At 68.5% G+C, this 54854-nt stretch carries 64 protein-coding genes and 1 tRNA gene (1 of these 65 running past the window's edge); 41 read left to right on the plus strand and 24 right to left on the minus strand.

The window, feature by feature from the left end; translation table 11 throughout:
• Positions 1-487: 487 nt before the first annotated feature.
• Positions 488-709, minus strand: coding sequence for a hypothetical protein (locus N5079_RS31480; RefSeq protein WP_261587818.1), 222 nt, complete (start codon positions 707-709; stop codon positions 488-490).
• Positions 710-1948: 1239 nt separating this feature from the next.
• On the minus strand, positions 1949-2389 hold the full coding sequence (locus N5079_RS31485; protein ID WP_261587819.1) for a CPCC family cysteine-rich protein: 441 nt from the start codon (positions 2387-2389) through the stop codon (positions 1949-1951).
• A gap of 27 nt (positions 2390-2416) precedes the next feature.
• On the opposite strand from N5079_RS31485, the gene N5079_RS31490 reads away from it, so the two are divergent.
• The 5 genes from N5079_RS31490 (at position 2417) to N5079_RS31510 (ending at position 6680) form a co-directional block, all read left to right on the plus strand.
• Entirely contained in the window at positions 2417-3040 is a 624-nt protein-coding gene (locus N5079_RS31490) for a hypothetical protein (RefSeq protein WP_261587821.1), read from the plus strand.
• 402 nt (positions 3041-3442) lie between these two features.
• The gene (locus N5079_RS31495; RefSeq protein WP_261587822.1) at positions 3443-3871 is read left to right on the plus strand and encodes a hypothetical protein; all 429 of its coding nucleotides are present in this window, start codon (positions 3443-3445) and stop codon (positions 3869-3871) included.
• A gap of 1141 nt (positions 3872-5012) precedes the next feature.
• On the plus strand, positions 5013-5495 hold the full coding sequence (locus N5079_RS31500) for an HIT family protein (protein WP_261587823.1): 483 nt from the start codon (positions 5013-5015) through the stop codon (positions 5493-5495).
• Positions 5496-5574: 79 nt separating this feature from the next.
• Complete coding sequence (locus N5079_RS31505) at positions 5575-6333, plus strand: hypothetical protein (RefSeq protein WP_261587824.1); 759 nt, start codon at positions 5575-5577, stop codon at positions 6331-6333.
• Entirely contained in the window at positions 6315-6680 is a 366-nt protein-coding gene (locus N5079_RS31510; protein ID WP_261587825.1) for a site-specific integrase, read from the plus strand. Before N5079_RS31505 ends, N5079_RS31510 begins: the two co-directional genes overlap by 19 nt.
• Positions 6681-6782: 102 nt before the next feature.
• Here the strand turns inward: N5079_RS31510 and N5079_RS31515 are convergent.
• Positions 6783-6856 (minus strand) — tRNA-Gly (locus N5079_RS31515).
• Between the two features lie 205 nt (positions 6857-7061).
• Between N5079_RS31515 and dcd the strand changes: the two genes are divergently transcribed.
• The 3 genes from dcd (at position 7062) to N5079_RS31530 (ending at position 9401) form a co-directional block, all read left to right on the plus strand.
• Positions 7062-7637 (plus strand): dCTP deaminase, encoded by a 576-nt coding sequence (gene dcd, locus N5079_RS31520; protein ID WP_261587826.1) that lies wholly within the window; start codon positions 7062-7064, stop codon positions 7635-7637.
• 147 nt (positions 7638-7784) lie between these two features.
• On the plus strand, positions 7785-8402 hold the full coding sequence (locus N5079_RS31525) for a DUF47 domain-containing protein (RefSeq protein ID WP_261587827.1): 618 nt from the start codon (positions 7785-7787) through the stop codon (positions 8400-8402).
• The gene (locus N5079_RS31530) at positions 8403-9401 is read left to right on the plus strand and encodes an inorganic phosphate transporter (RefSeq protein ID WP_261587829.1); all 999 of its coding nucleotides are present in this window, start codon (positions 8403-8405) and stop codon (positions 9399-9401) included.
• Positions 9402-9408: 7 nt separating this feature from the next.
• On the opposite strand, the gene mshD is transcribed toward N5079_RS31530, so the two are convergent.
• Positions 9409-10395: a mycothiol synthase gene (gene mshD / locus N5079_RS31535; protein ID WP_261587830.1), complete on the minus strand. Its 987-nt coding sequence runs from the start codon at positions 10393-10395 to the stop codon at positions 9409-9411.
• Positions 10396-10526: 131 nt separating this feature from the next.
• On the opposite strand from mshD, the gene N5079_RS31540 reads away from it, so the two are divergent.
• Positions 10527-12239: a bifunctional metallophosphatase/5'-nucleotidase gene (locus N5079_RS31540; protein WP_261587832.1), complete on the plus strand. Its 1713-nt coding sequence runs from the start codon at positions 10527-10529 to the stop codon at positions 12237-12239.
• Between the two features lie 66 nt (positions 12240-12305).
• Here N5079_RS31540 and N5079_RS31545 read toward each other — a convergent pair whose 3' ends face one another.
• On the minus strand, positions 12306-13022 hold the full coding sequence (locus N5079_RS31545) for a winged-helix domain-containing protein (protein WP_261587833.1): 717 nt from the start codon (positions 13020-13022) through the stop codon (positions 12306-12308).
• Between the two features lie 242 nt (positions 13023-13264).
• Here N5079_RS31545 and N5079_RS31550 point away from each other — a divergent pair, with 242 nt between their 5' ends.
• The 9 genes from N5079_RS31550 to N5079_RS31585 all read left to right on the plus strand — a co-directional run bounded on the left by N5079_RS31550 (position 13265) and on the right by N5079_RS31585 (position 17857).
• Complete coding sequence (locus N5079_RS31550; RefSeq protein WP_261587834.1) at positions 13265-13513, plus strand: MoaD/ThiS family protein; 249 nt, start codon at positions 13265-13267, stop codon at positions 13511-13513.
• Between the two features lie 39 nt (positions 13514-13552).
• A complete protein-coding gene (locus N5079_RS31555; RefSeq protein WP_261587835.1) occupies positions 13553-14233 on the plus strand; it encodes a DUF2993 domain-containing protein in 681 nt (226 codons plus the stop codon).
• A 58-nt stretch (positions 14234-14291) separates the two neighbouring features.
• Positions 14292-14804 carry a sigma-70 family RNA polymerase sigma factor gene (locus N5079_RS31560; RefSeq protein ID WP_261587836.1) on the plus strand — a complete coding sequence of 171 codons (513 nt, stop codon included), beginning with the start codon at positions 14292-14294 and terminating at the stop codon, positions 14802-14804.
• Positions 14801-15592, plus strand: a complete 792-nt coding sequence (locus tag N5079_RS31565) for an anti-sigma factor family protein (protein WP_261587837.1) — start codon at positions 14801-14803, stop codon at positions 15590-15592. The genes N5079_RS31560 and N5079_RS31565 overlap by 4 nt, the downstream gene beginning before the upstream one ends.
• A gap of 67 nt (positions 15593-15659) precedes the next feature.
• A complete protein-coding gene (locus N5079_RS31570; protein ID WP_261587838.1) occupies positions 15660-16124 on the plus strand; it encodes a TlpA family protein disulfide reductase in 465 nt (154 codons plus the stop codon).
• A gap of 47 nt (positions 16125-16171) precedes the next feature.
• Positions 16172-16255 (plus strand): putative leader peptide, encoded by an 84-nt coding sequence (locus N5079_RS35680; protein ID WP_372446775.1) that lies wholly within the window; start codon positions 16172-16174, stop codon positions 16253-16255.
• A gap of 56 nt (positions 16256-16311) precedes the next feature.
• A complete protein-coding gene (locus tag N5079_RS31575) occupies positions 16312-16722 on the plus strand; it encodes a DUF4395 domain-containing protein (RefSeq protein WP_261587839.1) in 411 nt (136 codons plus the stop codon).
• Positions 16719-17558, plus strand: a complete 840-nt coding sequence (locus N5079_RS31580) for a sulfurtransferase (protein ID WP_261587840.1) — start codon at positions 16719-16721, stop codon at positions 17556-17558. Before N5079_RS31575 ends, N5079_RS31580 begins: the two co-directional genes overlap by 4 nt.
• Positions 17558-17857 carry a DUF1416 domain-containing protein gene (locus N5079_RS31585; RefSeq protein ID WP_261587841.1) on the plus strand — a complete coding sequence of 100 codons (300 nt, stop codon included), beginning with the start codon at positions 17558-17560 and terminating at the stop codon, positions 17855-17857. The genes N5079_RS31580 and N5079_RS31585 overlap by 1 nt, the downstream gene beginning before the upstream one ends.
• Positions 17858-18212: 355 nt before the next feature.
• Here N5079_RS31585 and N5079_RS31590 read toward each other — a convergent pair whose 3' ends face one another.
• Positions 18213-18638 carry a type II toxin-antitoxin system VapC family toxin gene (locus tag N5079_RS31590; RefSeq protein WP_261587842.1) on the minus strand — a complete coding sequence of 142 codons (426 nt, stop codon included), beginning with the start codon at positions 18636-18638 and terminating at the stop codon, positions 18213-18215.
• Positions 18635-18880 (minus strand): CopG family transcriptional regulator, encoded by a 246-nt coding sequence (locus N5079_RS31595; protein WP_261587843.1) that lies wholly within the window; start codon positions 18878-18880, stop codon positions 18635-18637. The genes N5079_RS31590 and N5079_RS31595 overlap by 4 nt, the downstream gene beginning before the upstream one ends.
• A 1447-nt stretch (positions 18881-20327) precedes the next feature.
• On the opposite strand from N5079_RS31595, the gene N5079_RS31600 reads away from it, so the two are divergent.
• Positions 20328-21614: a hypothetical protein gene (locus N5079_RS31600; RefSeq protein ID WP_261587844.1), complete on the plus strand. Its 1287-nt coding sequence runs from the start codon at positions 20328-20330 to the stop codon at positions 21612-21614.
• Positions 21615-21617: 3 nt separating this feature from the next.
• Here N5079_RS31600 and N5079_RS31605 read toward each other — a convergent pair whose 3' ends face one another.
• Genes N5079_RS31605 through N5079_RS31615 form a run of 3 tightly spaced genes read right to left on the minus strand, consistent with a single transcriptional unit; the run spans position 21618 to position 24015 of the window.
• Positions 21618-22595 carry a hypothetical protein gene (locus N5079_RS31605; RefSeq protein WP_261587845.1) on the minus strand — a complete coding sequence of 326 codons (978 nt, stop codon included), beginning with the start codon at positions 22593-22595 and terminating at the stop codon, positions 21618-21620.
• Positions 22592-23338, minus strand: a complete 747-nt coding sequence (locus N5079_RS31610; protein ID WP_261587846.1) for a DUF4352 domain-containing protein — start codon at positions 23336-23338, stop codon at positions 22592-22594. Before N5079_RS31610 ends, N5079_RS31605 begins: the two co-directional genes overlap by 4 nt.
• Positions 23338-24015: a hypothetical protein gene (locus N5079_RS31615; protein ID WP_261587847.1), complete on the minus strand. Its 678-nt coding sequence runs from the start codon at positions 24013-24015 to the stop codon at positions 23338-23340. Before N5079_RS31615 ends, N5079_RS31610 begins: the two co-directional genes overlap by 1 nt.
• Before the next feature lie 144 nt (positions 24016-24159).
• On the opposite strand from N5079_RS31615, the gene N5079_RS31620 reads away from it, so the two are divergent.
• From N5079_RS31620 to N5079_RS31640, 5 genes are all read left to right on the plus strand, one after another.
• Positions 24160-26094, plus strand: a complete 1935-nt coding sequence (locus N5079_RS31620) for a hypothetical protein (protein ID WP_261587848.1) — start codon at positions 24160-24162, stop codon at positions 26092-26094.
• Entirely contained in the window at positions 26091-26228 is a 138-nt protein-coding gene (locus N5079_RS31625) for a hypothetical protein (RefSeq protein WP_261587849.1), read from the plus strand. The genes N5079_RS31620 and N5079_RS31625 overlap by 4 nt, the downstream gene beginning before the upstream one ends.
• Before the next feature lie 46 nt (positions 26229-26274).
• Positions 26275-29655 carry an ATP-binding protein gene (locus N5079_RS31630; protein WP_261587850.1) on the plus strand — a complete coding sequence of 1127 codons (3381 nt, stop codon included), beginning with the start codon at positions 26275-26277 and terminating at the stop codon, positions 29653-29655.
• A gap of 290 nt (positions 29656-29945) precedes the next feature.
• Entirely contained in the window at positions 29946-31214 is a 1269-nt protein-coding gene (locus N5079_RS31635; RefSeq protein WP_261587851.1) for a Mur ligase family protein, read from the plus strand.
• Positions 31204-31911, plus strand: a complete 708-nt coding sequence (locus N5079_RS31640; RefSeq protein ID WP_261587852.1) for a type 1 glutamine amidotransferase — start codon at positions 31204-31206, stop codon at positions 31909-31911. The genes N5079_RS31635 and N5079_RS31640 overlap by 11 nt, the downstream gene beginning before the upstream one ends.
• Before the next feature lie 154 nt (positions 31912-32065).
• Here the strand turns inward: N5079_RS31640 and N5079_RS31645 are convergent, their stop codons facing one another.
• A complete protein-coding gene (locus tag N5079_RS31645; protein WP_261587853.1) occupies positions 32066-32428 on the minus strand; it encodes a DsrE family protein in 363 nt (120 codons plus the stop codon).
• A gap of 138 nt (positions 32429-32566) precedes the next feature.
• On the opposite strand from N5079_RS31645, the gene N5079_RS31650 reads away from it, so the two are divergent.
• From N5079_RS31650 to N5079_RS31670, 5 genes are all read left to right on the plus strand, one after another.
• Positions 32567-33064 carry an FABP family protein gene (locus N5079_RS31650; protein WP_261587854.1) on the plus strand — a complete coding sequence of 166 codons (498 nt, stop codon included), beginning with the start codon at positions 32567-32569 and terminating at the stop codon, positions 33062-33064.
• A 53-nt stretch (positions 33065-33117) separates the two neighbouring features.
• Positions 33118-33261, plus strand: a complete 144-nt coding sequence (locus N5079_RS31655; RefSeq protein WP_261587855.1) for a hypothetical protein — start codon at positions 33118-33120, stop codon at positions 33259-33261.
• 229 nt (positions 33262-33490) lie between these two features.
• Positions 33491-33640, plus strand: a complete 150-nt coding sequence (locus tag N5079_RS31660) for a hypothetical protein (protein WP_261587856.1) — start codon at positions 33491-33493, stop codon at positions 33638-33640.
• Between the two features lie 328 nt (positions 33641-33968).
• On the plus strand, positions 33969-34379 hold the full coding sequence (locus tag N5079_RS31665) for a Fur family transcriptional regulator (RefSeq protein WP_261587857.1): 411 nt from the start codon (positions 33969-33971) through the stop codon (positions 34377-34379).
• Between the two features lie 72 nt (positions 34380-34451).
• Entirely contained in the window at positions 34452-35513 is a 1062-nt protein-coding gene (locus N5079_RS31670; RefSeq protein WP_261587858.1) for a YgfZ/GcvT domain-containing protein, read from the plus strand.
• Between the two features lie 69 nt (positions 35514-35582).
• Here N5079_RS31670 and dtd read toward each other — a convergent pair whose 3' ends face one another.
• Positions 35583-36008, minus strand: a complete 426-nt coding sequence (gene dtd / locus N5079_RS31675; protein ID WP_261587859.1) for a D-aminoacyl-tRNA deacylase — start codon at positions 36006-36008, stop codon at positions 35583-35585.
• A 45-nt stretch (positions 36009-36053) separates the two neighbouring features.
• On the opposite strand from dtd, the gene N5079_RS31680 reads away from it, so the two are divergent.
• A complete protein-coding gene (locus tag N5079_RS31680; protein ID WP_261587860.1) occupies positions 36054-36995 on the plus strand; it encodes an asparaginase in 942 nt (313 codons plus the stop codon).
• Between the two features lie 9 nt (positions 36996-37004).
• Here N5079_RS31680 and N5079_RS31685 read toward each other — a convergent pair whose 3' ends face one another.
• Complete coding sequence (locus tag N5079_RS31685; protein ID WP_261587861.1) at positions 37005-38642, minus strand: DUF2207 domain-containing protein; 1638 nt, start codon at positions 38640-38642, stop codon at positions 37005-37007.
• Positions 38643-38702: 60 nt separating this feature from the next.
• Here N5079_RS31685 and N5079_RS31690 point away from each other — a divergent pair, with 60 nt between their 5' ends.
• Positions 38703-39674 (plus strand): magnesium transporter CorA family protein, encoded by a 972-nt coding sequence (locus N5079_RS31690; protein WP_261587862.1) that lies wholly within the window; start codon positions 38703-38705, stop codon positions 39672-39674.
• A gap of 124 nt (positions 39675-39798) precedes the next feature.
• Here the strand turns inward: N5079_RS31690 and N5079_RS31695 are convergent, their stop codons facing one another.
• Positions 39799-40539, minus strand: coding sequence for a lytic polysaccharide monooxygenase (locus N5079_RS31695; RefSeq protein ID WP_261587863.1), 741 nt, complete (start codon positions 40537-40539; stop codon positions 39799-39801).
• A 184-nt stretch (positions 40540-40723) separates the two neighbouring features.
• On the opposite strand from N5079_RS31695, the gene lepB reads away from it, so the two are divergent.
• Positions 40724-41461: a signal peptidase I gene (lepB, locus tag N5079_RS31700; protein ID WP_315967902.1), complete on the plus strand. Its 738-nt coding sequence runs from the start codon at positions 40724-40726 to the stop codon at positions 41459-41461.
• Between the two features lie 23 nt (positions 41462-41484).
• Here the strand turns inward: lepB and N5079_RS31705 are convergent, their stop codons facing one another.
• From N5079_RS31705 to N5079_RS31725, 5 genes are all read right to left on the minus strand, one after another.
• Positions 41485-41826 (minus strand): DUF2516 family protein, encoded by a 342-nt coding sequence (locus N5079_RS31705; protein WP_261587864.1) that lies wholly within the window; start codon positions 41824-41826, stop codon positions 41485-41487.
• 166 nt (positions 41827-41992) lie between these two features.
• A complete protein-coding gene (locus N5079_RS31710; RefSeq protein ID WP_261587865.1) occupies positions 41993-42436 on the minus strand; it encodes a hypothetical protein in 444 nt (147 codons plus the stop codon).
• Positions 42437-42439: 3 nt separating this feature from the next.
• Positions 42440-42877: a helix-turn-helix domain-containing protein gene (locus N5079_RS31715; RefSeq protein ID WP_261587866.1), complete on the minus strand. Its 438-nt coding sequence runs from the start codon at positions 42875-42877 to the stop codon at positions 42440-42442.
• A 68-nt stretch (positions 42878-42945) separates the two neighbouring features.
• A complete protein-coding gene (locus tag N5079_RS31720; RefSeq protein WP_261587867.1) occupies positions 42946-43860 on the minus strand; it encodes a M56 family metallopeptidase in 915 nt (304 codons plus the stop codon).
• Positions 43857-44213 (minus strand): BlaI/MecI/CopY family transcriptional regulator, encoded by a 357-nt coding sequence (locus tag N5079_RS31725; RefSeq protein ID WP_261587868.1) that lies wholly within the window; start codon positions 44211-44213, stop codon positions 43857-43859. Before N5079_RS31725 ends, N5079_RS31720 begins: the two co-directional genes overlap by 4 nt.
• 51 nt (positions 44214-44264) lie before the next feature.
• Here N5079_RS31725 and N5079_RS31730 point away from each other — a divergent pair, with 51 nt between their 5' ends.
• Positions 44265-44795, plus strand: a complete 531-nt coding sequence (locus tag N5079_RS31730) for an O-acetyl-ADP-ribose deacetylase (RefSeq protein ID WP_261587869.1) — start codon at positions 44265-44267, stop codon at positions 44793-44795.
• Between the two features lie 51 nt (positions 44796-44846).
• Here the strand turns inward: N5079_RS31730 and N5079_RS31735 are convergent, their stop codons facing one another.
• The 3 genes from N5079_RS31735 to N5079_RS31745 all read right to left on the minus strand — a co-directional run bounded on the left by N5079_RS31735 (position 44847) and on the right by N5079_RS31745 (position 46984).
• Positions 44847-45350 carry a GNAT family N-acetyltransferase gene (locus tag N5079_RS31735; RefSeq protein ID WP_261587870.1) on the minus strand — a complete coding sequence of 168 codons (504 nt, stop codon included), beginning with the start codon at positions 45348-45350 and terminating at the stop codon, positions 44847-44849.
• Between the two features lie 78 nt (positions 45351-45428).
• A complete protein-coding gene (locus N5079_RS31740; protein ID WP_261587871.1) occupies positions 45429-46238 on the minus strand; it encodes a class I SAM-dependent methyltransferase in 810 nt (269 codons plus the stop codon).
• Positions 46235-46984: an SDR family NAD(P)-dependent oxidoreductase gene (locus tag N5079_RS31745; RefSeq protein ID WP_261587872.1), complete on the minus strand. Its 750-nt coding sequence runs from the start codon at positions 46982-46984 to the stop codon at positions 46235-46237. The genes N5079_RS31740 and N5079_RS31745 overlap by 4 nt, the downstream gene beginning before the upstream one ends.
• A 125-nt stretch (positions 46985-47109) precedes the next feature.
• Here N5079_RS31745 and mshA point away from each other — a divergent pair, with 125 nt between their 5' ends.
• From mshA to N5079_RS31760, 3 genes are all read left to right on the plus strand, one after another.
• Positions 47110-48393, plus strand: a complete 1284-nt coding sequence (gene mshA / locus N5079_RS31750; RefSeq protein WP_261587873.1) for a D-inositol-3-phosphate glycosyltransferase — start codon at positions 47110-47112, stop codon at positions 48391-48393.
• 10 nt (positions 48394-48403) lie between these two features.
• Complete coding sequence (locus N5079_RS31755) at positions 48404-48934, plus strand: YbjN domain-containing protein (protein ID WP_261587874.1); 531 nt, start codon at positions 48404-48406, stop codon at positions 48932-48934.
• A gap of 64 nt (positions 48935-48998) precedes the next feature.
• Positions 48999-49739 carry a phosphoglyceromutase gene (locus tag N5079_RS31760; protein ID WP_261587875.1) on the plus strand — a complete coding sequence of 247 codons (741 nt, stop codon included), beginning with the start codon at positions 48999-49001 and terminating at the stop codon, positions 49737-49739.
• Positions 49740-49968: 229 nt separating this feature from the next.
• Here the strand turns inward: N5079_RS31760 and phoU are convergent, their stop codons facing one another.
• The gene (gene phoU / locus N5079_RS31765; RefSeq protein ID WP_261587876.1) at positions 49969-50622 is read right to left on the minus strand and encodes a phosphate signaling complex protein PhoU; all 654 of its coding nucleotides are present in this window, start codon (positions 50620-50622) and stop codon (positions 49969-49971) included.
• 153 nt (positions 50623-50775) lie between these two features.
• Between phoU and N5079_RS31770 the strand changes: the two genes are divergently transcribed.
• Positions 50776-51915, plus strand: coding sequence for a sensor histidine kinase (locus tag N5079_RS31770; RefSeq protein WP_410007849.1), 1140 nt, complete (start codon positions 50776-50778; stop codon positions 51913-51915).
• Complete coding sequence (locus N5079_RS31775) at positions 51912-52601, plus strand: response regulator transcription factor (RefSeq protein ID WP_261587877.1); 690 nt, start codon at positions 51912-51914, stop codon at positions 52599-52601. The genes N5079_RS31770 and N5079_RS31775 overlap by 4 nt, the downstream gene beginning before the upstream one ends.
• Before the next feature lie 139 nt (positions 52602-52740).
• Here N5079_RS31775 and N5079_RS31780 read toward each other — a convergent pair whose 3' ends face one another.
• Complete coding sequence (locus N5079_RS31780) at positions 52741-53376, minus strand: copper chaperone PCu(A)C (protein WP_261587878.1); 636 nt, start codon at positions 53374-53376, stop codon at positions 52741-52743.
• A gap of 259 nt (positions 53377-53635) precedes the next feature.
• On the opposite strand from N5079_RS31780, the gene N5079_RS31785 reads away from it, so the two are divergent.
• The 3 genes from N5079_RS31785 to N5079_RS31795 form a co-directional block, all read left to right on the plus strand.
• Positions 53636-54118, plus strand: coding sequence for a CarD family transcriptional regulator (locus tag N5079_RS31785; protein ID WP_030510364.1), 483 nt, complete (start codon positions 53636-53638; stop codon positions 54116-54118).
• A gap of 17 nt (positions 54119-54135) precedes the next feature.
• On the plus strand, positions 54136-54591 hold the full coding sequence (gene ispF / locus N5079_RS31790) for a 2-C-methyl-D-erythritol 2,4-cyclodiphosphate synthase (RefSeq protein ID WP_261587879.1): 456 nt from the start codon (positions 54136-54138) through the stop codon (positions 54589-54591).
• A gap of 195 nt (positions 54592-54786) precedes the next feature.
• Positions 54787-54854: the beginning of a GlsB/YeaQ/YmgE family stress response membrane protein gene (locus N5079_RS31795; protein WP_261587880.1), read on the plus strand. Its footprint extends 202 nt past the window's final position; only the first 68 of its 270 coding nucleotides appear in the window; it begins with the start codon at positions 54787-54789; its stop codon lies off the right edge, out of view.

Raw genomic sequence — 54854 nt, forward strand, 5'->3', positions numbered from 1 at the left:
TCTCGTTGCGGTGGTGTGGCCGGAGCCGATGGGGACGGTGACCACCGTCATGTCGTCGACCAGCTCAGCCGTCCTCCTTCGCAGCTGACCCGTCGCGTCGATGTACGCCGAGATCGCCAGTGGTGGCAGCTGTGATCACAGGGCGGTTGTGTTCGACTGCGCGCAGCTGGGACATCGCCAGCTGCTGTGGGGGGAGGTTAGTCAGCGCATAGGTGGCGTTGTTGGCTTGCACCACAATCGGGTTTCCGTCCGCCCGTACCGTGTCTCGAACTGGTGCCCAGCTCGATGAGGGCGCGGGCGGGCTCGGCCTCTAGCAACATCGGACGGACGGGCTCCTGCGCTGGCCAGCGGAATTCGGCCCACACGGTCGCTGAAGGGTTGGAATTGTCTATGTCTGGTCCACGGGCGGGCAGTCCGGCCTCGGACTGCCCGCCGTGATAGGTCTGGTCGCGTTCTCCGTGATCACGTTCTTGTTGCCTCCGGGGGTTCAGGCGACGGCGCGCAGGGAGCCGGTGAGGGCGCGGTCGATGGCGTCGATGAGGTCGTGGATCCGGGGACGTTTGGTCAGGCCGCGGCTGCAGGCGTCGTCGATGGCGGGGATCCAGCGGCGGTCGTAGAAGGAGGAGTGGCGCCACCACGAGCCGGTGGGGGAGTTGAAGACGAACTCCTTGGGCCCCTTGCCCGCGATGTTCAACAGGATTGCGTCCATGACCTCGGAGGACAGGGCGATGGTCCGGCGGGATTGCTTGGTCTTGGGCGGGCCGACCTTGAAGGTGTTGTCCGCCTGGCGTTTCCAGGCCCGCCGTACGCGCAGAGTCGGGACGGCTTGCCGAACGGGTCGATATCGCGTACCTGCAAGGCGGCGAGTTCGGCGTAGCGCAGGCCGGTGCCGACGAAGACGGTGAGCATGTCGCGCGCGTCCGGTTTGGCGCAAGCGCGGATCAAGGCGAACTCCTGCTCGGTGAGGAACACCATCTCGTCGTCGCCCTCGCCGTCGTCCAGGCGGGGCAGGCGAGTGCGCGCGGCGGAGTTGGAGGTCCGTAGCGGGGGATCGGCCTCGACGGCGTCTTGCAGGATGGCGAACAGGACGCCGTGCAGGTTCTGGATCGTCTTGGGTGCGAGCGGGCGCCGGAGCCACTGGTTGGGGTTGGCGGGGTCGGGGACGCCGTGCTGGAGCTGGTTGACCCACCCGGACGAGGGCGCGGTCCAGCGTTGTTCCGTCGCGGATGTCGTGGTCGCCGAAGGTCGGCAGGATGTGGTTGCGCAGATCCCGCTGATAGTCGTGCCGGGTCCGCTCCTCGATCCCGGACAGGCTGGCTACGAAGTTCGTCGCGTAGTCCCGAAACAGGATCGGGGCGGCCTCGGGTTCGACGACCGGGTCCGGTGTGGCCGGAGCCCAGCCGTACCCGCGGATCCACCCCTCGGGCCAGTCGTGCCCGCACGCTTCTACCGCCAGCTTGAAGGTGACGGCGCGCGCCTTCTGGTCAAAGGTCTCCGACTGCCACTCGCCGTTCCGGCTGCCACCGAGGCGCCACTGCACCCGGTAGGTCTTCGTCTTCCCGTCCTTGCGGACGCGGGTCTCTATCCGTGCCACGCAGCTAGTTTCAGCTGGCCAGCGGCCATACCAAAGGAAATCCGGAAGATCATCGGTGGCCCGTGAGCCCACGGTGAGCCCATGAAGATCAAAGCCATGGCCGATGATCAAGAGATCGCCTGGTCAGGGCCTATGCGAGAGTGGAGCGGGTGACGGGAATCGAACCCGCGCTGTCAGCTTGGGAAGTCTTTCAAGATCCCGCCGTCTGAGCTGGGAAAACGTTGACCTGGGCCTACAGCGGTCGAGTCACCGTGAGTCCCCCCTGCTTACCGCTGATCGCCAACCGAACGGGCACGCAACGGGCACGCGAGCGCCTGATCTCTTGGCGTCCCGGGCTTCTTGCTGCTACGTAAGTCAGTTCCGGTCGGCCGATCGCGGCTCTTCGTGGAGTGGATGTTCCTCCGGGTGTGCATCACGGACGTGGGGAAGGTCGCGTTCACGATTGGCGCCGAAGGCGGCGAAGTTCCGGCGCGCCTGGCTGAGACTCAGGGCGCCGTTGGGGCCGCCGCGGACGACACGTGCGTCGTGCTCGTCCTGGCCGTCGTCCTCCCAGAAACAGACCGGGCAGATCTCGTAGCCTCCACGCTCTCGGAGAGTGAGGTAACCACAGCACGGACAGGCGTACGCCCGATTGCGAGGAGGGCGATGGATGCTGTTATGCGATGTGGTGTCGGTGTACCACTCGAACCAGTGGAGTCGCCGGTCAAGCTCGTCGGGACTCGGCCCATCCGACCGTTTACTCATGGCGTCATTCTCCTGCGAGAAGACGTTCCGGCACGCGATCGGGAGGGCCAACGATCTGAACATGTCTAACCTGTCGGCGTGGGCACCGACATCTACGGCTACATCGAGGCTCGCCACCCGTGCGCTGACGAGGACTGGTACGGCTGGGACGCATGGGCGGTGTCCATGCCTCTCTACCCGCTCTATGACGGCCGTGACTATGAGTCGTTCGGCTGCCTCTTCGGTGTTCGTGACCGCCTCGGCTGGACCCCGGTCGCGGCCGGCCGTGGTCTACCTGTCGACGCGTCGGAACCTGTTCGTACTGACTATGAGGACTGCGTCCGGATAGATGCAGCCATACATGGCTGTACGTGGGTTTCATGGGCGGAGCTGCGTGATCTGGATGTGACTGTCCGTCCCGCTGCCCGGGGGGTGCTTGATGTTCAGTCGGCACATGGCTCGACGATCAGCCGGTATCGCATTGATGACCAGTGGCCCAAGGATGTTGTGGAGGAGTACGGCGTACCGCCGTTGGGTGCCTCACCCGTCGAGGCTCCGATGAGTCGCTGGGAGGTTTCTGGAGCGACGCTCGAGTATCGCCCGGTGACGCGACTGGACGCGCTGGGACCGGGCACCGGATGGGAACACGTCTTCGGGGTGATGCAGGCATTGGCGCTGCGGTTCGGGCCTGAAGGCATGCGATTGATCGTCTGGTTCGACTGACGGCACTGAGAAGGCTGCGTCGACCGACCCCGGTAGGGAAATCGCCTGACCTGGGCCTTCAGGCTTGGAGCGGGTGACGGGAATCGAACCCGCGCTGTCAGCTTGGGAATAGGCTACTGATCTTGCCGTCCTGAGCTGGGAAAATGGGGGTGCAGGTCAAGGCTGGTTGAGTGACCGTGAGTCCCCGCGATCACCGCCGATCGCCGTCCGTTCTGGCACGCATCTGGCACGTGATCACGGTTCTCCCTTGTGCGGTGCCACAGCATGCTCGTATGCGCTTGACGTCCTCACGCCAACTCCCGGCATGATCGTCAGATGTTCTACTTCGGGATCAGTGGATACAGGCCCGCATGGTTGAGCGGGAGTTCAGCGGTCGCCGCCGCACATGGTCGGAGACTGGCCATGCTGGAAGGGCGGGGGCTGACCCGCGCCCTGCTGGTGTGGGACCTCGACGAGGACGTTTGGTTCTCCGATGGCCTGGTCCTGTTGGACTTCGAGGGCGAGCAGGTCGAGATCGTCCACCAGAAGTTCGATGAAATCTCGATCACGTGGAACACGGTCGATCCGGCTCGGCCTCTGGATTGGGCGGGGGAGGGATTCCGTTTGGCATGGCGAGGGGGCGTGCCTGACGAGCTGGCGGGATTACAGGGGCAGAGGCTGCAGGCCGTGGAGCTTCTGACGTGGACGGGTGAGGACATGGCGCAAGGGATGGTGGCTGTCGGATTCCTCTTCCCGCACGGGCGCGTGACGATTTACAACGCTCTCGATGAGAACGGCATGGAGTTCGGAGACCCTGATCAGCGGTATGCGCGCCAGGGGCTCAACACGTAGTGCCCATGATCCACTGGCGTAGCTTATCGGCCCCGGGAGTTTGGAGCGGGTGACGGGAATCGAACCCGCGCTGTCAGCTTGGGAATTGCATGGATCACGGCCTGTAGGGACGCTGACCTGGGCGTGGGGCCGGTCAGGAGTAACCGTGGTTGACCGCTCGTCACCCTGCTTAATGGCCCGGTAATGGCCCGGCGGACTGCCCATGCTGGGCTTGCTGTGAGTTGGTGGCCGTCTTCTACTCCTCGATCGCCCATCCTCGGTCTAGGTTGCGGAGCAGTTGTCGAACCATGCCCCGCGCCTGCGTGTCGTGCTCGGCGACGACGCGCATGGTGTGGGCTGCTCGCTCTACCCGCTCGATGATGGCGGGGATGACCTCGACTCGATGTCCGTCCTGATCTATGTACGACTCGAAGCCCGGTTCGGGTTGGAAGCATCCCCACCAATCCAACAAGACGCATAGAGCCGCGTTTCGCGGTGGGCCAGGGCAGGCGGAGACGATGTGCAGCAATACGTCCGTGCCTGTAACCGCGGCAGGGTATAGCGTCCCAGCGTGATCATTGCCCACGGCCGAGCGGATACCGCCTCCGTGATCCTCGTCGGCCCATATCGTGCGCATCAAGGCACGAAAGGCCTCCGCCACGTCGCGAGGCTCATACCATTCGGGGCCAGGAATCCCGGCCCAGTCCACAGATTCGGGGTCCACGAAGGATCAGCGTACGGGGAGGTTTTGACGTAGTAGCCCCTGCGCGACGCGTACGTACCGCCTTCCTGATCACCCCGTCTGCCGTCGACCCGCCCGAAGGGGAAGCGGGCCAAGGCCACCGGGTCCAGGTGGAGCGCCCTACTGGACGAAGGACCTGGACCCGGTGGCCTTGGTCTGCTCGGCTTGTCCCGGGTCGAGGGCGGGCGGGGTGATCAGGCCCCTACCTCAGCCATCGAAGAGCCGCCATGATGAGCAGGCCTTGCCGATCACCCCGGAGCCGGAGTGCCCCCGCCGGGGGCAGGAAAGGACGGCAACTGGTCTCGGCGTGGCCGTAGATAACCCACATCAGTGCTCGAAAACATGCGATGCACAGTCCTGCGGCGCTCGACGAACGTAAAGCGATCGCCATGGGCGCTGGATTCCAACATCATGGTGTGCATGAGCGACCTTGAATGCTCGGGCTGTATCTTCTGCGCCATTGTCTGCGGTGAGGCGGAGGCGAGTGTCCCCTACGCAGACGATCGCGTGGTGGTGGTCATGGATATTGGAGCTGTCACCCCCGGTCATCTTCTTGTGATCCCTCGCATGCATGCCGTCGGGCTGGAAGATCTCGACGAGGAGACGAGTGCACACGTGTGGACGATCGGCCACCGCATGGGACGAGCTCTGCGGCGCTCCGGCCTTCGTTGTGAGGGGGTGAACATCTTCCTTGCGGACGGAGAAGCCGCTTTTCAGGAGGTCTCTCACTTCCATCTGCACGTGTTCCCACGGTTCGAGGGGGATGCCTTCCGGATAGAGGCCAACTGGGGCACCAGAGCTCGCAGTCTGCTTGACCGGGAAGCCGGAGCAGTGCAAGCCGGTTTGGCGGCGCTGGGATTTCCCGAAGCGGGCATGGGTGACAGGGATGAACCGCTTACCTGATCGTTCGTATCGACGGCCGGTGGTCTCGGCGTCCCCGGACGGAAGATAGTGGGCGGCGGTGCGGCAGGTTCGCTTTGGTGTGGCGGGGCTAGCGGGCGGTGGACGGCCCGAGCTGCCGGCGGCCGGGACCGGCCCCCAGGCCGCATGCCCGGCCGCCGAGCGGGCGCAGGGCCGCGAGGCGGCGCGGAGCGCCGCCCTTGGCAAGCTGCCCACGGCGATGATTCGGCAGTGGCGGGCTGATCTGCTCGGCAACGGCGTCTCGGTGTCGATGGCGGCCAAGGCATACCGACTGCTGCGCGCGGTGCTCATGACGGCGGCTGAGGACGACCACATCATCCCGAGCAACCCATGTCGAATCCGCGGGGCCGGCGACGAGCACCCTGAGGAACGTCCGGTCCTCACTGTCGCCCAGGTCTTCGACCTCGCCGACCGCGTAGGCCGTCGCCCGGTCGGCAACGTTCGCAAGCTCAAGAGCGGTGCCTATCGGCTGCGGTTCCAGCGGCACGGGGAGATGCGGACCCATCCCGAGGCCTTCGTCACGAGGAGTGAGGCCGAACGGGCGCTGTGGAAGATGGGCATGGGCAGCCGCGCCGACTGCACCCAGGATCGCCGGTTCCGCGCCCTGGTCCTGCTGGCCACCTTTGCGAGCCTGCGATGGGGAGAGGTCAGCGCGCTCCGCCGTAGTGACATCGACCTCGACGCGGGGACGGTGCGCATCCGCGCGGCCTTCGTGGAACGCTCCACGGGTGAGTTGGTCATCGGCCCTCCCAAGTCCAAGGCAGGACGGCGGATCGTCGGCATTCCCAAGCGATCGGCCCCGTGCTGCGGGAGCACCTGAACACCTACGTCCTCGACGAGCCGGGCGCGCTGGTCTTCCCCGGTGCCAAGGGCGGGCCGCTCCGGCGTAGCGGCTTCAACACCCGTACGCGGTGGGTGGACGTGGTCAAGGAGATGGGCCTCGCTGGCCTTCACTTTCATGACCTACGCCACACGGGAAACATGCTGGCGGCCGAGTCCGGCGCTGGCCTCAAAGACCTCATGGCCCGGATGGGGCACGACAACGTCAGAGCCGCGATGATCTACCAGCACGCCGTACGCGGGGCGGACAAAGTGATCACCGACGCGATCAACAGGCAACTCCAGGCGCGGGATGCCGACGAGGCCGATGAGCTTCCTGCTGGGTGATCACAGAGTTAATGGCCCGCTAATGGCCCGAGAAGATCAAACAGTCCCACAAACAATCAAGGCCCGGGTGGGGATCCTGTCCCTGACCTGGGCCTTCGCTCGTGGAGCGGGTGACGGGAATCGAACCCGCGCTGTCAGCTTGGGAAGCTGATGTTCTGCCATTGAACTACACCCGCGTGGGCCGACCATGAAGCCGACCGCGTCACTACTGTAGCGGAAACTGGGCGTGCTCCTGCAGTCCCCAGCCGAGATCGTCCGTGACTGCCGCGAGATCCACCGGCCCGTCCCACTGACTCCGGCCTGCGGAACCCCGTCGCCGGCCGGGCCGTACATGGGCGGTGGGCGGTTATGCGCACGTCATCGACCGTTAGCCTTGCACCCGTGCTGCTTTCCGATCGAGACATCCGCGCAGAGCTCGAGTCCGGGCGGGTCAAGCTCGACCCCTACGATCCCGAGATGGTCCAGCCGTCCAGCGTCGACGTGCGGCTGGACCGGTACTTCCGGGTCTTCGAGAACCATCGGTACCCGCACATCGACCCGGCCATGGAGCAGCCCGACCTGACCCGTGAGGTCGAGCCCGACGGCGACGAGCCGTTCATCCTCCATCCCGGCGAATTCGTGCTGGCCAGCACCTACGAGGTGATCAGCCTGCCGGACGACATCGCGTCGCGACTGGAGGGCAAGTCCAGCCTCGGCAGGCTCGGCCTGCTGACGCACTCCACGGCCGGCTTCATCGACCCGGGCTTCGAGGGGCACGTCACCCTGGAGTTGTCGAACGTCGCCACGCTGCCGATCAAGCTGTGGCCCGGCATGAAGATCGGCCAGCTCTGCATGTTCCGGCTCAGCTCGCCGGCCGAGTTCCCGTACGGTTCCGACCGGTACGGCTCCCGCTACCAGGGCCAGCGTGGTCCCACGCCCAGCCGCTCGTTCCTCAACTTCCACCGCACCAAGATCTGATGACTCGTGCGTGTCAACCGGTGACGGCAGGGCAGCCAGAAGGCGAAGAGAAGGTTACAAGCGCGTGCACAGGACCTTAAGTTCGCATTTCCACTGGTAGGCCGTACTCTTCTCTGCGGACCATCCCCGCACATCTGGAGAAATGACGTGCGACTGCGTCTCACGCCCCGTGAGGACAGCTACTACGACTTGTTCGCCGACTCGGCCAACAACCTCGTCACCGCTTCCCGTCTGCTGGTCGAGATCATCAGTGAAGGTTCGGACCGGGACGCCCTGGCCGAGAAGATGCGGGCCTGCGAACACGCGGGCGACGAGCGCACTCACGCGATCATGAACCGTCTGAACGAGAGCTTCATCACGCCCTTCGACCGCGAGGACATCTACCGCCTCGCGTCGAACCTCGACGACGTGATGGACTTCATGGAGGCCGCGGCCGACCTGATCGTTCTGTACCAGATCGACCACCTGCCCAAGGAGGTCGTCCGCCAGGTCGAGGTGCTGGAGAGGGCCGCCGAGCTGACGGCCGACGCCATGCCGCGGCTGCGGTCGATGCAGCACCTCAACGAGTACTGGATCGAGATCAACCGGCTGGAGAACCAGGCCGACCAGATCTACCGGCGGCTGCTCGCGAAGCTGTTCGGCGGCGACTACGACGCGCTGACCGTCATGAAGATGCGCGAGGTGATCGAGCAGCTGGAGCTCGCGGCCGACGCGTTCGAGCACGTGGCCAACACGATCGAGACGATCGCGGTCAAGGAAAGCTAAGTGGACCTCGCAATTGTCATCGGTGTCATCATCGTCGCACTGGCGTTCGACTACACCAACGGCTTCCACGATGCCGCCAACGCGATCGCGACCTCGGTCTCCACTCGGGCGCTGACCCCGCGGATCGCGCTGCTCATGGCGGCCGTCATGAACTTCATCGGCGCGCATCTCGGCGAGTCGGTGGCCAACACGGTCGGCAAGGGCATCATCGACCCCCCCAGCGGCCGGCACGGCCTGATCATCGTCGGTGGCGCGCTGATCGGCGCGATCATCTGGAACCTCATCACGTGGTACTTCGGCCTTCCGTCGTCCAGCAGCCACGCGCTGATCGGCGGCCTGGTCGGCTCCGCCCTCGCGTCGAGCGCGACCGTCCACTGGGACGGCGTGCTGGAGAAGGTCGTCATTCCGATGGTGCTCTCGCCAGTGGTGGGCTTCACCCTTGGCGCGATCATCATGATAGCGATCTTGTGGATCTTCCGCCGGGCGAATCCGCACAAAGCGAGCCGGGGTTTCCGGTACGCCCAGACGGTGTCCGCCGCCGCCATGGCGCTGGGCCACGGCCTGCAGGACGCGCAGAAGACGATGGGCGTGATCTTCCTCGCCCTCGTCGTCGGGGGCTACGTCTCACCCGGCTCCGGCATCCCGGAGTGGGTGATCACCTCGTCGGCGCTGGCGATCTCTCTCGGCACGTACGCCGGCGGCTGGCGCATCATGCGCACCCTCGGCCGCCGCATCATCCACCTCGACCCGCCGCGCGGCTTCGCCGCCGAGTCGGCGGCGGCGACCGTGCTTTACACGGCGGCGATCGGCTTCGGCGCGCCGATCTCGACCACACACACCATCACCACCGCCATCATGGGCGTGGGCGCCACCAAGCGGCTGTCGGCCGTCCGGTGGGGCATCGCGGGCAACATCATCACCGCCTGGGTCCTCACGATCCCGGCGGCCGCCATCGTCGCCGCGCTCTCCTACTTCCTGCTGAACTTCGTCCTCGGATAGGGGCGACTCACCGGCGGTACATCACGTCGGTGTCCCATCGAGTGAACCCGAGCGACTCGTAAAGCCTGGTCGCCGGGGCGTTGTCCTCGTCCACATAGAGCATCACCTGCGCCAGGCCCAGCGAGCGCAGGTGCGCCAGCCCGGCGAGCGTGAGCGCGCGGCCCAGCCCCGTCCCGCGCTCCGCCGGGTCCACTCCCACGACGTACACCTCGCCGATCGGCTCGTGGGCGTGCTCCCCATCGCCGTGGACCTTGGTCCAGTGGAACCCCGCCAGCGAGTCCTGCCGTACGGCCAGGAAGAAGCCGGCCGGGTCGAACCACGACTCCTGCTCCCTGCGCTTGAGGTCGTCGATCGTCCACGTGCCCTGCTCCGGGTGCGTGGCGAAGGCCAGGGCGTTGAGCGCCACCCACGCCTCCTCGTCCTGCCCCGGCACGAACGTGCGCAGCCGTACGCCCGCGGGGAGGGCGGCGGCGGGCAGCGGCGCGAACAGCGACCGGCGCATCTGCCACAGCGAGCGGGCGCGCGTGAAGCCCGCGCTCGCCGCCAGCCGGGAGGCCGCGGGGTGATCGCCGTGGGCCCACAGCCTGAGCCGCCCGCCGCTCTCCTCCAGCACCGCCTCCAGCAGCCGCCTCCCGAGACCCCGCCCGCGGAACGCCGGGTGGATCACCAACTCGCCGCTCGGTCCCTCGACCGGGTCCGTCGGGTCCAGATGCGCGAACCCCGCGAGCTCCACCGGCTCCCCACGACCGGCAAGGCCCCCAACGCCGCCGACGCCCCCGCCACCGGCCACGCCGTCGCCGTCCGTCGCACCGTCCGCTGTCGCATAGATCAGTACGGCTCTCGCCCCGGGGTCGCCGCCGTAGCGCAGATGCAGCATCACGTGCTCGTTGAGCGGACGCACGCCGTCCGCCTCGGTGGCCGCCTCGACCAGCGCGAGCACGGCTGCCACCTGCTCGTCACCAAGCCGTTCCAAAATCTCCACGCGCGCGTTCATGTCTCGCACACTAGGTGATCGTCCATCGTCGAGCACGGCCGGGTTCTGGCAACATCCGCCATGTGCGAACCCCCTGAATCGTTATCTCTGCGCCATTTGATGCTTAGATCACGGCTTTACTGTCGAGAACCATGACCCCAGCATCCCTTACGCGACTGGCCGTCGCCGGTGCCGCCGCGGCGTGTCTCGCGGCACTCACCGCCGGACCGGCCAGCGCGACCCCCGTGGTCCAGCACGCCAAGGGCCCGAAGCCCGTACCGGTTCGGCTGCTCTCCATCAACGACTTCCACGGCAACCTGGAGCCCCCGACCGGCTCCGGCGGGCGCATCGTGGACGAGACCGGCAAGACCGTCGACGCCGGCGGCGCCGCCTACCTCGCCACCCACATCAAGCAGCTTCGCGACGAGAACACGCTTCTCGTCGCCGCCGGCGATCTCATCGGCGCGTCTCCGTTGATCTCGGCCGCCTACCACGACGAGCCGACGGTCGCCCTGCTCGACAAGCTCGGCCTCAAGACCTCGGCCGTCGGCAACCACGAGTTCGACGAGGGCATCACCGAGATCAAGCGCATCATGAACGGCGGATGCCACCCGGTCGACGGGTGCTCGCCCGAGGGCACGTGGGAGGGCGCCGGCTTCGACTTCCTGGGCGCCAACGTCCTCAAGGAGAACAGCGGCAAGTATGCGCTGCCGCCCTTCTACGTCAAGAAGATCAACGGCGTGAAGGTGGGCTTCATCGGCCTGGTCACCCAGACCACGCCGAGCATCGTCACGGCGTCCGGCATCCAGGGGCTGAAGTTCGCCGAGGAGGTCTCCTCCGCCAACAAGGTGTCGAAGTACCTCGCCCGCAGGGGCGTGAAGGCACAGGTCGTGCTCGTCCACGAGGGCGACTCGGTCACCCCGGGCCAGAGCCCGGACGCCTGCCCCGTCATCCCGGGCAACGGCTCGCGGATCGCCAGCCAGCTCGACCCGCAGATCGACCTGGTCATCAGCGGCCACTCGCACCAGGCCTACATCTGCAAGACCAAGGACCCGGCCGGCCAGGACCGCTACTACACCCAGGGGTCGTCGTTCGGCCGCGTCGTCACGCAGATCGACTTCCAGGTCGACCGCAGGACGCACGACGTCATCCGTTCCAGCGTCGTCGCCGACAACCACGTGGTGACGCGCACGGTCACGCCCGACCCCGAGACCGCGGCCTTCGTCCAGACCTGGAAGGACCGCGTCGCGACGGTCGCCAACAAGAAGATCGGCACCATCACCGCGAACATCGGCCGTGACGCGACCGGCGGCGCCGAGTCCCCGCTGGGCGACCTCATCGCCGACGCCCAGCTCGAGTCCACCAAGACCGGCGGGAACGCCGAGATCGCGCTGATGAACCCGGGCGGCGTCCGCGCCGACCTGACCTACGCCCAGAGCGGTTCCGAGGGCGACGGGGTCGTGACATACGGCGAGGCCTTCACGGTCCAGCCGTTCAACAACCTCATGCAGGTCGTCACGCTCACCGGAGCGCAGCTCGACGCGCTGCTGGAGCAGCAGTGGACGGCCTCGTCCACGAAGGTCCTGCTGCCGTCCGCCTCGCTGACCTACACCGCCGACCTGACCAAGCCGATCGGCTCGCGGGTCTCGAACATCAAGATCAACGGAACCGCCGTGACCGATGCCCAGCAGATCCGGGTGGCCGCCAACAACTTCCTCGTCGGAGGCGGTGACGGCTTCACGGTCTTCACGCAGGGCACCAACCTGTGGAGCGGCCCGCTCGATATCGACGCGTTCGTCGCCTACTTCGGCGCGCACTCGCCGATCGCCCCGCCGGTCGCCAACCGCATCACGTTCATCAAGTAGCCGTCACAGGAGAAGGCCCGCCCCGGAAACCGGAGCGGGCCTTTTCAACGAGCTCAGACGGTACGGCTATCGCCGGGCGGGCTCGGCGGTCTCGGTCTGCTGCTCTCCGCCGCGGTCGGGGACGAAGCGGTAGCCGACGTTGCGGACGGTTCCGATCAGCGCCTCGTACTCGGCGCCGAGCTTGGCCCGCAGACGGCGGACGTGGACGTCGACGGTCCGGGTGCCCCCGAAGTAGTCGTAGCCCCAGACCTCCTGCAGCAACTGGGCGCGGGTGAACACCCGGCCGGGGTGCTGGGCGAGATACTTGAGCAGCTCGAACTCCTTGAAGGTGAGGTCGAGCGCGCGCCCGCGGAGGCGGGCGGTGTAGGTCGCCTCGTCGATCGCCAGGTCGCCGCTGCGGATCTCGTCCGGCACCTCTTCGGCAGCCGCCAGCGACAGCTTGCCGACGGCCATCCGGAGCCGGGCCTCGACCTCGGCGGGGCCGGCGGTGTCGAGGATGACGTCGTCGGCACCCCACTCGGCGGTCATCGCGGCGAGGCCGCCCTCGGTGACGATGACCATCAGCGGGCAGTCGATCCCGGTGGTCCGCAGCAGCCTGCACAGGCCCTTGGCGTGGACGAGTTCGCGGCGCGCGTCGACCAGGATGGCGTCGGCGGGCGGTGTGTCGATCAGGGCGGAGGCCTCGGCGGGCGCCACCCGCACCGAGTGCAGCAGCAGCCCGAGCGCGGGAAGCACCTCCGCGGAGGGCTCCAATGCATTGGTCAGCAGGAGCAGGTTGCTCACTTCCGCCTCCTTGCCACCTCGTCGGCCTGTCCGCTGCTTCGGGCGAAACCTGCGACAGCCGTACAAACACGTAAGGACCCGGGGGCCACATCGCCCAGGTCCATTAGTTCGTAGGGTAGCCCACAGGAAGTTCGCGTCCAATGTGGGTCCATCGTGTAAACAACGCTGCACGCGGATTAAAGCCGTAACAGGTCGGTCACGCATAGTGGTCAACCGCGTGACGGAAGGGAGCTGAGGGGCCGATGGCCACCGGAACGGTCCGATACTGGGCCGCGGCGAAAGAGGCCGCGGGCATCGCCGAGGAGCCTTTCGACGCGGAGACTCTGGCGGATCTAGTCGCCAAAATCACACGAAATCCGCAGATTGAGCGCGTGCTGCGCCGTTCGTCCTTTCTGGTGAACGGCGCGCCGGCGGGCACGCGCGATCCGAGCACGGTCAGCCTTCCCGAGGGCGCCGTGGTCGAGGTTTTGCCGCCCTTTGCCGGGGGATGAGGGCTACGCTGATCACGAGGTGCTCCCGGAGGAGTTCGGATGCGCAAGTTGGTCGTCTTCCTGATCCTGCTGGCCATCCTGTTCGCCGTCGTCGACCGGGTGGCGGTCGTCGGCGTCCAGCGGGAGATCGCCCGGCAGATCGAGGCGAAATACGATCTCGCCGAGCCGCCTTCGGTGCAGGTCAAGGGCATTCCCTTTCTCACTCAGGCCATCTCGGGACGTTACGAGGAGATCGCCATCGGCATGGGCCCGATGACCCGCGAGGGCGTCAAGATGTCGAAGATCGACGCCACGCTGTACGGCGTGTCCGCCCCGCTGTCCGACCTGCTCAAGAACGCCGAGAAGACGCGGATCAGCGCCGAGCGCGTCACGGGCACCATCGTGATCTCCCGGGAGACCCTGTCCGCTCGCGCGCCGCGCGGCATCCGTGTGGAGGGAGACGGCGGCGACACGCTGAAGGTCTCCGGGAACCTCACCGTCCTCGGGCGGACCGTGCCGGTGACCGCGGACATGAAGCTCGAGGTCGTCCAGGGCGGGGTGCGGCTCACCCCGGCCAGTGTGAAGATCGCGGGCGGCTTCTCGGTGCCCAGCCCCGAAAGGCTCATCACCTTCACCGTCCCCGTGAAGAACCTTCCGCTCAATCTGAAGATCACATCCGTGAAGTCGACGCCCCAGGGCCTCGCGGTAGAGGGCACGGCGACCGATGTCCCGCTCAAATGATCCCAGTGATCCGAGTAATCCTCATGAACCGGACGGCCCCGCCGTACGTGAAGAGGGTGTGAGTCCAGCCGGAACCGCCGACGAGGAGCTCATACGGGCGCTTTTCGAGGATCACGGAGGGCCGCTGTACGGCTACGTGCTGCGGCTGACCGGTGATCCGGGCAGGGCGGAGGATGTCGTGCAGGAGACGCTACTGCGGGCGTGGCGGCACCCTTCCGTGCTGGAGGGGCGCCCGGTCCGCGCGTGGCTGTTCACCGTCGCCCGCAACCTCGTCGTCGACCAGCACCGGGCTCGCAAGTCGCGGCCGAAGGAGACGAGCGACGAGGCGCTGGCCGTCCTGCCCGCCGACGACGAGCTGGAGAAGGCCGTCGAGTCGTGGGGGATCGCGGACGCCCTCGCCTCGCTCAGGCCCGAGCACCGAGAGGTGCTCATGGAGACGTACTACCGGGGGAGATCGGTGAAGGAGGCGTCGGAGATCCTGGGGATCCCGCCGGGAACGGTCAAGTCGCGCACCTACTACGCGCTCCGGGCGCTGAAGCTGGCCCTGGAGGAACGGGGGCTCGCGCCATGACCTGTGACGACGTGCGGATGTCGCTGGGGGCCTACGTCCTGGGGGCGCTGGACGACGACGAGATCGCCGAGGTCGAGGAGCACCTGGACAGGTGCCCGGCGTGCCGTGCCGAGCTGGCCGAGCTGTCGGGACTGCCGCCCGTGTTGGCCCGTGTCTCCGAGGAGGACATCCAGCACGCGGGCACGCCCCCGCGTGCCGTACTGGACCGGCTCGTCGCCGCGTCGGCCAGGCGCAACCGCCGCTCCCGCGTGCTGCTCGCCCTGGCCGCGTCGGTCGTCGTCGCGGCACTGGGCGGCACGGCCTGGCTGAGCACAGTGCACACGGAGTCGCCAAGAACCTCGGCGGCTCTCAGCGGCCCGGCTCAGGCGGAACAGGCACCCCCGGACGCCGCCGGAGGGAGCGCGGGCACCGCCGACAGCAGAATCGGCGATCCGAATCCGCTGACCGCGCCGGCCTCGCCCGGTCCCTACGTCGACATGAAGGTGCCGTCGGTCGAGCATGTGGGGAAGAACGGGAAGTTCCGCCTGGAGGTCCGGCTCACCCCCGAAGAGGGCGGGACCGCGGTCATGGCGGAGGTCTACGGGGTGCCCGTCGGCACGCACTGCCAGTTGCGCGCGATCGGCTTCGGCGGCGCCGTGTCGCCGGCCGGTAGCTGGACCGTGGCGGCGGCCGACTACCGCGGGCGCAAGGCCGAGTTCGGCGGCTCGACGGATCTCCAGATGGGTGAGATCCAGCGTTTCGAGCTGCTCACTTCCACTGGCCGCATCCTGGTGACCGTCCCGATGTGACGCGCATGTCGTCACGCCTCGGGGGGCACGGGAATGAATCTGGGCGAGGGGCGGGTTCCAGACCGTGATGGCAGGAATCGTTGTCCTGGGTGTGACGCTCGTCGTGGGCGTGCTCATCGGGCTCGTCATGAGGCGCCGCGACGGGAGGCTGCGTGCCGTGAGGCAGCCGGATCAGGCATCTACCGATGAACGTGCGCGTTCGGCGGTGACCAGCGGCGACATCGGCGCCGACCTGGGGGAGCGGGCCACGCTGGTCCAGTTCTCCACCGCGTTCTGCCAGCCGTGCCGGGCGACCCGCCGCGTCCTCGATGAGGTGGCCGCGATGGTGCCCGGCGTGCGCCACGTCGAGATCGACGCGGAGTCGCGGCTCGACCTGGTCAAGCGTTTTGACGTTATGCGCACCCCAACAGTCCTCATACTGGACCATTCCGGACATATCGTGAAGAGGGCGTCAGGTCAGCCGCGGAAGGTGGACGTCATCGCCGCCATCGGCGCCGCCGTCGATGGACCGTCTCACGAATCGTCTCATTAAGCGGACAGCGTGTGACAGATGGCGAGACGACGGGTACTGTCATGGTCATGACTCCCACGACAGAGCTGCTCACAAAGCGGCGCGCGGTTGATTTCTGCCGCGTCGCCACCTCGCTCTGTCGCATGGCCTGAGGGTGATTCCCGCGGCTCACCGCCGCATTCCGTGAATCCTTCAGGAGCATCCCACGATGCAAATCGACCCTCGTGGCCCCCGATTCGGGGCAGCCATAACGACTCTGGTTCTCGCGCTCGTCCTGGTGACGCGCAGCCCCTGGCTGCTCGCCGCCCAGACGCTCGTGTTCGCGCTCGGCGCCTTCGACGCCTCTCCGTACGGGCTTCTCTTCAGGAAGCTGGTGCGCCCGAGGCTGAGTCCGCCGAGTGAGCTGGAGGACGCCGCGCCACCGCGCTTCGCGCAGGGTGTCGGGCTCGGGTTCGCGATCGTGGGTCTGATCGGGTTCGCGGCGGGGATCACACCGCTGGCTCTGGGTGCGACAGCAGCGGCACTGCTGGCCGCCTTCCTCAATGCAGCCTTCGGCTTCTGCCTCGGCTGCGAGATGTATCTGATCATCCGCCGTCTACAACCTGGGAGAATTCAATGAGCCGCTCCGCCGTTCTGGTGGACGCCGACTGGGTCGAGGCCAACCTCGACACGCCGGGTGTCGTGCTCGTCGAGGTCGACGAGGACACCAGCGCCTACAACAAGGGTCACATCCGCGGTGCCGTGAAGATCGACTGGAAGCAGGACCTGCAGGACCCGGTCCGCCGTGACTTCGTCGACAAGGCCGGCTTCGAGGCCCTCCTGTCGTCCCGTGGCATCGCCAACGACGACACCGTCGTCCTCTACGGCGGCAACAACAACTGGTTCGCCGCCTACGCCTACTGGTACTTCAAGCTCTACGGCCACGAGAACGTGAAGCTGCTCGACGGCGGCCGCAAGAAGTGGGAGCTCGACTCCCGCGAGCTCGTCGAAGAGGTGCCCAGCCGCCCCGCCACGACCTACACGGCCAAGGACCAGGACCTGTCGCTCCGCGCCTTCCGCGACGACGTCGTGGCCGCGATCGGCAAGCAGAACCTGGTCGACGTGCGCTCGCCCGACGAGTTCACCGGCAAGCTGCTCGCTCCGGCCCACCTCCCGCAGGAGGCGGCGCAGCGCGGCGGCCACGTGCCGACCGCCCGCAACATCCCGTGGTCCAAGGCGGCCAACGACGACGGCACCTTCCGCTCCGACGACGAGCTGAAGGGCCTCTACGCCGGCGAGGGCGTCGACTTCAGCAAGGACACCATCGCGTACTGCCGCATCGGGGAGCGCTCGGCGCACACGTGGTTCGTGCTGCACGAGATCCTCGACCAGGCCAATGTGAAGAACTACGACGGTTCGTGGACCGAGTACGGCTCGCTCGTGGGCGTGCCGATCGAGCTGGGGGAGGCCCGCTGATGACTGTTCAAGGTTGCGCCGCACCGGAGCAGACCGTGGCACTGCCGGCAGGCATCGACCTGTCGAGCCAGGCCGTGATCCAGGGCGTCGTCTCCGGCGCCGGTACGGCTTACGCCCGCCTGCTCGACCACTCCGGCGAGTTCACCGGTGAGGTCGTCGTCTCCGACGAGGGCATCTTCCGCTTCTTCGCCGCCCCGGGCCAGTGGACCGTCCGCATCATCGCGGGCGGCGGCATCACGAAGGACATCTCGGTCGAGGCCAAGCTCGGCGAGGTCGCCCAGCTCGCCGTCGCCGTCTGACCTGTCTGATCCAAGCCCCGAAAGGCCGGTGCGTCCCCACGGACCCACCGGCCTTTCCGGTTGGCTATGGCTGTCACCATAGGGAGCGTGTGGGGGATGCCAGAGAATCCGACCTCAGGGAATGTGCCGATCACCGACGAGCTTGTCGACGAACTCGCAGACGAGGCCGCCGAGGGTTACGACACAGAAGCGCTACGCCGTCGCGGAGGGCGACGAGCGGTCACTCCCGTCTTCGGGGAATGGCCACGACCTCTATGACGACCGATGAGATCACGAGGATGTGGCGCGGCGACGAGTAGTGCTCCCCTGCACGCGTGCTGCATCTCCGTAAGCGCTTCTCATACGGCTCGAGCCATCAGGTGAGCGGGTTCACCCAGCGCAGGCCGGAGAACCGGGCGAAGTCGGTGTCGGTGGACACCATGGTCAGCCCGTGCTCGATGGCCAGGGCGGCTAGATGGGCGTCGGGAAAAAGATCGAAGCGCGTCGCTGACGGCATGAGCGACGCCAGCACCTCCCCATGCCTGTCGGTCGGGGTGGGAATCCATGCGGGAGGAGCGGTGAGCCATGCTTCTACCTGCGCCCATGCGACCTGCGTCGGCACCGGGTATTCGCTCAGCTTGGGATTCGCCACTATGCGAGCGAATGCGAGCAAACTGGGCCATGGCAGGCCGACCCGGGTCCGTCCGCTCAGCTGATCATCGAGCCATGTCTGAGCGGCCTTGTGCTGGGGATACTCCTCGATGAAGGCGTAGATCAGCACGTTCGCGTCGACAAGGATCACAGCAGGTCGCCGTCTTCGAGGTCGTCGAGGACCCCGGCCACGTTGTCCACGTTGGTGACCCGCAGCCGCCCAACGCTGGCACTGCCCGTTTGGAACCGGCGCGTCGGCTCTACGGTGTCGAAGTTATCCAGTCCCTTGCGCAACGCCTCGTTGACGATGTCCTTCAAAGTGAGCTTCCGTTCATGGCGCAGCCTTTCAAGGCGTGCGAAGACCTCGTCATCGAGCGTGATGGTAGTACGCATGCATCAAATCATAAACGAGATGATGATTTGATGCTAGAAACGAGTTTGCTGGGGCATGCACGCGCCGGTGCTTCCGGTTGACCGGGCTGGATCTGGGCACAGAGGTGGGCCGTGCTGAGGTCGGGCGGTGGCGGCTGCAAGTCTCTCGAATTCCCGTCGCGCCTGGTGGCGTCCGTCTCATGCACATGCGATGTCGCCGACAGCGTGCTGCCCGACTCAATAGCATGCGGCAGGTGTCGCTCAGCCAGTGTCGCGGGGTCAGGGGCTTCCGCCTGGCACGCCACGCTGAGTCATTTCCCGGTTCAAGATCGAATAGCCGGATGGTGGGCAACCCACGATGCGCGGCGACCTTTCCACGTCCGAAATAGCTCTGCGCGTGGTGCTTCACCTGTTCGCATGACCCTGACGGAAAATTTGGACCGGACATGCTCGGTGAATTACGGGCATGCATATAGGCGGAGTATCGGCGGGGCGCGTTCAAAGAATTTTATGAGTATTTGCTCTTGTTAAATATACTGTTTGGCAAATTTCGACAAATCGGCCTAAATGGCCTTTACGTGGCCTGTCATTGGAGACATAGTGATCATTGATGTGTCGTCGAGCAGGAAGGGCCGAATATGAAGGTTTCACTCCGGACAACTATCGCCGTGGTCGCTCTGGCCTGTGTTGGGAATATCGCCTTAGGCACCTCTGCCCAGGCGTCGGCTGTCGCCACGGTATACGTCGGCGGAGTCCTTCGAGCAAAAGCAGTTCAATCGGGGACCGCGATAGAGGCGCATGACGTCTCCAAGGATGGCTACTCAGCAGTAGTCAGGATTGAATGGTTCGGTTTCAATCGCGAGGGCAGCGCCTGCCCGGATAACAATGGCGACGGGTTCCCGGATCCGGGTGATTGTAGCTCTTACACCTCTGGGACATACACTCTGTGGAACCCTCAGGGGGTGAATACCTATACTGAGTTCGACCTGACCCTTCAGTGGTCGAATGACCCAATGTGGTATTTCCCCAGGCGTATCCAGGCTTGCAGGGGCTCATATGGATCGGGAACCATCTCATCCTGCGGCCCTTGGATGGTGGTGGATGTTAACGATCTCCCTATATGGGGCTGACCACTTCTCTGGATGGGTCAAGATAGCACTGCAGCAACCAATTTGCGACTGTGTTGACAGTCGGTCTGTCTAGTGCCCTGACCGGCAAGGTTTGCCCGGAGGGAGCGGTGTCCAGAGTGGTGTATCGCAAGGCGGAGGAGGAGGTCGTAGCGGAGCCTACGGCCGACGACGACAACGCAGCGAGGTGCCGCACTGGGTGCCGCGACGGGGCAAAAGATTGACGGGAGGGCACTAGGTGGTCACTGATAGTCGCTAGGGTGTCCAGAGCGCGCGTTCTGGCAGGCGTCGATCTGCACAGTTGTCGCCGCTAAGGTAGGGCCACCGATAGCATGCGGCAGATGTCCGGAACGTCGGCACTTTCCCTCCCCAGCCAGGCAGCCGCACCACGTGGGTCGTCCTGGATGCTGTCGCCGTACGCGCTGCCTGCGCATGCCTTGCGCATCGCCGCCAGGTGCGCGCTGCCGCTGATCATCTGGTTCTCCCTGGGCCGCCTCGTGCGCTGGGGGCTGCTCCTGCTGGCGGCGACGCTCTCGCACGGGTCGTGGTACCAGGCGCGCCTCATCGTCGTGCTGTTCCTGTTCACGCTGGTCGTGATGACGTCCCTCGCCACGACCGTGGGCATGCTGTACGTCATCCGCGACGCCTTGATGGAGACCCGGGCAAGGCGCACCGCAGGAGAGGGGCGCGAGGGGATCTTCGGTGCGCTGAACCGGACCGCTCTCGTGTTCTCCGGTCTCTACATGACGTGGGGATTCGTCGACCAGGATGTGCGAGATTTCGAGAACATTGACATCTTCCGGCAACCGGACAGGTGGCTGGTCGATCGGTTCGCACACGAAGAAAGCACAGTGGCGCACGGGCTGACCGGCCTGGATGTCAAGGTCTCACTCCTCGCGATGGGGATGGCCTACTTGATCAAGACGTTTTTCGGGCGTCGCCACGAGGCGAATGAGGGCCGCTTCTCGGGGATCTTCGCCACCTTCGGCGAGCTTGCGTTCGTCTTCTACGGCCTCAACGCGACCGCCGCCGCCGTCGGTGCGCGAACGGACTGGATCGGGCATCGCGCCGTTGTCGCGGTATGGCACAACTGGTTCGACGGTGCCAAGGCCGACATCCCAGGATGGGAAGCGTTCTGGGGCTTCGTCGGCGAGGTCTGGCCGTACGTAATCGACGCGCTCGCCGCTCCGCTCGCGTGGCTGACCGTCGGCATCCTGGTCTACGGAGCGTACGCGGAGGACACCCAGACCACGATCAGGGGGACGCGACTGGAGCGGGCCGCGACGCATCTGGAACGGACGCACAGCCTGACGCGGCGGGCCCTGACCAAGCTGACCGCCGGATGGACGGAACGCTGGGTCCCGCTCCTCAACTCTCTGCGGCTGACCGCGCGTGGGGGCGCTCCGCTGTTCGGCCTTTTCGCGCTGTGCTACGTCGGGCTGCACATCGGTGGCGACTACCTTGGCCGGGGTGGCCGCTACCTGTTCGCCAGCGACAAGCCATACTTGTGGCTCGCGACCGATGTGCCCGTCGACTTCGTGGCAGACCTGCTCGTCACAACGCTGTCGATGTGTCTCATCGCGGCGACCTTCGACCTGGCGGCGAGCAGAGACCGGGCCGGCCGGTAAAGGTCAGCGGAGGAACCGCAGCACCTGGTCCATCTTCTCTTCGGATTTCACCGAGTCCTTCATCATGTCCGCCACCGACTGGTCAGGAACGCTTCGCGCCGTGCTCGGGCGCAGCAGGACTTGGACTTCGTCGGCGACAGAAGGAGGAACCACGCCCATCAGTTCCATCCGGTACGGCATGCCCACCTTGTTGTCCGCAGTGTCCGGTGGAGTCTCGTCCTTGACCTCTTGGGTGAGCCAGATGCGACCGGACCGGTCCGTCAGGGTGACCTTCGGTGCGCCGTGCCGGATGGCGCCCTCAGCGTCCAGCGCCGTCCTGATGGCGGTGACCTTCACCCACTGGCGGTCGGAGGTGTCCGGCTTACCGGTCGGATCGGGGATGCGCTCCAGCCTGACCTGCCAGGACACGTGCTGCCACGTTCCCGCCTGACCTGGCTGGATCGTGTGGATCTGATCTTTCGGCTGAGCGTATTCGTAGACTCGGTAGCCGAACCATCCGGGGAGGCCGACGGTGAGGACGACGGCGGCCAGGGCTCCAGCCCCCAGCAGGACTGTCCGCCGCCCGCGAGGGGCCGTCCCATTTTCACCGGCACGGGGATGGGCATGAGATGGCTGAACGTCAGGCCGCCGGATGTCAAGCGCGGGCGATGGCTCGGCGGGGACCGGTGGCGCGGGTGACGATGGGATGGGAGAGGGCTGGGCGGCAGGTGGGGGCATGGCCCGCGTTCCCCTGAGGGCGGGGAAGGGCTGCGTCGACCTGTCCTGTTCCTCGTCGGGCTCGGGCTCCGGCTCGGGTGGCCACACCCGCCGGTCCCGCGGCTGCTTGAGCGTGCCAGGGATCGGTATCGCCGCAGGCTGGGGCAGCGGACCGCTGTAGGTGATGTCGTTGATGTCGGTGGGCTGGCTTGGCGGCGGCGCGAACCAGTCGCGCGTGTCCGGGCGCTTCTCGTTCGGCTTTCCGCCCATGGGTGGCTCGCTCATGAGGTCTTGTTCACCAGTGAGTGGTACTCCTCCGCCCGCGAGATGAGTCGCGTGGTGGCGTCGTCGGAAAGGCCCAGGTCGATCTCTGCCTCAGGCGCGAAGTTGTCCACGACGATGGCGGAGACCGACGGTATGAAGACCAGTCGCGCTCCGGGTAGCGCCTCCCTGGGCACTTCGAAGACCAGGACGCCGCTGGACCAGAATCCCGGCTGGAACCACTTGTTGAAGAGCGTGAGGCTCTGGTCCACCTTGTCGGTGGGCTGGTAGCGCTTACCATCCGCAGTAAGGAGCACCGGAGGGCCGATCGTGCTCAATTGCACGGGCTCGCGGGGAGCGGTGGCGGAGACATTCGTCAGAAGGAAAAGGTTGCTGGTGCCGACCTTGGTCACGTCGCCGCTGAAATCCTTGGTGTCCACGGCTTTGGCGGCGGAGACCGACGTCACCTTCACGGTGAATTGGTTTGTTTCTATCGCCTGACCGAGGTTGCCTTTCGTCGTGAGGAACGAGTTGCGCTGCTCGAAGGGCATGGCGCAGGTCTGCGCGTAGATGGCGGCCGACGCGAGCGCCAGGCCCGCCACGGCACCGGCGGCACGTCGCGCCAGGCTCTTCCTGGCGCGAGGCTTCCCTGCGGCCCGACCGACCGGTCTGGTGTCCGGCTGTGTCCCCGGCTGTGTCTCGACCTGTGCGTCCACCGGAGTCTCCGGGTGGGTCACCGCCTGCGTCTCCCCCTGTGTCACCGGCATCACCCGCGCTCCTGCCGTACGGGAAGGGTGACCTGGGCGGCTACCGCCGGCACGATGGCCTCGGCTTCACTGCCGGCATCGGTGGGCAGGTCACCCTCTGGTGCGACCTGCCAGTAGTACGTCTGGTCGCGATCGCTGATCTTGTCGTAGACGAAACTTCCCAAGTCGACAGTGACCGCATTGGGAGCCGTCGCGGTGGGCTCCAACTCGTATTTCACGACGACGGTCGTCGTTATCCCTGGGTGCAACTGCTGGCTCTTGATTCCGTAACTGAGCACTGATGCGTCAGGACCGTACTTGGTCTTGATCTCAGGCGTGACGCGGAGGATCGATCCCGCGAAGCCGCTGACCCTTTGAACCTTGTGACCGGGCTCGGGAACCACACCCACAGTCGTGGTCTTGTCGCCCTGGTTGGTGACTTTTAGGACGAGTTCCAGGTAGCGCTTGGAGCCGCCGAAATCGTCCTTCTCGGTGGTGTCGATGGCCTTGATGAACTGGGTGCGGAACTGGCCCTGGTCGATCACCTGGCCCTGGGCGACCTTGGGCGGCGGCTCCTCCGGGGCGTCCTTCAGCCCGCCGAACAAGGCGGTGACGCCGAGCCCTATCGCGCCCAGCGCGGAGGCGACCGGGACCAGGACCGGGCGTCGGCGGCGGGAGCCACGAGGGGGTGACGTCATGGGTAGGGATGGTAGTACGCCCACACTTGAACCATCGGGCGCATTCGTCCCACCGGTGGCCGGAATTACGTCCGAATGGCGAGAAGCCCGTACTGACAGGGCTTTCAGCTCCTACGCTGTGACCGAGGCGGACATGGAGGGCCCGTGGGCGACCCGCACCCCGAGCATGCCCAGCTTCAGGCAGACCGCATCTACCTGGGCTGGCAGTACGCTCTGCTGTACCCGGATCCGGGACCACCGCCCAAGCGCCCGGCCCGGGAGGATGTGGCGGAGTCCCCAACCGGGCCTCCCGCCGACGCGGAATGGGTCCAGCGGGAGCGGCTCCAGGAGGATCTGCTCAACCGTCCGGTCCGGATCTTCCGTACGTTCATGGCGGTCGTGGCGGCGGGCATCCTCATCCTCGGTGTGACGGGGCTGCTGACCTGGTCGTTCGTGTTACTCGGCCTGGTGGCGTCCGGCGGCGTGGCCGCGATCTGCAGCTACGCCATCCACCAGGGCCACCGGGCCGTCAACGCCCGGGTGAGTGAGCGCCGCGCGCGAGCCGAGCGTGAGCGGGAGCGCCGCGAGCGCGAGATGGTGACGGCCCAGGAGGAGCACGCCGCGAAATACCGCGACTGGGCCGAGAAGAAGAGCATCTTCGACAGGCAGCTCACCTGGTATGCGGTGGCAGTGCCCGACGAGATCGACCGCGTGGACGTGGCGGGCGGGACTCTGCCCGGCTGGTCCGCCCTGATCACGCTGATCGGCGCGACCCGCCTCTACAGCGGCGGCCACCTGACCGTGCTCGACCTGTCCGAGGGCGCGATCGCCAAGGACCTCATCGAGCTGGCCAAGCGAGGCGGCGACGACCCGCTCGTCTGGGTGTTACCGGTGGACCTGCCGAAGCTCGACCTCGGCGCGACGCTCAAGCCTGAGGCTTTCGCCGACGTGCTGGCCCACGTCGTGAGCGTCAGCGAGGAGACGAGCAGGGACATCGGCTTCGACAACGCGATCCTGGAGCGGGTCCTGGAGGTCCTCGGCGAGAACGCCACGATCAGCCAGGTCACCGCCGCGCTCCGGGCGCTCGCGCAGGTGGGCGACCCGCGCGACGACATGAAGTACGGCCTGCTGACCGCGACCCAGCTCGAACGCATCGGCACGCTCTTCGGCCGCGGCGTGGCCGACCGCGTGGTGATCGAGCGGGCCTGGGCACTGGAGTCCCAGCTCCGCAAGCTGGAGACGCTCGGCTCCGAGGCCGTACGGCTCCCGCCGGCGCGGCTGCGGGTGGTCAGCATGGACCGGCAGGCCGGCGTCTTCGGCAACCGGGTCCTCGGCACCTATGTGGCCACGGCGTTGACCCACATCCTGCGCCAGTCGCCGGCGAGTGAGCGGCCCTGGTATCACACGATCATCGTGGCGGGCGCGGACAAGCTGCGCGGCGACGTGCTGGACCGGCTGATGGACGCCTGCGAAACCTCCCGGACCGGGCTGGTCCTGACCTACCGGAGCCTGACTCCGACCGTGCGGGAGCGTCTCGGCCGGGGCCACGCCGCCGTCGCGTTCATGCGACTCGGCAACGCGGAGGACGCCCGGGTCGCCAGCGAGCACGTCGGCACCGAGCACCGCCTGGAGCTCGCGCAGCTCACCGAGACGTTCAGTTCGGCCGTCCACGGCCCCAGCGGCTTCTACACCTCGACCGTGAGCGCCGGCCGTACCGGAACGGAGGAGAAGGGCGAGGGGGACCTCAAGGAGGACATCACGGAGTCGACCGAGTGGGGGCGCAACGCCACGCAGGTCGCGGAAGGGGTGTTGCAGCGGTCCCGCGAGTTCCTGGTCGAGCCGCACCAGCTCCAGCAGCTCCCGACGACCTCCGTGATCGTCACCCACGCCACGGCGGAGGGGCGGCAGGTGCGGCTCGCCGACGCCAACCCGGCGATCCTGACCTTCCCGAAGACGACGCTGGGCGAGTTCGAGGAGGTGCGGCGGGCGGCCCTGGCCCCCAAGGAGCCCGAGCCCGAGCCCGAGCGGCTCGACGAGGACGCCCCGCCGCCCAACCTGGGCCCGCCGCCGCCCCGGCTCGACTGGCGCAAGCGGCCATGACGGCGGCCGTGACGGCGGCCGTGACGGCGGCCATGACGGCGGCCGTGACGGCGGCCATGACGGTGGCCATGACGGTGGCCATGACACCGTTCGGATCCGGTAAGGGCATGGTCAACCGGGATGTGCGCCGTTGATCGTTGAAAGAGTCTTTCCCCTGTTCATCGTCGAGTGAGGGGTCTCATGCATCCGTTCCCCCTGAGCGGGCCGTGGTACCGGATCCAGGCCATCACCGCCCCGTCGCGGAGCTCGTCGGCGGAGTGGGACTTCGTCACGGTCCTGCCCGCCGTTCTTTCCGCGGCGCAGCGCAACCGCCCGTTCGTCATCGGCTGGCTGTCACGCGGCTCCGGCGCGCCGCTCGAGCTCATCACCAACGCCGGGCCGCTCACGCCGCCGCGCCCGCCCAAGCGCGCGGTCGCGTCCGTCGACGCGCCGGTGACCGGACCGCAGCCGCTGCTCTTCCCGGGCGGCGCCCGCGGGGTCGAGATCGGCGAGGAGTGGCTGGCCGACCTGGCCGACCTCGTCTGGACACCCTGCCCCGGCCGCCAGGCGCCTCCGCTGTACGGCAGGCGCGAGCCCGAGCCCGATGAGACCAAGCGGCCCACGCTCTTCGAGTCGACCCTGGTAACGCTGATGTCCCGGCCGTTCGGCTGGGTGGTCGTGGCCGAGCCGACCGACCTGCTCGACGACGAGGTCGCCCACCTGCGCACCCAGCTCAACGTGCTCCGGCAGTACGGCGACGCCTCCGAGAGGTCGCGGTTCGACGCCGAGCGGGCCGAGCGGCGAATGCAGGAGCTCGACGCCTTCCGCGAGGCCGGCCTGTGGAACGTGCGCGTGCTGGCGGGCGCGGCCGGGCCGGACGAACTGCGGCAGATCGCCCCCGTGCTGGTCGGCTCCGTGGAGATGAGCCACCACCCCTACCGGCTGCGCAGCGCCATGTCCCTGCCCAGACTCTCCGGTCCCAAGGCATCCGAGCCCGGCCTTCCCGGCCCCGCTCATCCCGCCCTCTCCGGACCCGCCGTACCGGCTCCCGGCGTTGCGGGGCCCGAGCGTGGCGTCACGGCCGGTGAGTCCGTGTACGGCTTCGCCGAGGCGCTGGCGGTCAACCTGGAAGACCCGGCCGACGGGGCGGCGGCGCCGTTCGCGGCCACGGCGGGGGCGCTGGCCGCTCTGGCGGGTCTGCCGCGCCGCGAGGTGCCGGGAGTGCGGGTGCTCGACGCGGGCTTCTTCGACGTGACGAGCGAGGCCGAGGTCGAGGGCTGCACCGAGCTGGTGGACCTCGGCGCGATCGTCGACGGGCAGGACCGGGCGGTCGGAGCGTTCCGCGTGCCGCTGGCCACCCTCAACCGCCACGCGTTCATCACCGGGGCCACCGGATCGGGGAAGTCCCAGACCGTCAGGCACCTGCTGGAGGAGCTGACCAAGGCGGGCATCCCGTGGCTGGCGATCGAGCCGGCCAAGTCCGAGTACGCCGCGATGGCCGGCCGGGTCGAGCACCTCGCCCCGCTCACGGTCATCAACCCGTCGGCGCCGGACAACGTGCCGTTCAGCGTCAACCCGCTCGCGCCGGAGCCGGGCTACCCCGTGCAGGCGCACATCGACATGGTCCGGGCGCTGTTCATGGCCGCCTTCGACGCCGAGGAGCCGTTCCCGCAGATCATGTCGCTGGCGCTCCAGCGGGTCTACGAGGCCAACGGCTGGGACGTGGTCACCGGCGGCGGCATTCCCGGCGCGGCGGTGCAGCCGGCCGTGCCGACCCTCGAACAGCTTCAGCAGCACGCCCTCGAGGTGATCCAGGAGATCGGCTACGGCAACGAGGTCCAGGCCGACGTCGAGGGTTTCATCAGCCTCCGGCTGCGCAGCCTCCGGGTCGGCAGTGCCGGCAGGTTCTTCGAGGGCGGCCATCCGGCGGACATCGGCGGCCTGCTGCAACGCAATGTCGTGCTCGCCATCGAGGACGTGGCCAACGACGAGGACAAGGCGTTCCTCATGGGCACGCTGATCATCCGGATCGTCGAGCACCTCCGGATGCGCGCCAGGCAGGAGCCGCGCCACGAGGAGGGCGGCTCGGGCCTCCGGCACGTCATCGTGATCGAGGAGGCTCACCGGCTGCTCAGGGATCGCGGCGCCCAGCGAGCCTCCACCCACGCCGTCGAACTGCTGGCCGGGATGCTCGCCGAGATCAGGGCGTACGGCGAGGGCATCATCGTGGCCGAGCAGATCCCCACGAAGCTCGTCTCGGACGTGGTCAAGAACACGGCGCTCAAGGTCGTCCACCGCCTGCCGGCCGAGGACGACCGCCAGCTCGTCGGCGCCGCGATGAACCTCAGTGAGGACCAGTCGCGCCAGGTCGTCTCGCTCCAGCCGGGATACGCCGCGGTGTTCGCGGACGGGATGGACCGGCCGCTGCGGATCCAGGTGCCGCTGGGGGAGGACCGCGAGCACCCCATGCTGAGCCCGGTGCCGCCCATCTGCGGCCGCCGGTCGGCCGCGTGCGGGCGCGAGTGCCGCACGGGCAAGGCCTGCACGCTGGTCGAGCTCCGCGAGGCCGACCTGCTCGCGGTCGCGCCCGAGTGGGCGTGGCTGCGGATCTGGACGGACACGGTCATCCTGGCGTTCGTGACGAACCGGTCGCTGCCCGGCGTCCCGCGCGTTCTCGCGGACATCTGGGCGGAGCTGCCGGTCAAACGCCGGGAGTGCCTGCTGGCCACGCTGATCGAGCGCGCCGTCGCCGGCCGGTCCTGGTCGCTGCGCACCTGGTTCGACCCCACGCTCCTCACGGAGAAGGCCGCGGAGGTCGCCGCCGGGCTGCTCGGGCCGGGAAGCCTCCGGGCGAGGGACCTGAGGCCGGAGGACCTGATGGCGGGGAACTCGGGGCAGGAGGACTCAAGCCCGGGGAGCCTCGGGCCGGGGGACGCCGCGCGGCCCATGCAGGCCGGCGACCGCCCCGGCGCGGCGTGGGTCATCCCGCAGGTCCGCTGGCTGCACGAGGTCGATCGGCTGTTCCCCTTCGGACACCCCGCGCCCAACCTGCGCAGCCCCGCCCCGGCGATGGAGTACGCCCTGTTCGGCACCGACCCCACCGGGCGGCCGTACGCGCACCAGGGACTCAACGGTGGCGTGAACGGCAGCGCCGACGGCGAAGCCGATGCGGTTCGGGAAGGCGCCGGTGTTCAGGCGAGCGCCGACGGCGGTGCCGCCGCGGCCGTCAACGGCTCGGGAGGCGGGTCCGTGGGCGGGGACACGGCTGTGGCGGTCGGCGTCCGCACGGAGTTGCTCGGCCACCGGGCCAAGGCGCTGCGTCATCACCCGCTGTCGATGGAGTTCGACCGTAACCGCGCTCTGGCGTGGCGGGCGATCCTCGGCGACGACGAGCACGAGGGCATCCAGAGGGACGTCGCGACCGTCGCGATCGGCGTCGAGCCGCGGGACCGGGCCAAGCACGTCGCCCAGACGATGGGCGCGGGCTGGCTGGAGACCGTGCTGTCCTGGCCGCGCCGGTTCGTGCTCCCCTTCGACGGCGAAACCGCAGCCGAGCTGTCCTTCCCTACCCTCGGGCCGTGATCATGTGGTGATCATGCACAGCTTCCCCCGCATGGCCCCCCACCCCCCAACCCTCGGGGGTGATCATGCACAGGGTCCCCCGCATGGCCCCCCACCCCCCAACCCTCGGGGGTGATCATGCACAGGGTCCCCCGCATGGCCCCCACCCGGCCACCCTCGTGGCGTGATCATGCACGGATTCCCGCCCATGGCCGCTCACCTGCGGCGATCCCTCTTGGGATCATGCAGTGCCGTACGGCTCCCGCGTCGCGAGTCGGTCAGCGGTGGCGAGCGAGGCTAGGATCGCGGGCATGAGTCAGCTTCCGTTGCGGGCGCAGCTCGCCAGTGCTCTGGGCCGCACGGCCGCGACGCTGTCCAGGGCCACCGGACGTGGCGACGGTTCGGTGATCGGCGGCAGGCTTGGGCTGATGCTGGAGCCCGACCTGCTGCGCAAGCTCGCGGCGGATCGCAAGCTCGCCCTGGTCAGCGCCACGAACGGCAAAACGACGACCACGCGTCTGATCACCTCGGCGCTCCAGGAGTTGGGAGACGTCGCCACCAACGCGTTCGGCGCCAACATGCCCGCCGGGCACGTGTCGGCGCTGTCGTCCGCGAAGGCCGCGCCGTACGCCGTGCTGGAGGTCGACGAGAAGTACCTCCCCGAGGTGCTCGACACGACCAACGCCGGGATCGTCTGCCTCATGAACCTGAGCCGCGACCAGATGGACCGCGCGGCCGAGATCTGGCTGCTCGCGCAGAAGTGGCGCCGGGCGCTCGACGGCAAGCCCGCCCACGTGATCGCCAACTGCGACGACCCGCTGGTGACCTGGGGGGCCTCCACGGCCGCCCGGGTGACGTGGGTCGCGGCCGGGCAGCGCTGGCGTGAGGACTCCTGGTGCTGCCCCGAGTGCGGAGGCCCGCTCGACCGGGGCGGGTCCATGGCCGCCGGGCAGGGCGCCGCGGCCGGCACGGACTCCTCCTGGGCCTGCCGGGAATGCACCTTCCACCGCCCCGAGCCCAACTGGGTGCTCGACGGCAACGACGTCATCGACCCGCGCGGCCACCGCTGGCCGCTCGACCTGCAGCTTCCCGGCCAGGCCAACCGGTCCAACGCGGCGATCGCGCTGGCCACCGCGGAGGCGTTCGGCCTGGAGCCCGCGAGGGCCCTGCCGAGGCTGCGCACGGTGACGTCGGTGGCCGGGCGCTACACGACGGTCGAGCGCGACGGGCGCTCCCTGCGGCTGCTGCTGGCCAAGAACCCGGCGGGCTGGCTGGAGGCGTTCGACGTCGCCGACCCCGCCCTGCCCATCATCCTGTCGGTCAACGCGCAGGGGCCCGACGGCCGCGACACGTCGTGGCTGTGGGACGTGGACTACCGCATCCTCGGGGGCCGTCCCGTGTACGTGGCCGGGGAGCGCCGCCTCGACCTGGCCCTGCGGCTCGACGTCGCCCGGGTTCCGTTCCAGCTGTGCGACTCGTTCGACCAGGCGGTGTCCGTGCTGGCGCCGGGCCGCATCGACGTGATCGCCAACTACACCGCGTTCCAGCAGATCCGAGCGGAGTTCGGCCGTGCAGTCTGAGTTGTCTATCGTCTGGATCTACCCGGACCTGCTGAGCACCTATGGCGACCAGGGCAACGTCCTGGTCCTGGAGCAGCGGGCCCGCGCGCGCAACATCCCGACGCGGACGGTCTACGTCCGCTCGTCCGACCCGGTGCCCCAGCAGGGCGACATCTACCTGATCGGCGGCGGCGAGGATCGGCCGCAGATTCTCGGCGCCGAGCGGTTGCGCAAGGACGGCGGGCTGCACGCCGCCATCAGCCGGGGAGCCGCGATGCTGGCGGTCTGCGCGGGCTACCAGATCATGGGCTCGGTCTTCGGCGGCGAGGAGGGCCAGCCGGTGCCCGGCATCGAGCTGCTCGACATCAGCTCGGGCCGCGGCGAGCGGCGGTCGGTCGGCGAGCTGGCCGCGGATGTCGACCCCGCGCTGGGCCTGCCGACGCTGACGGGCTTCGAGAACCACATGGGCGTGACCAGGCTCGGCCCCGGCGTGCGGCCGCTGTCCCGGACGATCGTCGGCACGGGCAACGGCGATGGCACGGAGGGGTGCTACGCGGGCAAGGTCATCGGCACGTACCTGCACGGCCCAGCGCTGGCCCGCAATCCCGCCCTCGCCGACCTGCTGCTCACCTGGGCCGCCGGGCCCCTCGCGCCCATGGACGACACCTGGTATCAGCGGCTCAGAGACGAGCGCCTCCGCACCGTCATCCCGCGATAGACCGGTACATCCCGCGATGGAGCCCGTACATCCCGCGACGGGCCCAGTGCATCCCGCGACAGACGCGTATGGACCGCGTCGTACGGCGCGGCCACGCGCGGGTCAGTACACGCGCGGGATCAGTGCACGCGCGGGATCAGTGCACGCGCGGGTGTCAGTACACCAGGGCCTGGACGTCGGGGGCGAGGACTTCCTCAACGAACGTCGACGCGCCCGCGATGCGGACGCCGTCGATCACATCGTCGACGGTGATGTCCCGGCGCGCGGCGCACTGGGTGCAGAGGGTGACCCGGCCACCGACGAGCACCGCGTCGAGCAGGTCCGCCAGCGGCGCGGCCTCCGCGAGGGTGAACTCCTTGGCGCGGCCGGGCAGCGAGAACCACGCCGACTCGCCCGTCAGCCAGAGCGACACGGGGACACCGCTCGCCAGGGCGGCCGCCGCTACGGTGAACGCCTGGTTGCAGCGCTCCGGGGCGTCCGCGCCGGCCGTCACTTTGATCACCAGTGATCGTGCCATGGTGGCAGCCTAGTCGGCGGTTGGTATGCCCGCGTCAGCGCATGCCGTACAAGTCGGTATAAATCGTTAAGCCGCCGTCTGGCCAGGTCGTGAGCGCGCACGATGATCGGCTCGCCGGGGCCTCTAAGCTCGTGTCCCATGGACGTACATCCCGACCTCGAGCCGATCGCCTTCCTCCTGGGCCGCTGGGAGGGGGCCGGTGTGATCGGCTATCCCACCATCGAAAGCGCGAACTTCGGCCAGGAGGTGGTGTTCGGGCACAACGGGAAGCCGTTCCTGAGCTACCGCAGCCGGACCTGGCTGCTGGACGCCGAGGGCAACAAGGTCCGCCCGCTGTCCACCGAGACGGGCTTCTGGCGGATCCAGCCGGAACGTCAGATCGAGGTCTGCCTGGCCCACCCCACCGGCATCGTGGAGATCTACGTGGGGGAGGTCGTCTTCCACAAGATCGAGCTGCGGACCGACATCGTCGCCCGTACGGCCACGGCCAAGGAGTACACCGCCGGTCACCGGCTGTATGGCCTGGTCAACGGCAATCTCATGTACGCCTATGACATGGCGGCCATGGGTCACCCGCTGCAGTCCCACGCGTCCGCCGAGCTGAAGAAAGTCGCCGACTTCACGCCGGAAGACTGAATCACCCGTCACACCAGCCCCTCCGCGACCGATATGCCTACGGCGGAGGGAGCGTGATGAAGCCACGGGCGCTGGTGCTGGCACCGATGCGCGGCCCCGCGTGGGAACGCCTGCGAGAGCTGACCGACGTCGTCTACGAGCCCCCGGCGCGGTGGCCGCACCGGTCGTACGCGGCGGGCGAACTGGCGGCCCGTTGATGAAACCGGGCGCCGTCTTCGTCAACGCGGTCTCACCACGCCTTCATGACATGGACGCTTTCGCCGGAGCCCTGAGAGCGGGGCATCTCGGCGGCGCGGCGCTGGACCATGCCCCCCACCCCACGCATGCCCCCCACCCCACGCATGCCCCCACCCCACGCATGCCCCCCACCCCACGCATACCGTCCACGCCGCAGCCGGCCTCGGCCCGCTCCACCCACTGGCCGCCATGGACAACGTCGTCCTCGCGGCGCACATCGGCGCCGCGACCTACGACACCGAGGTCAACCACACCCGGATGATCTGTGGCGACATCGTGCGGCTCCTCGGGGGCGAGCGCTCGCTCCACTGCGCCAACCCGCAGGTCCTGAAGGCATAAAAAAGAACCCCGGGCGTGCTCCGCCTCCTGATGAGGCGGGCCGGCTGGACCATGGCCGGAGAGAGCTCTCCGACCGCCGGCTGCCCGGGGTTCCGGTGTCTGTCGAGGATTCGCCGGGACGTCGTACGACATCCAGACGGAAGGTCCAGATGGACGACGTCCTAGCGGACAGCCACCTCGCTAGTCCAACAATGACTAACCATTATTCGGACCACCTCCCTTCTGCGTGCTTGCAGGCTATGCGAGCGACTCAAGAGCGGCAAGCGATTAATTGCGGAGCTCTGTGATCACCCGCGACCGGGCCGGTCAGGCGGCATAAAATCTGGTCATGGCCGAGACTTGGCACGACGAGCTGCGGTCGCGCGGCTACCGGATCACCCCACAGAGGCAACTCGTGCTGGAGGCCGTCACCGAGCTGGGGCACGCCACGCCGGAGGACATCTGCGGCCGGGTCCAGGAGACCGCCCGCGGGGTGAACATCTCCACGGTCTACCGCACGCTGGAGCTGCTGGAGGAGCTCGGCCTGGTCACGCACACCCATCTCGGCCACGGGCCGCCCACCTACCACCTCGCCTCGGAGGCCGATCACGTCCATCTCGTCTGCAGGGGATGCGGCGAGGTGACCGAGGTGGCCCCGGAGCTGGTCCACGGCCTGGTCGCGAGCCTGGACAGCGAGCTTGGCTTCGCGACCGACGTCCGTCACCTCACCGTCTTCGGCCGCTGCCGCAAGTGCCGCTGACCCCACCCCACGTGTACGGCTCGCCCGGCGGCAGCCGTACACCATGGAAAACGACCTAATAGCCTTGAGGGCATGCGGAGCCCTTTGCTTGACACACCGGGAGCCGTCGCCGCCGAGGCGCCGGACGAGACCATAGCGGGCCACTACGGCGATCCCTACGCCGAGCAGCGTGCGCTCGCGAGCGGACAGGCGCTGGTCGACCGGAGCAACCGTGAGGTCGTGCGGATCTCCGGGGCGGACCGGCTGCGCTGGCTCAACGACCTGAGCTCGCAGAAGATCGACACCCTCGCGCCCGGCACGCCGGCCCAGACCCTGTTCCTGGACGCGCAGGGCCGGGTCGAGCACCATCTCACGCTCGTGGACGACGGCGAGGCCGTGTGGGCGCACGTCGAGCCCGGCACGTCGGCCGAGCTGATCGCGTTCCTGGAGAAGATGCGGTTCATGCTGCGGGTCGAGGTGGCCGACGTGACCCCCGGCTACGCCGTGGTGACCGTCGCCGCCCCCGGTGAGACGTCAGGCGTCGCCGCCGCCCCGCCGGACGGGGCCATCGTCATCGGCGGCGACCTGCTGGTCCCGCGTGAGCGGCTGGCCGGCGTGGCGTCGGACCTCGGCCTGCGCCCGGCGGGGATCTGGGCCTACGAGGCGTTGCGCATCGAGGCGCACATGCCCCGGCTCGGGTTCGAGACCGACCACAAGACCATTCCCCACGAGCTGGGCTGGATCGGGACGGCCGTGCATCTCCAGAAGGGCTGCTACCGGGGACAGGAGACGGTCGCCCGCGTCCACAACCTCGGCCACCCGCCGCGCCGGCTCGTGTTCCTGCACCTCGACGGCAGCGTGGACGTGCTGCCGCCCCATGGCGCTCCGGTGACCCTCGGCGTCAGCACTCCGGCCGAGGCCGAACCGGAGGCGGCCGTCGAGGGCGCGGCCGAGCCGGGCCAGATCGGGTTCGTCGGCTCGTCCGCGCGGCACTATGAGCTGGGGCCGATCGCCCTCGCGGTGGTGAAGCGGACCGTCCCCGTGGACATCGACCTGCTGGCCGGCGGTGTGGCCGCGACCCAGGAGGTCATCGTGCCGCCGGACGCGGGCCGCAACGTGGCGATCGACCCCGCCCTCAGGCGCCGGATCCGCTGACGTCGGGGCCCCGCGCGGGGCGACCTGGGGAACGCGGGGTCCGGGCGGCGCGGGGGCCCGGGGGACGTTTCAGACGTCCAGGACGAGGGTGATCGGGCCGTCGTTCGTCAGGGACACCTTCATGTCGGCGCCGAAGACGCCCGTCTCCACCCGTGCGCCCGATGAGCGCAGCTCCGCGACGACGGCCTCCACCAGAGGCTCGGCCACCGGCCCGGGAGCCGCCGCCTGCCAGGTCGGGCGGCGGCCCTTGCGGGCGTCGCCGTACAGGGTGAACTGGCTGATCACGAGCAGCGGCGCGCCGATGTCGGAGCACGACTTCTCGCCGTGCAGGATGCGCAGCCCCCAGAGCTTGCCGGCGAGCCGGGCGGCCTCGGCCGGCCCGTCGGTGTGGGTGACGCCGACGAGCACGAGCAGGCCGGGCTCGTCGATCGCGCCCACGACCTTGCCCTCGACCACCACCGACGCGGAGCTGACCCGCTGAACGACCGCACGCATGGCCCCGCATTCTGCCACGTATGACCTCTTCGTAGACTGCCCGTCATGTCCGAACTCATCGTCGAAGTGGTCCGCTCCGGGTTCGTCGAGTCCGTTCACAGGGCACGGGTCCACGCCGTGGACGCCGGGGGCTCCCCGGTCATGGTCCACGGTGACACGTCGAGCCTGGCGTCTCCCCGCTCGTCGATGAAGCCGCTGCAGGCTCTCGCCATGGTCCGGGCCGGTCTGGCCCTGGAGAACGAACTGCTCGCGCTTGCCTGTGCCAGCCACAGTGGCGAGCCGTACCACGTCGACGGGGCGCGGAAGATCCTCGCCGGTGCGGGGCTCGACGAGACCGCCCTGCGCTGCCCGGAGGACCTCCCGCTCGACACGGCCGCCATGCACAAGGTCATCCGCGCGAACGGCGAGCCCAGCAGGATCTACATGAACTGCTCCGGCAAGCACTCCGCGATGCTCGCCACCTGCGTGGCGAACGACTGGCCGATTGAGGGATACCTGGACCCGGGCCACTCCCTGCAGAGGGCGATCCGGGCCACGGTGGAGGAGCTGACCGGGGAGCGCGTCGCGGCGACCGGGGTGGACGGCTGCGGCGCCCCGCTGTTCTTCGTCTCGATGATCGGCGTCGTCCGGGCCTTCCGCCGGTTCGCCCTCGCGGCTCCCGGCAGCCCGGAACGGCGCATCGCCGACGCGATGCGCGCCTATCCGCAATGGACGAGCGGCACGGCACGGCCCGAGGCGGAGCTCATGCGGGCGATCCCGGGCCTCATGGTGAAGGGAGGCGCCGAGGCGTTCGACGCCTTCGTCTTCGCGGACGGCCGCGCCGGCGCTGTGAAGGTCGAGGACGGCGGCTACCGGGCCCGCGTGCCCGTCACCGTGGCCGCCCTCCGGGCCCTCGGCCTCGACGCTCCCGAGCTCGCCGGGCTCGCGACCACGCCGCTGTTCGGCGGGGGCCGCCCGGTCGGCGAGGTCCGCGTCGGCCCGGCTTGAGTAACCGACTCAGAGGGAGCGGAGCTGGCGTGAGGTGGAGATGGCGCCCGAGGTCGTCATGGTGAAGGTCCGCATCGACCCGGCGAACTTGGACAGGTCCCACTCCGCCGGCCCGTGGTACCAGTGCAGGTTGTCCGCCGGCTGGCCGTTGCCGTTGATCGAGGTCACCACGCGGGCCCACCGGTCCACGCAGTCGAAGATCACCGCGTACGGCAGATAGCGGGAGAACAACTCGATCCGCTGGGCCGGCGGCACGTCGCCGATCTCGGCCGAGGACAGGTAGTCCCGGAATCCGATCGTGTGGGCGAGGGCGGCGGCGCCCTTGGCGGTCTTGGCGGGCATGTACTGGCCGCCGACGGCCAGCGCCGCCCCCGCCATGATCACGGCCGGCCCGAGCAGGCCGTACATGGTGAACCAGGCGAGCAGCGCCGTGGCCACGAGGCCGAGCCCGATGACGGCCACGCCGAGGGTGGTCCATCGCGACCTCACCGAGTCGGGCCGCCTCGCGAACCAGCCCTGCGTGACCACGTCCCGGTAGAGCGCGTCGCGGACCCTGCCGAGCCGGGCCGTGAAGGACCCGTGGAGCTGCGACAGGAGCACGGCGTCCCGCCCGTCGAAGATCGCGTCGTAGAGCGCGCGCTCGTACGGCAGCAGGCCGCTCAGCGCCGCCTGCGGCAGCAGGCTGCTCGCGGGAGCCTGGGCCAGCTTGACGAGCCGCCAGTCCGGGGCGTCGTAGGCCTGCCGCGGCTGCTCGTCGATCCTGAGGTAGCCCCGGACGGCGAGGTCCACGATGGTCGCCGTCACGTCGACCACGTCGGCCTGCTCGTCGAAGAGGGTGCCGATCTGCCCCGGCCGCACGCCGTCCGGGGGTGAGAACTGGCCGTTGTGGAGACCGCTGACCGTGCCGGACTCGCTGCCGACCACCCGGGCGTCCCGGCCGCGCGTCCAGTACAGCAGGCCGACGCCTCCGAGGAGCAGGAGCAGCAGCAGTGCGAGCGCCCCGCCGGTGACCGCGTTCAAGGTGAACGCGTTCGCCGGTTCGAAGCGGCGCTCCAGGATCGGCCCGGCTCCTGTGGCGCCCTTCTGGTAGCCGACGATCACGGTGAGGGTCTGCCCCGGCCCGAGGCCCTGCTGCTCGAACGTGGCCGCCCCGCCGGTCTCGTCGATCGAGGCCGCGGCGCAGGGGATCGCCGAGGTGAGCTCCCCGGCGAAGCACGACAGGTTCTGAATCTTCCCCGGACCGCTGACCTGCGCCGTCGCGTGCCCCACCGGCCCGGCCACGGCGAACCAGCGCAGCTCCTCACCGGTCGCCAGGGGAGTGATCGCGCCGGCCACGTCATACTCCACCGTGCCGCTGCCCTTGATCGTCAGCGTCTCGCCGTCGAAGGAGGCGCCCTTGACGTTCGAGATCCGGTAGAGGCGGTCGTGGCCGTCGTCATAGCGGGTCCGAGTGAGCGGGGTCCGCTCGACCGGCCCGCCGGACAGCGTGACGGCCTCCTTGACGTGGAGCACGCCGTCCCCGCGAAGCTCCATGGTCACGTCGTCCTCGGTGACGGTCCCCGAGGTCAGCGCCTCGGCATGCGCGGGGGTGGCCATGAGGACGGCGAGCAGCAAGGCGAGCCCGATCCTGCGGGCACGAACGACCATGAGCCAGCACCCTATCGGTCCCTTCTTGTACGGCTCACGCGCTCGATAGGCTGACTCCTCATGGGCCGGACCCGTCTGTACCGCAATGGAACCCTGGAGGCCGAGGGGTTCCCGGTCGCCGACGTCTCGGAGCATCTCAAGGACCCCTCCGCCGTCGTGTGGTTCGACATGTGTGAGCCCACGAGGGAGGAACTCCAGGAGATCAGCGAGGAGCTGGGCCTGCACGAGCTCGCCGTCGAGGACGTGCTTCAGCACAAGCAGCGGCCCAAGCTGGACGTCTACGAGAGCCACAAGTTCCTCAACATCTACGTCGCCGAGTTCGACCCCCGGACAGGACGGCTGGACATCACCGAGGCGTCGGCCTTCATCACGACGCACGCCCTGGTCACCGTACGGAACTCCGAGCGGTTCTCGATCGACGAGGTGATCAGGCGCTGGGACGAGTCGCCGAGCCTCGCCGAGCACGGCGTCGCCTTCCTCGTTCACGGCCTGCTCGACTACGTCGTGGACAGCCACTTCGTCGCCGTGGAGGCGATCGACGAGCAGATCGAGGCGCTGGAGGAGACGGTCTTCGACGAGCGGCCGGTCGGCCCCGCCGACCAGCGGCGCACCTTCGAGGTGCGCAAGAGCCTGGTGACCCTGCGCCGGGTCGTGATGCCGATGCGGGAGGTCGTCAACACGCTGATCCGCCGCAACACCGAGATGGGCGACGGGGTGATGGCCCCCTATTTCCAGGACGTGTACGACCAGGTGCTACGCGCCACCGAGTGGACGGAGTCGCTCCGTGACCTCGTGGGCAACATCCGCGAGGCGCATCTCACGATGCAGAGCAACCGGATGAACCTGATCATGAAAAGAGTGACGAGCTGGGCGGCGATCATCGCCGTGCCCACTATGATCACTGGCTTCTACGGGCAGAACATCCCTTTTCCTGGCTTCGGCCATGCCTGGGGCTTCTGGGTGTCCACGGCCGCCATCGTGGTCGTCTCGGCCGTTCTCTACCGGTCGTTCCGCAAGCGCGACTGGCTCTGACCGCCGGCGGGGTCTCGGATCTCTGGTGTCTCGGATGTCTCGGATTTCGGCACGCATGCCCGATCGAAGATCGGGGGTGGATGGTGGGGGCGCCGCGTCCGGGCCCGCGGTGCCCGTCAGTGGATCAGACTCTCTGCCACAGAGCCGGTACGTTCGGTGGTTCCCAGCCGGCCTGGGCGGTGTGGCTCTGGATGCAGCGGTAGGTCGCGCCGCCGTAGGTCACCGTGGCGCCCACTGTGTACGTGGTGCCCGCGGCCCAGGTCCCTCCGGGATTGGGGTTGGTCGGGGTGGGGGTCGGATTCGGGTTGGTCGGGGTGGGGGTAGGCGTGGGGGTGGGGTTGCCGCCACCGCCACCGCCGCCGATCTGCAGGTCGACGCACGAGTAGAAGGCGTTGACCGTGTCGGCGACGTTCCAGATGGCCAGGACCTTCTGCCTGCCGCTGAAGCCCGCCAGGCTCACGTTGTGCGAGACCGTCGCGCCGGGCTGCCTGCCTCCGTCGTTGAACACCGCGATCCGGGTGTTGCCGATGTAGTACTCCCACGTGCTGGTGGCGTGCCTGGCCGTCAGCGTCCAGTTGAAGGTGACGCTGCTGCCGACGGACGTGGCCGGCCAGGGCTTGCTCTCGTCACTGAGCTGGGCGAACCGGGCGACGCCGCCATGGCAGTTGCGCTGCCCCTTCGGCCCTTCCACGCTCTGCGGCTCGTAGATGATGTCGCCGCAGTTGGGGACGCGCCCTTGGGCGCAGTTGGCCTGCCGGCTCGGCGGCGACGAGATGTACCCGTGTGCCATCGCGGGGGAGGCGACGAACAGTGTCGCCGCGATGGTGACCAGGCTCACCGTGGCGAAGGTGATTGATCTTCGCATCTGGTGCTTCTTCCCTGGGGATGTTTCAAGGAATGTAAAAGAAAGTTTCTTAACAGTAAATGCCTGGGTGACGCTCTTTTCCCGATGCTGTCAGGCGCGGATGGTCGCGGACGCCGGGAGCCTTACCGCGCCAAGACACAGGGTCCACTAAGGTCGCGGGACGAGAGCCAAGCTACGGATCACGGTGCTTTACGCACCGTCCTACTGGGACGAGGTCAACGTGGTCGCGGAAGACACCGAGCAGACCGGCGCGCGTGGCAAGGCCAGGAAGGGGTCATGGTTACGTGAGTTCCCCGTCCTCATCGTCATGGCCCTGGGTCTGGCGTTGCTGATCAAGTCCTTCGTGGTCCAGGCGTTCTACATCCCGTCGGAGTCGATGCAGAACACCCTCCTCGTCAACGACCGGGTGCTGGTGAACAAGCTGGTCTATCACGTCCGCGACATCGAGCGGGGGGACATCGTCGTCTTCTCGGGCGTCGACTCCTGGGATCCCGAGGTTCCGTACGAGGAGCCCGGTAACCCGATCGCCGGGTTCTTCCACTGGGTGGGCACCGCCTTCGGCATCGTCCCGGGCGAGAAGGACTACATCAAGCGGGTCATCGGCGTGCCGGGGGACAACGTCAAGTGCTGCGATTCCAAGGGGCGGATCACCGTCAACGGCACCCCGCTCAACGAGCCCTACCTGTATCCGGGTGATATTCCGTCTGACATGTCCTTCGACGTCACCGTGCCGAAGGGCCGGCTGTGGGTGATGGGCGACCACCGATCCATGTCATATGACTCGCGGCGTCACACGGGCGACCCCGGCGGCGGCACGATCCCCATGGACAAGGTGATCGGACGGGCCTTCGTCCTCGTCTGGCCATTCGATCGGGCCAAGGTCCTGCCGATTCCCGACACGTTCGCCCACGTGGCACCATAAGCGGCCGCGAGCCGGGGGAAGGGTCACCAGGGGCCGTAGGGGCCCTGGTTGCCGCCGCCGCGGTACTCGTTGACCGCGGGCTTCACATCGGCCAGGTAGATGCCCGAGGCGATGACCGCCACGATGGTGAAGAAGCTCGGCAGCCCCATTCCTATGCCCATGTAATTGACGGCGGCGGCGAAGGTGAACAGCGTCGCCAAACCCAAAATGATGAGCCAGAGCTGCTTCGTCTGCTTCCCGGCTGCCGGGAAGGCGCGCGAAGGGATGCGGACCGCGTGGATGAGAGCCCAGACGCACAGGATGAAGGCGCCGACGGAGAGCAGCCAGAAGATGAGGCTCAGGATGCCGTTCACAGGCCCGAACATGGACTCTCCCAGACGGTCATGGTCGCTGTCGCCCCCAGACTAATGCCCTGGGCGACATTCGTAGCGGGGGTGCGCCGCCGTACGAACGCGAAGCGGCCCGCCCCCGCGGGTGCAGGAGCGGGCCGGGTGGACCTTATCCTCGCCGGGGAACCGGTCGTCCTCGCCGTCAGGCGCGGGTGGCCGGCTTGGTGCGAGGGGTGGGCTTCTTGGTGGTCGCCTCGGCGGCGATCGCCGGCTCGGCGCTCTCGGAGACCTCCTCGAGCTCCAGCGCGGCCTCGCCGCTCACCCTGCTCACGATCTTGCGGCCGCGCAGCGCGAGGTCCTCGTAGACCTCGTTGAACTTCGCGGCGGCGGTGTCGGCGTACTCCTTGGCCTTCTCCGGGAGGTCCTTGGCGACGGCCTCGGCCTTGTCCTGGACGGTGACGGCGTACGCCCGAGCCCTGACGGGAAGGTCCTTGGCCGTCTCGCGCAGCTCCTCCCGGCGGGACTGGAGCCTCTGCAGCTGCTCGGGCAGCTCGCGCAGCTTCTCGACGGCGAGGTCACCCGCGCCGGTCAGCGCGTAGAACGGCTTGGACTCGGTGATCTTCCTGACCTCGGTGGCGAGAGTCATGGGCTATCCTTCCTTCGTTTCCGGTGTGACGCCGTTACGCGAGGGAACCGGGTCGTCCCCGAAAGTCTCGGCCGATTGCGGCGGCCGGGCGGAGTCGTCGGCCCGGTTCTCCTTGCGGAACGACTCGTAGATATCGATGAGCACCTGGCGTTGCCGCCCGGTGAGTGTGACGTCGGCCCGGATCGCGGCCAGCACGTCGCTGTCGGGCTCGCGGTCCTCGATGAGGCCCGCCTGCACGTACAGCGCCTGAGCCGAGATGTGCAGACCCTTCGCGATCTGGTTCAGGATCTCGGCGCTCGGCTTGCGCAGGCCCCGCTCCACCTGGCTCAGGTAGGGGTTGGACACCCCCGCCTGGGCGGCGAGCTGGCGCAGAGAGATCTTCGCCTGCTGCCGCTGCTGGCGGATGTATTCGCCAAGCGAGCCAACCTTGGGCAGTTCCATGTCCCCAGTCTGCATGCTGGTGCTTGCAATTGCAAACTCGGCGGATAACACCAGCTAGCACCCAAGGCTCAGCCAGGAATCAGCCAAAGCAGAGGCGCGGAGGCGGCCAGCACGACGGATCCGGCCAGGATCAGGAACCGGTGGTACGCCGGAAGGCCGACGCCCGGCTGGACCAGCCGGTTGACCCGCGCCATCACGTTCGCCCCGGCGGAGGCGCCCAGCGCTCCCTGCGGGGTCGGAACCGCCGCCGCGGTCCCGAAGCGGAGCAGCGCGGTGGCCAGCCGCCTGGGGCAGCAGTGCCGTCGGGCCCGGTCGTCGGCCGCCATCTCGACGAGCAGCCCCACGGAGGCGTGCGCGTCCCGCACGACCTTCGACCAGGGCAGCGCCCGGCGCAGCGCCGCGAACGGCAGGAGCACGAGATCGTGCCGCTCCCGCACGTGCGCGGTCTCGTGCGCCAGCACGGCCTCCAGCTCACCGGGTGAGAGCAGGCTCAGCGTGCCGTCGCTGATCACCACCTGCGACTTCAGCCCAGGCAGGCAGTAGGCCGCGGCGCCCGGGTGGTCCACCACCCGGACCCCCGGTACGGCGGGCTCGTCGCGGGCGATGAGCGACAGCAGCACGCGGTGCCGGTGCCGGGCGCGGAACGTCTGCGCGCCGGCGGCCAGCAGCACCACGACGAGTACGGCGAGCATGGTCAGCCCGGTGACCAGGGCGCCCATCCTGACCAGGTCGTGCGGCTCGCGCACGCCGTACTCCAAGGTCGTCAGGAAGGCGGCGAGCCCGTGGACCACGCCCTGCCTGTACGGCTCGAGCGCATAGGCCAGCAGGGCGCCCGTGGAGGCGAGTCCCCAGGTGACACCGAGGGACTGCCAGAGCAGTATGGCCGTGCGAGGGGCACGCCACGTCCAGCGCGCCGAGGTCAGCCGCCAGGCGGCGACGGCGCAGACCGTGGCGAGGGCCGCTAAGACAGCCGCCGCGATCACTGCTCCTCCAGCTCCGTGAGGGCTTTTCGCAGGATTTCGGCCTCGGACCCGGAGACGGCCTGCGCGAAGCGTGTCAGCGCCGCGTCACGGTCACCGGTCAGGTCCAGGGCTTCGAGCATCAGCTCGGCGATGTAGGCATCGCGGCTCGCGGCGGGCTGGTAGCGCCAGGCGCGCCCATCCCTGGTGCGGCTGAGGAACCCCTTGCGGGAGAGTCGGTCGAGCACGGTCATCACCGTGGTGGGCGCGAGGTCGCGGTCCTCGATCAGGCGGCCGACCTCGCGGGCCGTCAGGGGGGCGTTCTCCGCCCACAGAATGTCCATGATGGTGCGTTCAAGCTCGCCGAGACCCTTCACGTCATTCAGCCTACTCGGGGTAGTACTACGTCCTGTAGAGAGGTGAACATCATGAAGATTGTTCTGGCTGAGGGTGACATCACCGAGCAGCGCGTGGACGCGATCGTCAACGCCGCGAACTCGTCCCTGATGGGCGGCGGAGGAGTCGACGGGGCCATCCACAGGCGCGGTGGCCCGGAGATCCTCGAGGAGTGCAGGGCGCTGCGCGCCTCGCGTTATGGGAACGGCCTGCCCACCGGGCAGGCGGTCGCCACCACGGCGGGACGGCTTCCGGCCCGGTGGGTGATCCACACCGTCGGTCCCGTGTACTCGCGAAGCGAGGACAGGTCCCATCTGCTGGCCTCCTGCTATCGGGAGTCGCTGCACGTCGCCGGCTCGCTGGGAGCCGCGACTGTGGCGTTCCCCGCCGTGTCCACCGGGGTCTACCGGTGGCCGATGGAGGACGCCGCCCGCATCGCCCTGTCGGCGGTACGGCAGGCCGGGTCGGGTGTCGCCCGGTCCGCCGTGCGTGAGGTGCGCTTCGTGCTGTTCAACCCCGGAGCCTATGCGGTCTTCGAGCGGGCCTTGGAGGAGATGGGGTAAGTGTTCGGTTAAGTCTCTTGGCCGCCGCTTTGGCGCCTTCGCCGGGCGCGATCACAGCCACTTCATCATGTAGATCTCGTCACGGTCGTCGCCGGGGGAGAGCCGGATCGACCGGGGGACCCTCCCGACCTCGCGGTAGCCGAGGCTCGCGTAGAACCCGTCCACCCCGGTGCCACCGCGGCAGGTCAGCTGGAGCATCTCCAGCCCGAGCCCTCTCGCGGCGTCGTCGGCGGCCAGCATGAGCTCCCGCCCGTAGCCCTTGCCCTGGTGCTTGGGGTGGACCATGACGCGCAGGACCCACCGCCAGTGCGCCCGCAGCCCCGACTGGCTGTCCGCGAGGATCAGCCACGACGCGACCCGGCCCTCGTCGTCGTAGCCGACGAGCAGGTCGTTGGCGGTGCCGGAGAACGACCTCTCGGCCGTGGGCCTGATGTCGTCCGGCGTCACGGGAGGGACGAACCCCACTGCTCCGCCCGCGTTGGTCACCTCGGTCCAGCAGTGCAGGAGGTCCTCGAACAGCTCGGGCGTCATCTCCGGTGCCAGGACGAAGCGCATGGCCCCGACGTTACCAATCCATGGTGAACGGAAGGCTCTCGGGAGTCCGCTTGCGGATCTTCACGGCTATCTTCGGTGCTATGGCCCCACGGCGGGCCAGGGGAGCGTCAGCTCGCCGAGGCGCCATCGCGACGGGCCCCCGGCAGGCGGCGCCGTCGCCACCGGCCAGTCGCGCGCCAGGAGCTCCGCCGTCCTGATCCAGCGCTGGCGGTAGCCGTACGGGCCGAAGGGCGCGCAGGTCGCCCAGGCCCGGTCCCAGTCCGCGAGGAACGCGTGGATCGGCTCGCCGGGGACGTTGCGGTGGATGAGCGTCTTGGGCAGCCGCTCGGCCAGGTCGGAGGGCCGCTCGAAGCCGGTGAAACGGGCCGCGAAGGTGAGCGTCCGGGGGCCGCCGGCCCCGAGCGCGGCCCACACGGCCCGATGGCCGATCTCCGAGCACGTCCCCTCGACGATCACGCCGGCCGGGTGGATCCGGCCGCGCAGCAGGTCCCAGTACTCCCAGGCCGCCGCCTCGCCGTACTGCCTGAGCACGTTGAAGGCGCGCACGACCATCGGCGGCCTGGCGACCGGCAGCTCGAACCCGCCCCTGGCGAAGGAGAGCCCCTCGCGCTCGTACGGCTTGGCCGCCGCGACGCGCTCGGGGTCGATCTCCACGCCCACGACCTCCACCGATGGGCACACCCGGCGCAACCTGGTGAAAAGCTCATATGTCGTGATGTGGGAGGCTCCGTAGCCGAGATCCACCACCAGCGGTTTCTCGTCCGCCCACGACCGGAGCAGCGGACCGTGGACCGCGGCGATCCAGCGGTCGGACCGCCGCAGCCGGTTGTGCCCCGTGGTCCCGCGAGTGATCGTCCCGATGGGCCGCGTTCCCGGGCGCGGCCTCACGCCCGTTCCGGCAGGCGGTACACCTTGTGCTGGGCCGCCTGCGCGCGGGGCCGTACGACCAGCCGGTCGATGTTCACGTGAGACGGCCGGGTGACGGCGAAGGCGATCACATCGGCGACGTCGTCGGCGGTCAGCGGGCCCGGAACGCCCTCGTAGACCTTGGCGGCCCGCTCGGCGTCGCCGCGGAAGCGGGTCAGCGAGAACTCGTCGGTTTGCACCATGCCGGGCGCGATCTCGATGATCCGCACGGGCTCGCCGACGAGCTCCAGCCGCAGCGTCTCGGTCATCGAGGTCTGCGCGTGCTTGGCCGCGCAGTAACCGCCGCCGCCCTCGTAGGAGACGAGCCCGGCGACCGACGTGAGCATCAGCAGGACGCCGTCGCCCGACTCGATCAGCTTGGGGAGCAGGGCCTTGGTCATCCGCAGTGAGCCCAGCACGTTCACGTCGTACATCCGCTGCCAGTCGTCCAGCAGCCCCTGCGCGACCGGCTCCAGGCCGAACGCCCCACCGGCGTTGTTGATCAAGACGTCGCAGCGCTCCAGCGAGGCGGCGAAGGCGTCCACGGACTCCTGCGAGGTCACGTCCAGAGTGACCGGGCGGATCGCCGGGATCTCGGCGGCCAGCTTGTCCAGCCGATCATGCCGCCGGGCCGCCGCCACGACGTCGAACCCCTCGGCCGCGAGCCGGCGGGCCGTCGCCTCACCGATGCCGCTGCTCGCGCCGGTCACCACTGCGGTCTTGGTCATGTTCGTCTCCAAACCCTCAGGTAGACCGACATCTTCTCAGGAGTCCCCGGGTGAAAGGCGACCGTAAGGGTCTCGGGAATGTTGGGGAGATCTTTTCGGTTTTACATCTCTCGGAGGTGGTTCGGGTGACGCTCAGACGGCGTCGGATCAACCGGGTCGCGACGATCAGCGTGCACACGTCCCCGCTGGACCAGCCGGGAACCGGCGACGCGGGAGGCATGAACGTCTACATCGTCGAGGTTGCCAAGCGGCTCGCGGCGCTCGGGACGGAAGTGGAGATCTTCACCCGGCAGACGGCCCGCGACCTTCCTCCCGTGGCGGAGATCGCCCCCGGTGTCCTGGTCCGCCACGTCACCGCCGGGCCGTACGAGGAGCTCGACCGGTCCGACCTTCCCGGCGAGCTGTGCGGGTTCCTCTCCGGCGTGCTGCGCACCGAGGCGATGTACGACCCGGGCCGCTACGACCTGATCCACTCCCACTACTGGCTGTCCGGCCAGGTCGGCTGGCTCGCCAAGGAGCGCTGGGGCGTGCCGCTCGTGCACACGATGCACACCATGGCCAAGGTCAAGAACCTCCTGCTGGCGGACGGCGACAAGCCCGAGCCGGCCATGCGGGTGATCGGCGAGGAGCAGGTCGTGGAGATCGCCGACCGCGTCGTGGCCAACACCACCGCCGAGGCCGAGGAGCTGATCGAGCTCTACAACGCGCCGGCCGAGCGCGTGGCCGTCGTGAACCCCGGTGTGAACCTGACCGTCTTCCAGCCAGCGTCCAAGGGCGCCGCCCGGCACCGGCTCGGCCTGCCGCAGGACGCCCACGTGTTGCTGTTCGTCGGCCGCATCCAGCCGCTCAAGGCTCCCGACGTGCTGCTCAGGGCGGCCGCGCGGATGCTTCGGCACAACCCCGCCCTGAGGTCGCGGCTCGTCGTGGCCTGCGTCGGCGGCCCCAGCGGCAACGGCCTGGCCCGGCCGTCGCTGCTCACCGACCTCGCCGCCGAGCTCGGCATCTCCGACGTCGTACGGCTCGCGCCCCCGGCCCCGCAGTACGAGCTGGCCGACTGGTACCGCGCCGCCGACGTGACCGTGGTCCCGTCCCACAACGAGTCGTTCGGCCTCGTCGCGCTGGAGTCGCAGGCGTGCGGCACCCCCGTCGTCGCCGCGGCCGTCGGAGGGCTGCGCACGGCCGTCAAGGACGGGGTGTCCGGCGTCCTCGTCGAGGGGCACTGCCCGGACGACTGGGCCAAGGCGCTGGGCCGGCTCGTCGACCGCCCGGCCTGGCTCGACTACCTGTCCGCCAACGCCGTACGGCACGCCACCGCCTTCGGCTGGTCCGCGACGGCCGCCCGCCTGGTCGACGTGTACGCGGACGCCATGGCCCAGCAGCAACGGACGCCCCTCGCGGTCAACTCGTAGGCTGGGGACCATGAGATCCGATCCCGCAGGCCGTGATCTGGAAGGCCGCGATCTGGAAGGCCGCGATCTGGAAGGCGTGGTGGAGTCCGCGCTGAAGTCCGCCGAGCTGGCCTACGAGCGGCCGAAACCGGGGGCGTTCCTCGTCAAGCTGCCTGGCCAGCACAAGCTGGCCACGCTCACCTGGCTCGTCATCGGCGACCAGGCGCTCAACGTCGAGGCGTTCTTCTGCCGCCAGCCCGACGAGAACCACGCCGAGTTCTACCGCTGGCTGCTGCTCAAGAACGGCTCGATGTACGGCGTGCACTTCGCCGTCGATCCGATCGGCGACGTCCACCTGGTCGGCCGCGTTCCGCTCGACGCGGTGACGGAAGAGGAGATCGACCGCGTCCTCGGCTGCGTGCTGACCTACTCCGACGAGTCGTTCGACCGGGCCCTGGAGCTGGGTTTCGCGTCCTCGATCCGCCGCGAGTGGGAATGGCGGGTCAAGCGAGGGGAGTCCCTGGCCAACCTGCAGGCATTCGCCCGCGTGGTGGAGTCCTAGATGGCGTCTTTGACACGCCTTCGGTAAAGCGGGGCGAAAGCCGTACGCCGTTAAGATTGGCGGCATGGCGACTTTGGTGCTGCTGAGGCACGGCGAGAGCGAATGGAATGTCAAGGGCCTGTTCACCGGCTGGGTGGACGTCACACTCTCGCCCACCGGCGAGGAGGAGGCGCGCCGGGGCGGGCAACTGCTCCTTGACGCGGGAATCCGCCCCGACGTGGTGCACACCTCGGTGCTCACGCGGGCGATCAAGACGGCCAACCTCGCGCTGGAGGCGGCCGACCTGCTGTGGCTGCCGGTGCGCCGCTCCTGGCGGCTGAACGAGCGCCACTACGGCGCCCTGCAGGGCAAGGACAAGGCCCAGACCCGGGCGGAGTTCGGCGACGAGCAGTTCATGCTGTGGCGCCGGTCCTACGACGTCCCGCCGCCGCCCATCGCGGACGACGACGAGTTCTCCCAGTTCGGCGACCCCCGGTACGCCCTGCCGTCCGAGCTGATCCCCCGGACCGAGTGCCTGAAGGACGTCGTCGAGCGCATGCTGCCGTACTGGTACGACCAGATCGTGCCGGACCTGGCGGCCGGCAAGACCGTGCTGGTCGTGGCGCACGGCAACTCCCTGCGCGCCCTGGTCAAGCACCTCGAGGGGATCAGCGACGAGGACATCGCCGCCCTCAACATCCCGACCGGCATCCCGCTGCGCTATGAGCTGGACGACGACTTCCGCCCCATCGGCGAAGGCCGCTACCTCGACCCCGAGGCCGCCCAAGCCGCGATCGAGGCCGTGGCCAACCAAGGCAAGAAGTAGCACGGCTGCCTGGCCAACCGGTCTGCGAGGGGCGCGGCCGTGTCTGGACTGAGGAGCCGAGTGGGGAGCGAGGAACGAGCGACCCCGAGCGACGAGGGCTGTGTTCATCGCGCGCCTCCGGCACGACCCCATGGCCTCAAAGGCGCCCCGAGCCCGCCGCGCCGGAGGCGCGGCAAATGAACACGAAAGCCCCGGCCCCCCGAGGACCGGGGCTTTCGAGCTTGGGGGGTCAGGCCGGGTCGTTCGAGCGGGTCCCGGTGACCAGGTAGACGACGTCGCGGGCGACGCGGACGGCGTGGTCGGCGTAGCGCTCGTAGAAGCGGCCGATCAGGGTGATGTCGATGGCGGCCTCGATGCCGTGGGTCCACTCCTTGGCGAGGAGGACGCGGAACAGCCGCCGGTGCAGGCGGTCCATCTCGTCGTCGTCCTCCTCCAGCTCCTTGGCGAGCTCGACGTCTCGGGACGCGATGCAACTGCCGGTCTTGGTGATCAGGTCCTCGGCGATCGCGCCCATCCGCACGATGGTGTCGCGCAGCTCGGCCGGGATGGCCGACTCGGGGTGCCGCATCCTGGCGATCTTGGCGATGTGCTCGGCGAGGTCGCCCATGCGCTCCAGGTCGGCGGCCATGCGCAGAGCGGTCACCACGGTGCGCAGGTCGACGGCGACGGGCTGCTGCGTCGCCATGACCTCGTAGATCGACGTCTCGATCTCGGCGTAGATCCGGTCGACCTCGGCGTCCTGAGAGATCACACTCTCTGCGAGCTGCAGGTCGGCGTCCAGCAGCGCCGTCGTGCCCCTCGACATGGCGGACCGGACAAGACGGGTCATCTCGACCAGCCGATCCGTGAGGGCTTCAAGCTCATCGTGGTAGGCGTCGCGCATGCCGTCACGCTACGCGTGAATTCATGAACGAACCCCGACCAGTAAATGAACTTTTCCGGAAACACCATGGTCATGCGCTATCCGGCAGTCAGGAAGGTGAGAAACGCCGCCTAGCATTTGAGCGTGAACGAGTTGCTGGCGAGCCTAGCGGCGATGGGCGGATTCGTCCTCGGCTCCTTCGTCATGCTGGCGATCCGACGACAGACCGGCCAGGCGCAGGAGCCGGAACCCGTTGACGACATGCTGTCTCCCGGCGTGGCGTCCGTCCTGGCGGTGCTTCCCTCCTCGGCGGTCGTCCTCGACCGCGAGGACCGGGTGCTCCGGGCCAGCTCGGCCGCCCGCGCCTTCGGCCTGGTGCGGGGAGACTCCCTCATGGCCGCCGAGCTGCTGGCCCTCGCGAGGAAGGTCCGACGGGACGGCGAGATCCGCGAGAGCGAGATCGAGACGGCCGGCCGTAAGTTCGGCCAGGAGTCGACGACCTTCGCCGTCCGGGTCGCGCCGCTGGGGTCCCACGGCCAGGTGCTGGTCCTCGCGGAGGACCAGACCGAGCGCCGCAGGGTCGAGGCGGTCCGGCGCGACTTCGTCGCCAACGTGAGCCACGAGCTCAAGACCCCGGTCGGTGCGCTGAGCCTGCTGGCGGAGACGATCCAGGACGCGGCCGACGACCCCGAGGCGGTCACGCGCTTCGCGGGGCGCATGCAGCACGAGGCGGCCCGGCTGACCTATCTGGTGCAGGACCTCATCACGTTGTCCCGGATCCAGGGCGGAGAGCCGATCCCGACCCCCGGGTGCGTTCCCATCGACGAGGCCGTCCACGAGGCAATCGACAGGTGCAACACCAAGGCGTCCTCCAAGGACATCACCCTCGTCGCCGGAGGCAGCGAGGGCCTGAAGATCTGGGGTGACGACGAGCTCCTGGTGACCGCGCTGCGCAATCTGATCGACAACGCCGTGGCCTACAGCCCCGAGCACACCCGTGTCGTGGTGAGCGCGAGGCCCGCGGGGGGATCCGTCGAGATCAGCGTCAGCGACCAGGGCATCGGCATCCCGGAGAGCGCCCAGGAGCGGATCTTCGAAAGGTTCTTCCGAGTCGACGCGGCCAGGTCCCGGGCCACCGGTGGCACCGGGCTGGGGCTCGCGATCGTCAAGCACGTCGCCGTCGCCCATGGCGGCGAGGTGACCGTCTGGAGCAAGGAAGGCTCCGGCTCGACCTTCACCCTTCGCCTGCCCGCCTTCGGCGGGAAGGCCGTCGCCGAACCACGCACAACCATCCCCCTGGAGGCCGCGAAGTGACTCGGGTACTCGTCGTCGAGGACGAGGAGTCGTTCTCCGACGCCTTGTCCTACATGCTCCGCAAGGAAGGGTTCGAGGTCGCCGTGGCGGCCAGCGGCCCCGAGGCGCTGGACACCTTCGACCGCAACGGCGCAGACCTGGTGTTACTCGACCTCATGCTGCCCGGCCTGCCCGGGACGGAGGTGTGCCGATCGCTGCGGCAGCGGTCCAAGGTCCCGGTGATCATGCTGACCGCCAAGGACAGTGAGATCGACAAGGTCGTGGGCCTGGAGCTGGGCGCCGACGACTATGTGACCAAGCCGTTCTCGTCACGTGAGCTGGTGGCCCGCATCCGGGCCGTGCTGCGGCGGCAGGGCGACGTGGAGGAGCTGGAGTCCGCGATCCTCGCCGCGGGCCCGGTCCGGATGGACGTCGACCGGCATATCGTGGCCGTCCGAGGCCAGCAGGTGCAGTTGCCGCTGAAGGAGTTCGAGCTGCTGGAGGTGCTGCTCCGCAACGCCGGCCGGGTGCTGACCCGCGGCCAGCTCATCGACCGAGTCTGGGGCGCCGACTACGTCGGGGACACCAAGACGCTCGACGTCCACGTGAAGCGGTTGCGGGCCAAGGTCGAGTCCGACCCGTCCAACCCGCGCTGCATCCTCACCGTCCGCGGTCTGGGCTACAAGTTCGACCCCGCCGAGGAATGACCTGACCGCCGGCCGAGGTTGGCGAGCCGAGCTCACGAGCCGAACCTCATGACCCCAATCTCACAAGCCGAGCTTCACAAGCCACGTCGAAACCCGTGTCCGGTACGGCATGCCGTACCGGACACGGGTTTCGGCCTGTCTAGGCGGCGGGGGTCGCCGAGCCTGAGGGCGTCGGGGCGGGCGTGACGCCCGTGGCCGGGGCGCTGGGCGACGAGATCGGGGCGCTCGGGCTCGCGGCCGGCTGCGCGGCCGGGGGCAGTGTGGCGAACTCGCGGCTTCGCGTGACGACCGGCACCGACAGCGCGATGTCGCCGGCGTTCTTGAACTGCAGCGTCAACTGCAGGCTCTCGCCGCCGCGCAGAGGCTGCTTGAGACCCTCCACCGTGACACCGGGTGTCTTGGCCAGGGTGCCGGGCGCCAGCTGGATCGGGCCGGGGGCCTTCACGGAGGTGGCCTGCTGCTCGTTCGACACGATGCCGGTCAGGGCGTCCGGGGTGCCCGTGCTGTTCACGAGGGTCAGGTAGAGCGGTGCCGAGCCTCCGGCGGCGATCTGGCCGCCCGCGTCCGGCCCGAGGATGAACGCCTGGCTGATCTTGACGCCGTTCTGGCCGTAGGCCTTGCCCGAGCCGGTGTCCTGGATCAGGACCCCCGCCTCGGTGGGGCTGTACGGGTTGTTGGTGTTGGCGTCGAACCCGGCGCCACACGCGGCCAGCGCAGGGATGGCGGCCAGGAGCGCGGCAACGGCGATCGCCCTGCGACGGCTGGTGCTGGTCACGGTTCGAGTTCTCCTTGGTGCGCACGTTTATGGGCAGGCTTCAGCCTATCCGCGCCACCTGTCGGTCCGGAGGCGGCTCCCTGGTCACCGAACCCGTAGCAGTGCAGGTCATCCCGTATGTCGAGAATGGCGATTCATAGAGTTGAGCCGTTGTCAAGCCCCAAAACGAGGCTTTGACCTGCAGTTATGTTCCTTTCACTGTTCCGGGAGGCTGTAACCGCGTGGTACTCTGGAGTACAGCGGAAGGGGTACTCGTCACATGACTTTCCAGGTCGGCGACACTGTCGTCTACCCCCACCATGGGGCTGCTCGGATCGAGGCCATCACGACCCGAACCATCAAGGGTGAGGAAAAGACCTACTTGGTGCTGAAGGTCGACAAGGGCGACCTCACTGTCCAGGTGCCAGCTGAGAATGCCGAGCTCGTCGGTGTACGCGACGTCGTCGGCCAAGAAGGGCTCGAGCGCGTTTTCGACGTGTTGCGCATGCCGCACACGGAGGAGCCCACCAACTGGTCCCGCCGCTACAAGGCCAACCTGGAGAAGCTGGCGTCCGGCGACGTCAACAAGGTGGCCGAGGTCGTTCGCGACCTGTGGCGACGCGATAAGGAGCGCGGGCTGTCCGCGGGTGAGAAGCGGATGCTGGCCAAGGCGCGGCAGATACTGGTCAGTGAGCTCGCGCTGGCCGAGAAGACCAACGAGGACAAGGCCGAGGCCTTGCTCGATGAGGTGCTCAACTCCTGAACACGACATCGCCAAGGGTGGGCATCGGAGTCGATGTCCACCCTTTCGCGTCTGGCAGGGAGCTTCATCTGGCCGGCCTGCACTGGCCCGGTGAGACCGGGCTCGCGGGGCATTCGGATGGCGACGCCGCCGCGCACGCGTGCTGCGACGCTCTGCTCTCGGCGGCCGGCCTGGGGGACCTCGGCGGGCTCTTCGGCACCTCCGACCCCCGCTGGGCGGGCGCCTCGGGCGTCGCGCTCCTGGAGGAGACGGCCCGGCAGGTGCGGGCCGCCGGGTTCGAGATCGGCAACGTGGCCGTCCAGGTCATCGGAAACCGCCCCAAGCTGGCGCCTCGCCGTGCAGAGGCGGAGAAGGCGCTGGGGGCCGCCATAGGCGCTCCTGTGAGTGTGAGCGCCACCACGACGGACGGCCTGGGTCTCACCGGACGCGGAGAAGGCGTCGCGGCCATGGCAACCGCCCTGGTCTTTCAGTGAATGACTCGGTCCAAACGGACATGTCAACCGCAATGCGGCCAGAAGCGTCTCATTAGCACGTGGGCGGCGGCTCGAAACCTGGCGCGGAAACGGGTCGCCGCCCTCTGTCTTTTTCTTTTGCTGGACGCATATTTCCCCGATGTGGGGTAGCCCACCTTCTGAGAGTGAAGGGGTCACCCTCAACGGGAGGTCGATATGACAATCGAGTCCATTCTCGGCGCCATCATCATCGGTGCGATCATCGGTGCTCTGGGACGTCTGAT

This window comes from Planotetraspora sp. A-T 1434 (genome assembly GCF_025420585.1).
Classification (GTDB): domain Bacteria; phylum Actinomycetota; class Actinomycetes; order Streptosporangiales; family Streptosporangiaceae; genus JAOEGB01.

Bases quoted from the DNA above. Each gene is read 5' to 3' on its own strand.
- N5079_RS31480 (WP_261587818.1), bottom strand. From the start codon at position 709: ATGGACGCAATCCTGTTGAACATCGCGGGCAAGGGGCCCAAGGAGTTC.
- N5079_RS31495 (WP_261587822.1), top strand. From the start codon at position 3,443: ATGCTGGAAGGGCGGGGGCTGACCCGCGCCCTGCTGGTGTGGGACCTC.
- N5079_RS31500 (WP_261587823.1), top strand. From the start codon at position 5,013: ATGAGCGACCTTGAATGCTCGGGCTGTATCTTCTGCGCCATTGTCTGC.
- mshD (WP_261587830.1), bottom strand. From the start codon at position 10,395: ATGAACGCGCGCGTGGAGATTTTGGAACGGCTTGGTGACGAGCAGGTG.
- N5079_RS31540 (WP_261587832.1), top strand. From the start codon at position 10,527: ATGACCCCAGCATCCCTTACGCGACTGGCCGTCGCCGGTGCCGCCGCG.
- N5079_RS31550 (WP_261587834.1), top strand. From the start codon at position 13,265: ATGGCCACCGGAACGGTCCGATACTGGGCCGCGGCGAAAGAGGCCGCG.
- N5079_RS31555 (WP_261587835.1), top strand. From the start codon at position 13,553: ATGCGCAAGTTGGTCGTCTTCCTGATCCTGCTGGCCATCCTGTTCGCC.
- N5079_RS31565 (WP_261587837.1), top strand. From the start codon at position 14,801: ATGACCTGTGACGACGTGCGGATGTCGCTGGGGGCCTACGTCCTGGGG.
- N5079_RS31570 (WP_261587838.1), top strand. From the start codon at position 15,660: ATGGCAGGAATCGTTGTCCTGGGTGTGACGCTCGTCGTGGGCGTGCTC.
- N5079_RS35680 (WP_372446775.1), top strand. From the start codon at position 16,172: ATGACTCCCACGACAGAGCTGCTCACAAAGCGGCGCGCGGTTGATTTC.
- N5079_RS31575 (WP_261587839.1), top strand. From the start codon at position 16,312: ATGCAAATCGACCCTCGTGGCCCCCGATTCGGGGCAGCCATAACGACT.
- N5079_RS31580 (WP_261587840.1), top strand. From the start codon at position 16,719: ATGAGCCGCTCCGCCGTTCTGGTGGACGCCGACTGGGTCGAGGCCAAC.
- N5079_RS31585 (WP_261587841.1), top strand. From the start codon at position 17,558: ATGACTGTTCAAGGTTGCGCCGCACCGGAGCAGACCGTGGCACTGCCG.
- N5079_RS31595 (WP_261587843.1), bottom strand. From the start codon at position 18,880: ATGCGTACTACCATCACGCTCGATGACGAGGTCTTCGCACGCCTTGAA.
- N5079_RS31600 (WP_261587844.1), top strand. From the start codon at position 20,328: ATGTCCGGAACGTCGGCACTTTCCCTCCCCAGCCAGGCAGCCGCACCA.
- N5079_RS31605 (WP_261587845.1), bottom strand. From the start codon at position 22,595: ATGAGCGAGCCACCCATGGGCGGAAAGCCGAACGAGAAGCGCCCGGAC.
- N5079_RS31610 (WP_261587846.1), bottom strand. From the start codon at position 23,338: ATGCCGGTGACACAGGGGGAGACGCAGGCGGTGACCCACCCGGAGACT.
- N5079_RS31615 (WP_261587847.1), bottom strand. From the start codon at position 24,015: ATGACGTCACCCCCTCGTGGCTCCCGCCGCCGACGCCCGGTCCTGGTC.
- N5079_RS31625 (WP_261587849.1), top strand. From the start codon at position 26,091: ATGACGGCGGCCGTGACGGCGGCCGTGACGGCGGCCATGACGGCGGCC.
- N5079_RS31630 (WP_261587850.1), top strand. From the start codon at position 26,275: ATGCATCCGTTCCCCCTGAGCGGGCCGTGGTACCGGATCCAGGCCATC.
- N5079_RS31635 (WP_261587851.1), top strand. From the start codon at position 29,946: ATGAGTCAGCTTCCGTTGCGGGCGCAGCTCGCCAGTGCTCTGGGCCGC.
- N5079_RS31645 (WP_261587853.1), bottom strand. From the start codon at position 32,428: ATGGCACGATCACTGGTGATCAAAGTGACGGCCGGCGCGGACGCCCCG.
- N5079_RS31650 (WP_261587854.1), top strand. From the start codon at position 32,567: ATGGACGTACATCCCGACCTCGAGCCGATCGCCTTCCTCCTGGGCCGC.
- N5079_RS31660 (WP_261587856.1), top strand. From the start codon at position 33,491: ATGGACAACGTCGTCCTCGCGGCGCACATCGGCGCCGCGACCTACGAC.
- N5079_RS31665 (WP_261587857.1), top strand. From the start codon at position 33,969: ATGGCCGAGACTTGGCACGACGAGCTGCGGTCGCGCGGCTACCGGATC.
- N5079_RS31670 (WP_261587858.1), top strand. From the start codon at position 34,452: ATGCGGAGCCCTTTGCTTGACACACCGGGAGCCGTCGCCGCCGAGGCG.
- dtd (WP_261587859.1), bottom strand. From the start codon at position 36,008: ATGCGTGCGGTCGTTCAGCGGGTCAGCTCCGCGTCGGTGGTGGTCGAG.
- N5079_RS31680 (WP_261587860.1), top strand. From the start codon at position 36,054: ATGTCCGAACTCATCGTCGAAGTGGTCCGCTCCGGGTTCGTCGAGTCC.
- N5079_RS31685 (WP_261587861.1), bottom strand. From the start codon at position 38,642: ATGGTCGTTCGTGCCCGCAGGATCGGGCTCGCCTTGCTGCTCGCCGTC.
- N5079_RS31690 (WP_261587862.1), top strand. From the start codon at position 38,703: ATGGGCCGGACCCGTCTGTACCGCAATGGAACCCTGGAGGCCGAGGGG.
- N5079_RS31695 (WP_261587863.1), bottom strand. From the start codon at position 40,539: ATGCGAAGATCAATCACCTTCGCCACGGTGAGCCTGGTCACCATCGCG.
- N5079_RS31705 (WP_261587864.1), bottom strand. From the start codon at position 41,826: ATGTTCGGGCCTGTGAACGGCATCCTGAGCCTCATCTTCTGGCTGCTC.
- N5079_RS31710 (WP_261587865.1), bottom strand. From the start codon at position 42,436: ATGACTCTCGCCACCGAGGTCAGGAAGATCACCGAGTCCAAGCCGTTC.
- N5079_RS31715 (WP_261587866.1), bottom strand. From the start codon at position 42,877: ATGGAACTGCCCAAGGTTGGCTCGCTTGGCGAATACATCCGCCAGCAG.
- N5079_RS31730 (WP_261587869.1), top strand. From the start codon at position 44,265: ATGAAGATTGTTCTGGCTGAGGGTGACATCACCGAGCAGCGCGTGGAC.
- N5079_RS31735 (WP_261587870.1), bottom strand. From the start codon at position 45,350: ATGCGCTTCGTCCTGGCACCGGAGATGACGCCCGAGCTGTTCGAGGAC.
- N5079_RS31745 (WP_261587872.1), bottom strand. From the start codon at position 46,984: ATGACCAAGACCGCAGTGGTGACCGGCGCGAGCAGCGGCATCGGTGAG.
- N5079_RS31755 (WP_261587874.1), top strand. From the start codon at position 48,404: ATGAGATCCGATCCCGCAGGCCGTGATCTGGAAGGCCGCGATCTGGAA.
- N5079_RS31760 (WP_261587875.1), top strand. From the start codon at position 48,999: ATGGCGACTTTGGTGCTGCTGAGGCACGGCGAGAGCGAATGGAATGTC.
- phoU (WP_261587876.1), bottom strand. From the start codon at position 50,622: ATGCGCGACGCCTACCACGATGAGCTTGAAGCCCTCACGGATCGGCTG.
- N5079_RS31770 (WP_410007849.1), top strand. From the start codon at position 50,776: ATGGGCGGATTCGTCCTCGGCTCCTTCGTCATGCTGGCGATCCGACGA.
- N5079_RS31785 (WP_030510364.1), top strand. From the start codon at position 53,636: ATGACTTTCCAGGTCGGCGACACTGTCGTCTACCCCCACCATGGGGCT.